We start from the raw sequence: 57,671 nt of genomic DNA, 5'->3' as shown, positions 1-57,671 counted from the left end.
GTCCTCGAACAGGCCCGCGCCGCGGGGAAGTTCACCCCGGTCCACGACGCCTGGTGGGCCGCCGCCCGCAAGACCCACGGCGATGCCGAGGGCACCCGCGCGTTGATCGGGGTACTCCTGCTCGGCCGACACCTGCCCGCCGAGCACCTCGTCGCCGGCCTGGCCACCGCGCTACGCGCTGGCGCACTGACCGTCGACGCGGTCGCGCTGGAAGCACGCAAGGCCGCCGAAGCCGACCAGCATCCCCCAGCCGACGAACCCCCGACCGCCACCGGTCCGAAGGCCACCGTCAGTTCCCTGACCGTCCGCCGGCTCACCGCGCTGCCGTCGGACACCCGGCCCCTGCCCTCCGTCGCCGCCTACGACCAGCTGCTGCGCCATCCACGTCCCGGAGCAGGAGGAACCTCATGACCGCCACCCGCCCCCGTGGCATGACCGACCAGGCCGCCGAAGCCGCGATCGACCAGGCCTGCCGCCTGCTACGCCTACCCACGATCCGCCGCCAGTTCCCCGACCTCACCCAGGCCGCGACCCGCGAACAGATGACCTACCTGGGATTCCTCGCGGAACTCCTCCTCGCTGAATGCGACGACCGTGACCGGCGCCGCTCCGACCGGCAGATCAAAGCCGCCGGGTTCCCCCGCACGAAAGCACTGCGCGAGTTCGACTACACCGCCAACCCCCACGTCGATCCCGCCACCATCCACACCCTCGCCGCCTGCGACTGGGTCACCAAAGGCCAGCCCCTCTGCCTCATCGGAGATTCCGGAACCGGGAAATCCCATCTCCTCATCGCGCTCGGCACCGAAGCCGCGATGAAAGGCCACCGTGTCCGCTACACCCTCGCGACGAAACTCGTGAACGAACTCGTCGAGGCCGCCGACGAGAAACAACTCACCAAAACCATCGCCCGCTACGGCCGCGTCGATCTTCTCTGCATCGACGAACTCGGCTACATGGAACTCGACCGCCACGGCGCCGAACTCCTCTTCCAGGTCCTCACCGAACGCGAAGAGAAGAACAGCGTCGCGATCGCCTCCAACGAAAGCTTCGGCGGCTGGACAAAAACCTTCACCGACCCCCGCCTCTGCGCCGCGATCGTCGACCGGCTCACCTTCGGCGGCACCATCATCGAGACCGGCACCCAGTCCTACCGGCTCGCCCACACCCGCGCCCGCGCCACCCCCAACAGCCCACCCCAGAACTGACGCCCAGACCCCCCACCGTCGGTGGCGCTCACTCTCACCGACACGACCCACCAGCCCTCCACGACCGGCGCTCACTCCCACCGCCAAACGGTGCCCACTCCCAGCGTCACAGCCAGACAGGAAGCGAGCACAGGGCGCGGGCATGGCTCAGCGGCGTCCGGGAACGGGCCCCTGACCTGTTTGCGCACTGGGCGTTGCGGTACTGACCGTCCCGTGGGGCGGTGCGGACGCCGACGGCTACGGCCAACCTCCGTGGGATGAGCTACAACCCGTGGCGAGTCCGTGTTGTGCGGCAAGAGCCGGATGAGCCGAGAGGTTCACGTCCGGATCCGTGGGCGCCTGGGGGCGAAACTCCCCCGGGCGACCCGACCCACTTCCACCTTCATAGCCACCCGGCAGAAGAACGCCAGCCCCCACACCGTCGCCGCCTACCGTGACACCTGCCGGCTCCTACTCGCCTTCGCCCAGAGCACGACCGGCACACAGCACAGCCAGCTCAGCCTCGCTGACCCGAACGCCACGCTCATCGGCGAGTTCCTTCATCACCTTGAACAACAGCCTGGGAACGGAACCGCCACCCGCAACGCCCGCCTGGCCGCGATCCACTCCCTGTTCACCTACGCCGCCCCCAGAACTCCCGAGCACGCCGCCGTGATCAGCCAGGTTCTGGCGATCCCACCGCGGCGGCGCGAACGGGCGATCGTCAGCTACCTCACCACCGAGGAGATCGATGCGCTGGTCGCGGCACCCGACCGCAGCACCTGGCACGGCCGCCGCGACCTGTCCCTGCTTCTGCTCGACGTCCAGACCGGGCTGCGCGTCTCCGAGCTCACCGGCCTGACCAGGCACGACGACGTTGACGGTGGCCTTCAGATACTCGGTCTGGTGGCGATCCTCTCGGCCGGCCGCGGGTGAGCCCTTGCATCCGCCTTCGACCCAAGGGCTGTTTGCCGGTACCCCTGGCTGGATCAGGGCTTCTTATCGTGGGGCAAAGGCGGCCTGGTGACTGGGACCACGCGCAGGAGCCTTTCCAAACCGGCGTAGTCGTCGGGGTTGGTGGTAAACAGCGGAAGACCCTCCGCGATCGCCGTGGCGGCAATCATCAGGTCCGCGATCCGGCGCCGCGGCTTGCGACCCGCAGCGACGACAGCCGCGGACGCCCGGCCGTAGACCCGCGCGGTCTCGGCGTCGAACGGGATCGGGTCGAACTCGTTCTCAACGCGCTGGAGGATGTCCATCCGCCGGGCGCGTTCCTCATGCTCGTCGTACAGGTCCTGCTCGTCGTTGCGGCGGACCTGGTGCGGCCCGGCGGACAGCTCCGCGAGCGTCACCACGCTGATCGCCATCTCGTCTGGAAGCTCAGCAACGCTGACCCAGCCGCGCAGTATAAGGATGTTGGTGTCCAACAGGCCCTGCCGGACGGGCTCAGTGGTCATAGGCGCTCGTCGCCTCGTGGTCAGCCGCCGCCTCCTGGTCGGAGCGGAACGCATCAGGATCAACCGCAGGGGCGTTGCGCGACATCGCGGCGAACTCCTGCCGAGAGATGAACCGGCGTCGACGCCGGATCGGGACGAGCTGCCCGATCTGATGGCCATCCCGCGTGACCGTGAATGTCTGCCCATGCTCGACAGCGTCCATGATCTCCCGCGACCTTGACCGCAGGTCCCGCTGCGTGATCTCAGGACTACTCACTTTGACAGCGTAGCACCCCGTGGCACGCCGTGCCGCGACGGAGCCTTGAGGTCGTGAATCCAGGTTCACTGGCCGCTGATCTCGGTGCGTTAAGCACGCTTGGCGGTCGAAGGAGACCGGGGCAAGGACGTCAGCACTCGCGTCCTCCGGGCGAGATGTCGGCGAGAGCCAGTCGAAAGCCGTGCTGGGTCCGCAGAAGTTACAGCGCGTGGTGCGGCGTGGGGTGGACCGCGACGGCGGCACCAGGGCCGGGAGCCTGAGCTCAGCTCAGCAGGCGGGTAAGGCTGGCCTCGAGGTGGGGGAATCCGACGCGTTCCTGCTCGAGTCGGATCGCGGCGCCGTAGGTGCCCGCGACGAGGTCGTCGTGCAGGGCGGCCTCCGCCGGGGTGAGGTGGGAAAGGGGGCCGCGGGCCTGGGTGGGTTCACGAACCCACTGCTCGGGATGGGCCAGCAGCGTGGCGCGGTCCATGAGGAACGACTCGACGGTGGGGGCCGTGGCGCGCAGCCGGTCGAGGATCGCGAAACCGTGGGTGTCGAGGTCGCCCCAGTAGTAGACGCGGCGGGCGGAAAGCCAGGGGAGCGCGGCGAAGGCCGTGAAACCATAACCGCCGCCGAAGACCGCGATCGCGTCGGGCACGGCTGGGAACGCCAGGTAGGTGATTTCGTTCTCCAGGACGAACACGGTGCCGACGTCGGCTGCGGCGGCTTCGAGACTGTCGAGCCGCACGGTCATTTCGGGGACACCTGGCAGCCGGGGCGGGGTCGCGCCGAGTGTTCGGAATCGGACGTAGAGCGGTGGTATCCGGAAGCCGTACCGCCGGGCGAACTGCGCTTTCGGAACCGTCTGGTCGATCGTGTCGGCGGGAAGAACAACGTCGAGAAGGTCGGCGAGCACCGCCCGGTGGGTCTCGATGAACTTGGTGTCGACGCCCGGCACGGGAACCTGTCGCAGGTACCGGCTGTGGCCTCGCTCGCTGACCAGCCAGCGCACCGTCGCGAGAACTCGCGTCCACTCGGCGTCCGGCTGATGCGCGAGCACTCGCAGGGGATGGGCGTTCATCCAGTTCACGAGCATCGCCGCGTGTGCGCCCGTCGGAACCGAGTCCCGGAGCTGGGTGAACCGGCGCACCTCGGCGGTCACCTGGAGAAGCCGCCAGAGCGCTTCCCAGCCGCCGTCGACGACAAGCCGGGCGGGTAGCTCGTTCGCGCCGATGCTGCGACGGCCGACCGATTTCATCACGAGCTGCAGGTCAGCCGAGCGGTCCACCACGGCGAGCCATTCCTGGCGCCAGGCGCGGACCTCGTCGAACCGGTCGGTGAGGTCGCGGCCCACCGGCCCACGCAGAGTCACGTCAACCGGATGGAACGGCTGGCCCGCGGCCCATGCGGCGAGCAGTTGTCCGTCGTCCCAGCGGCGGCGCAGATGTGTGCGTACGTCGGCGAGCGTCGTCCATCCGACCGCCCGTCTCCGGGTCACCGGACGGTCACGAGTTCAGCCGCGAGCCGGTGCGCGCGGCGCGCCCGATACTCCACGACGGTCAGGTTCTGCAGGCGGGAGTAGCTGCCCGACTGGTTGTCGACGAAGCCGACGGACGAGACGTACTGCTCGATGACGTGGATCTTCTGCAAGGGTGTGACGATCAGCAGCTGCAGTCCGAGCCGCGCGAACAGGCCCAGGGCGAACCGGGTCGACCCGTCGGAGCCGCGGCCGAACGCCTCGTCGATGACGACGAACCGGAATGTCCGCGGGCCGGAGTCGAGCCTGAACTGGTAGGCCAGTGAGGCGGCGAGGATTGTGTAGGCGAGCTTCTCCTTCTGGCCGCCGGACTTGCCGCCGGAGTCGCTGTAGTGCTCGCGCTCGGTGTCGTCGGCCGCCGAGCGTTCCGACGCGGAGAAGACGAACCAGTTGCGGACGTCGGTGACCCGGCGGGTCCAGACCCGGTCGGCGTCGGTCTGGCCCTCTCTGCCGCGCAGCCGCTCGACGATCCGGCTGACCTGAAGGAACTTCTCCTCGGAGTACTGGTCCGACTCGCCCCCGGATCCGAGCGAGCCTTCGGTACACGCGCGCAGGTCTGCGCGGAACTGCCGAACCTCCATATTCGGGGTGTCTTCGAGCTCGAGGCGGATGAAGGTACCCGCGTTGTACTCGATGGACGTCAGCGACGCGTTGATGATCTCGGCCCGTGTACGGATCTGTTCGCGCTGCTCGAGCAGCTTGGCCTGGAACATCGCGATGTCGCGGATCGTGTTGGTGTTCAGGTAGTTCTTGAACTCCTGCTCGAAGCGGGGCAGATCATCACGGATCAGCCGGGTGTGCAGCTCGCGGTACCCACCGATGGCGGCCACCGACGCATCCAGCTCCACGGTCTCCAGCGGGTACCCCTGGCGGAATCTCCCCATCTTCGCCACGACCCGTTGCCCGGCCCGCGCGCGCCGCTCCGCCACCTGCCGGGACTCCGTCCGGATCGCGTCGTCGAGGTCGCGCCCGGCGTCGGCCCAGTCGAGGGGAGTCGTCGGCGGCGGCGTCGGAAGCCGCTCGCCGAGGCTGGCGAAGCTGGCGCATGCCAGCGCGTACGCGGGTAACGCGGTCAGCGCCTCGGACCGGGCGAACTCGGTCTCGGCGTTGGACTGGCGCGTCGTGAGACCGCCGACGCGCTCGCGCATCGCGTCGCCGTCCCGCACCGCCGCCGCGAGGTCGCGCCGGACCCTCTCGAGCCGGTGGTCGATCGCGGCGAGCTCCGCGGACGCGGCGACGAGCTGGGCTTTCTCCGCCCGCAACGCGTCGAGTTCGGCGGCGGCCGAACGCCAGTCGATCTCGAGCCATGCCCGGGTCTCGCCGAGCAGGCTCAGATCGAGCTCCTGGCGGCCGAGCGCGGCGATGTCCTTGGTGAGCTTCTCGCGACGCCCGGCTATCGCGGTCAGGTCCGTCTGGACCTGCGTCGCGCGGGCGATGATCGCGGCGATCTTCTGCTCGTTGCTCCATCCCAGGACGTACTTCGTCCGGTCGTCGACCCGCCACCGGTCGTCCTTCTCATGGCGGCCGCCGGTGTGCTTGATCTGCCCGGCGCGGGTGACCGCCTTCGTCGCCCGGCGGAAGTCGTCGAGGCTGTCGACGCAGGCGTAGTCGGCGCGGACCTCCAGCTCGCGGCGCAGCCACGGGAGGAACGGCGAATCCGCCTTCAGGTCGAGGCGGTCGACGAGCAGCACGTCGCCGCCGGTGAACTGCTGCTGCCGCGGCGGCGGCGCCTGCGGGATGCGGAAGTAGATCAGCCGCGCTCGCAGATGGTTGCGGTCGATCCACTCCGATGCCGCCCGGTAGTGCCGCTCCGGCACGAGGAGAGACAGGCCGAAGCCGCGCAGCAGCCGCTCGGCCGCGCCCTCCCAGGCACGGTGCTCGGACGAGACCTGGATCAGCTCGGCCGCGAACGGAAGGTCGCCGGCGTCAAGCCCGGTCTCGGCGCACAACCGGCGACGCAGGTCCAGGCTCTGCGCCGGGATGTTGCTGCGACGCTGCCGAAGGCTGGCGATCTCCTCACCCAGCAGATCCGACTCCGCCCGGCGGGCCGCGAGCTGGACGTCCAGCTCGGAACGACGCGTTTCGAGCGTGCCGCGCTCCTCGGCGAGCCGGCTGGCCAGGGCGGCAAACTCGCGGCGGCGCTCGTCGAACCGAGCCTCGTCGACGACGGCCGCCAGGCCGAGCGTCGCGAGTCGACCCTCGAAGATCTCGGCCTTGGCCGCTCGCTGGGCGCGTTCCCTGCCCGCGCGTTCCAGGTCCTTCTCGATCTCGCCGAGCCGGCCACCGCCGAGGCCCGCGCGCTGCAGTTGCAGCCGGACGTCCTCGTCACGCAAAGTGGTGACCTGCTGGTCCAACCGGGCGGCCTCGCCACGGCCCGCCGTGATCCGGACGCCCAGCTGCGCCAGCTCACCACGTAGGAACGTCGCGGTCCTGTCGGCGACGAAGTAGCGCACGGCGCCGGCCTCGGCGCCCAGCGCCTGCTCCCGCTCTCCAAGGGCGTCGTACTCGTCGCAGTCGGCGAGTAGCGGGGTGAGCATCGCCAGCTGGTCGCGTGCGCGCCGGACGGCGGTGTGCGCCCTGGTCAGATCTTCGAAGTGGGCCACCACCTCGTCGATCCGCCGCTGGACGTCCTGCTTCTCCAGCATGTGCGACCGGACGAACTCGTTCAGGTCGCCGACCGACTTCATCGACACGGTCTGGTGGAACAGCTCCATCGCCTGGTCGGACTCGATGCCGAGCAGCCGGCGAAAGGTCCGACCGTAGGCCGGGAACTCGTCGTTGACCTCCGCGCCGGATTTTCGCAGCCGGCGTTTGAGCGCGGTGATGTCCGCGCCGAAGTCGCCGAAGTCGGCCGCGAGCGTAAGGTGGCGTCCGGCCGTGACGAAGAACCGCCTTGGCTGCCCCGGCTCGTCGGCTGCCTGCCAGAACACCTGCGCGAGGCTGACGGTGGCGTCCACGGCCTCGTTGACAAACACCCCGAGCAGCACCGAGTATGTCGTCCCGTCGGTGCGCAGCCCGACCGGGCGGGATCCACCGGTGGACTCGTTGCGCTCGGACTTGTAGTGGCCCTCGACGTAGGAGCGCAGCGTGCGCTCGCGAGCCTCGGCGCCGGCGGCCCGATTGTAGGAGATCCGCTGGGCGGGCAGCAGAAGCGTGGTGACCGCGTCGACGATCGTCGACTTACCGGAGCCGATGTCGCCGGTGAGCAGCGCGTTGTCGCCACCGACCCGCAGCGTCCAGACCCGCTGGTGAAACGTCCCCCAGTTGAGGACTTCCAGCCGGTCGAGCCGGAATCCGACACGGCCAGGCGCGGGCTCGGTCTCCTCGGCTGGAGCCGCTGGTCGCGTCGTCACGCGGTCTCCTCGGTGGGGCCGGCCAGCGACGCCGCGTACCGGGCGAGGCCCTCGTCGAATCCAGAAAGCCACTGCGCGTCCACGAACGCCTTCAGAATCCGGCGCACCTCGAAGGTCTCCTCGGAGCCCGGCAGCTTGCGCAGGAATCCTAGGTCGACGGCCTTCCCGAGGTGAGTGTCGATCTCGTCGACGAGCCGGGCCTCGTTGCGCCCCGCCGGCAGGAACATGCGCATCATCTCGACGACGTCGGCGCGCGCGAGCACGAGCCTGGTGTCGGCGTTGTCGGTGTCGAACTCGGCGAGCCGCTTGCGCAGCAGAGCCAGCAGCAGACTGACGGGGAACGACAGCGCCCGCCGCGCGATCAGCCGGGGCGGCCCGTCCTGCGCCTCGTCGTCCGGCCGCGAGCGCAGAAAGGCATAGCCCTCGGCCTCGTCGACGATGACCTGCAGTCCGATGACGTCGACGTAGTCGCTCACCTGGGCCCGCAGACCGAGCAGGTGACGCCACACCTTGTCGTGCTGGTCCCGGTAGACGGGACCCTTCATCAGGCTGGTCAGGACCAGAGGAAGATCCAGCTCGGCGCGCGGTGCCGCGCCCCGCGCGGAACCACGAGCAGACGCGGCGTCAGTCATCCCTGCGCTCCTCACCGTCATCGTTCGCGTCGGGGGCCACGGCGGCGAATCCAGCGCGGACGAAGGTCACCCTGGGCACGGTGGCGACGCGGGTGCCATCGTCGTCGTCCCAGCTCAGCTCGTCCGTGTTGTCCTCATCAAAGACCACGGTGAATCCGTCGCCGCTGAGCGATAGATACGTGACCAGCTCGGCGAGCCCCCGCCGCAGCGGCCGGTCGGCGACCAACGAGGTCAGCGTGACCCGCGGTCGGCTGGTCAGCGCGTCGCGCACCGCCCCGCCCAGCTCCGCCGGGTCGACGTAGACCTGCTCATAGAGCGCGTCGGACTCGAAGTCACCTTCTCCGGCCGTGATGCCGTCGCTGTCGACCGCGGTCCGGCGTTTCGGCGTGTACAGCCGTCGTTCCATCGGCAGCACGAGCCGGGGCGCGGTCTCCTCCAGTTCGGCTCCCGGCAGCGGCCCGGCGGCGTCGCGCAGTTGGAGGGCGTGCGCCTCGATGCCACGAAGGATTTCCCCGATTCGGCGGTTCTCCAGCCAGACCCGGTCGTCCAGGAACCGGCGCAGCTGCGCGGACAGCAACCGGACGGTCGCCTGGGTGCGTTCACCCGCCGCCAGCCAGTCGTAGTGGATGTCGCGCAGCCGCTCGTCGGCTCCGGCGAGTGCGTCCAGTCCCAGAACCTGGTCGAGCAGCGCCTTGAACTCCGCCTGCCGGTCAGCCGAGAGCAGGAAGTCGTAGAACGCGCCGAAGCTCCTGCCCTGGTCCGAGTCGGTGATGCTGCCCCGGCTGCTGAGCACCTCGTCGAGCAGCTCGCCCTTCGCGCCGTTGAAGGAGGCGATCTGGACCCGCAGGGCCCGATCGAGCTCGCGGAAGTTCGTCTCGACCTGGCGGAAGTCCGCCAGCAGCTCACGTGCCATGTCGCCGAACTGCTGGAACCGGTCCCGCTGGGCGGAGGGGTCGAGCATGTCGAGCTCGCCTCGGCTGACCCGCTCGATCTCCCGGTCGAGCGCGTCGCGGCGCAGCCGCAGCTCCGTGAGCCGCCGTTCGGGGTCGGTCTCGGTACCCAACGCCATCTGGCGCAGCAGGTCGAACAGCGTGTTCAGCCGCGACTCCGTGCCGACGAACGCCCTGGAACGCAGGCTGGACAGGAACGACACGGCCTGCTCGAGTGCCGGCGTGGCGTCGAAATGCGGCTCGTCCGAGCCAGGCGGGTAGAACCGCCGAAGCCAGCCGTGCTCGGTCGCCGACCAGTCGTCCAAGTACGCCTTGGCGGCCCGCGGATAGGTACCGGCGCCCAACCGCTGATTGAGCGCATACAGAGTGTCGTCGAGCCGGTCGACCAACGCCGACGCCGCGATCTCCCGCACATTCTCCGCCACGAACACCCGGGCCAGGAAGCTGACGACGAGTGGGGCGTGATCGGCCCGCAGCAGCCGCCACGCCGCATGCCGACGCAACAGGTCAACGGTGTCGTAGTCGAGCGAGCCGTCCACTGACGTGTCCACCACCACCCCCGAAAATCAGATCTGATGGTAGGCGAGGGGTGCGACAGAACTCCCGGCCCCACCCGGCGAGCTTGACCCCTGATCAGCGACACCGTGACGGGAGCGTCTCGTCACGGGCCGCGGGTCTGATGGCTGGCGTCGCGGGCGCCGAGGTGTCAGGGCGCGCAGGGGGCTGCCAGATCCGGGCGGTCGTGGCTGCCGTCGGTGGCGGCGAACGATAGAACGCGTAGCTGCTCGGGGAGGTCGGACTGCTCGGTGTGCCAGCGGACCCAGTCGGGGATCAGGGTGTGCGCCGCGGCGGTGACGCGGTCGTCGATCCAGTCGCTCATCACGGCGCGCAGATGACGGACGCGGTGCGGCGAGACGGCGTTCCAGGTCCCGGGGAGCGCGCCCTCGATCCACTCGTAGGCGATCGCGGCGACTGCTTCCGTGTCCGGCTTGGCGTCGTGCTGGTCTACGTACCAGGCGGTGAAGTCCTCGATCAACGGCTCCGTGTCGAGATCACGGTAGAGGCTCCGGGGCCGGGGCAGTGGCGTGCCACGGCGCCGGAAATGGTCTGACAGATCACGCAGACGACGGTTGGCACGGAACCAGTTGTCCAGTGCCGAATCGGACTCCCCGCCGTGCAGGATGTTGTCGTCATAGTCGGCGTACGCCAGCACCGCCACCTCGTCGGCTGTCTCGACCCGCCGCGGTCGCGCGCCGTCGGCTGACACCCCCGCGAACGACCGCCAGGCCGCGGCGGACTCGGACACGTCGGCATATGTGCCGGCGTTGAGGACGGTGACGGGCCCGCAGGCGTCGATGTCGAGGAGGAACACCACCGGGTCGCTCTTGTCGGACGAGAGGCCCGCGATGATCCCGAACCGGCTTCCGTACGCGTCCCGCAGCAGCCAGACCTCGCCCGGCGCGACTCTGGGCACCAGTCGTAGCCACGGCGGCTGGCTGGCGCCACCCGCCCGGGCGACGGCCGCGGACAGCTTCCTGATCGAACCCGTCGGGGCGGACGCAAGCGCCGGCGTGCCAATAGCGGCCAGGCCGTGCAGCAGTCGCCACGGACCGACCCAGTTGTCCCCACCGCGGTCGAGGTCTTCGCGGACCTCTGCCGCGAGCGCCTCGGAGACCTTCGCGTACCACCAGTCGAACCGCAGACCCCGCCCGTGCTCCCGCACCGCTCGGCGGACCTGTGCGCCGACCAGCGCGACCGTAGCCTCCTCCAGCGCGCGGGGGCTCTCCGCGGCCAGGACCGCCTCACTGCCGCCGACAACCGCCGCGACCGCCGGCCCGAACCACTCCGGTTCCTCTCGCGGACCGCCCAGCAGGTCGGCGAGTACCGCCGCTGGCGAACCAGACCACGGCACGCCTGGGGACGCCAGAGCGGCACCCGGCCGTCCAGATGGCCGCTTCGGCGACTTCTTCGGCTTACGCCCACGCGAGACCGGCGACATGCCCCGAATCGTAGGACCCCGGCCTCGGCCCTCGCCCAGAGCCACAGGGCCCCACAGTTCTGGCACGCCGGAGAGGGCCGCCGCCACTGCGACGACCAGTTGCAGTCCCGGCTCGACGCGATCGGCATTTCTCGCTTGGTCAGTGCGCCCGCTCCGGTCGCTGTCTGTCAACGGCGTCGACGAGGCTGGCGAAGACGAGCAGGCGGCAGGCGGATCGCTGAAGGCTGCCGAATCCGTGGTGTAGCGCGAGGTGGCGGGTTCCGAGCAGAACCGTTGACCGGACTACTGGGCTGACGATCAGCGTGTCGTAGGCGGCGGGTGGTGGCCCGTCGGTAACTGTCACCCAGTTCCGAGTGAGAGGACTGCGTGCGGATGTCCGATAATTGTGATCGTGTGATTGATCTGATCGATCTGCCGGAGTGGGGTCGGGTGGTCCCGCTGGCGGGTGTCGAACCGTTCTGTGTGGTGGACGAGGCGGACCGGCCGGTCGAGCCGGTCCGACGATTCCTGCGTGACCTGGTAGTGCAGGGATGTTCGGCCGCTACGGTGCGCAGCTATGCGTTTGCGTTGCTGCGTTGGTAGCGGTTCCTGCGGGCGGTGGAGGTGGAATGGTCGAAGGCGTGTCCGGCGGAGGCGCGGGATTTCGTGCTGTGGTTGCAGCGGACCAGGAAGCGGCGTCGATTGCCGCGAACCGATTCCGCGATGACGGCAGGAACGGTGAACCCGATCACCCGCAAACGGTTCCAGGCCGACAGCTATATCGTGGCCACGATTCGGCTTCGAACGCGGTCGTGCGGTCGTTTTATGCGTTCTGGATCGAGCGGGGCGAAGGGCCGCTGGTCAATCCGGTGCTCCTGGCTCGGGGGCGGGGCCGGCGTCCTCATACGCATCACAACCCGTTGGAGTCGTTCCGGCCGGAGGGGCGGCTGCGTTATAACCCGCCGGCACCGAAACGCCGGCCGCGGGCGATGCTGGACGAGCGGTGGGAGCAGCTGTTCACGGCGATGCGTTCGGACCGTGACCGCGCGATCCTGGCGTTGGCGGTCAGCACCGGCGCTCGCGCCGGGGCACTGCTGGGAATGCGCGGTATCGATCTGGACTGAGGCGACCAGCTGATCCAGGTCCGGCGCAAGGGGACACGGGCGCCGCAGTGACTGCCGGCCAGCCCGGAGGCGTTCGTGTGGCTGCGCCTGCACGTGGAGGAGATCGGCCGACTGGGTGCTGACACGCCGGTCTGGCAGACGCTGCGCCGTCGCGCCCGGGACGGCGGCCCGCCCGGTCGCGTGCCGTTGAGCTACGAGGCGCTGCGGGCGGTGCTGCGCCGCGCGAACGGCCTGCTGGGCACGAACTGGAGCATGCACGACCTGCGGCATACCTGCGCCCTGCGCATGATCCGTGATGCTCGGTTGTCACTGCGCGACGTGCAGACGATCCTCGGACACGCTCACCTGGCCACGACCGAGACCTACCTCGTGGAAGACGACCCGCAGGTCATCCGCCGAGTACGGGACCATCTCGCCGGCCGCGACGAGCCGCTGACACTGCCGGGCCCCGGCGACGCGACGACCCCCTATCGGGCTGAGGATCTCACCGTGCTGCTCGGGCCAGCCGGCCGATGACGACGACAGCACCCGCACCTACCAGCGTCGAGGTGGCCACCGCCGCGATGAGCACGGCGCGGGTCGGGCCGTTGAACAGGGCGAGCACCGCGGTGGTGCTGGCGGAGATCCCCACGGCGGCGCCGGGGGTATAAATGGGATATTCGTAGAGCGGTACGCATCGGCTGACGGTGGCCGGTCCGCTATCCCGCCCCGTGGTTACGTGGGGCGGGTTCGGACGTTTACGGCGCGTCTGGGGCCGATGGTGGCCGCGGAACGCGGCGCGACGGGCTCGGCGGGTTGGTTCCGGGTGTCCGCTCCGCGGGTTCGGGTTCTCCGCCATGTTGCCCCTTTCTCACTGGTGTGGCCTTGTCAAGGCGACCCGCGGGCGGCGGCCCGACCAGGTCGTTCATGACGTTCAGGGCTTGGACCTCCCGGGACCGGGGGTCGTTGCCAAGGCGCGGGTCAGGTTCGCGCAGTGGGGACTTCGGGTCGTGGGGACTGTCCCTGCGGGTATGACGGGATCGGCGGTGGAAGACGCCGCCCGCCGCAGGGTCTTCCGAGGCGGCGGGCGGGACGGGGACAGGAAGGAGCGGGTCGTGGGCGAGCAGCGATCGCATCCACGGATCGTGGTGGGCGCGGACGGGAAGGCGCCGAGCGTGGCCGCCCTGCGCTGGGCAGTGCCACAGGCCCAGGCCACAGGCGCGATAATCGACATCGTGACGGGATGGCAGGTCCCTGCGACGATCCTGGTGACGCGCACCTACACCGAGGGCGACTACATGGAGGACGCACGGCGGGCGTTGGAGCGGACCGTGGACGAGGCGTTGGTGAACGTGCCCGCTGTGCACATAGAGAAGTACCTGGTTCCCGAGCGTCCCGCGCTGGCGTTGACCAGGACTGCCGAGGACGCGGACCTGCTCGTTGTCGGCGGCCACGGGCGCGATTTTCCCGGTATGCGTCTTGGATCGGTCGCGTCATACTGCGTGCGTAACGCGCCCTGCCCGGTCGTCGTCGTGCGCGGCACCTTCACGGAGGCTCAGACGCAACCGAGCATGACCGGAAGCCCGGCCGCCGTCCACTAGTGTCCCGTGATTCTGTTTGCTTATCGCTTGCGGTTTCGGTTGTTGTCGACGAGTTTGCGGATGCTGGTCTGGGTGAGACGGACCTTGGCGAGGATCTCGTCGGCGGTGGCGGTCCAGGTGAACGGCTGGGCGTTGCTGTTCCAGTGGGTGATGTAGTCGCGGATCTGGCGGGTCAGGGCATGGACGGAGGGGAAGGTGCCGCGGCGGATTGCCTGGCGGGTGATGATCCCGAACCAGGTCTCGTCGGGTAGCCCCGGCGCATTGCTGCGCCGGGGGCCCCCTCAGAACCGGCCGTGCCCGCTTTCCAGGCAACCGGCTCAAGCGAGCCCTGTGGGCTTGCAGGCGGGCAGAAGCGCTGCCCGAATGCCATCGTCGAGGGTGCGGCGGTGGCAACGGGCGTGTATGAGGCGGGTTGCGACGCGTTCGTCCGGTGTGCCCGCGCCCCAGGCGATCAGTGTGCGTTTGCGGGCGCCGTGCGGGTGGCCGCGAGCCACTGTTCCCACTCGTGCGGGCTTTGTGGCTCCCGGTCGACGTGCAGACATCAGTCGAACCTCCTCAACGAGTACCACTGTTCTCATGCGACCTCGTGTCGCACGATCTGGTTGATCCAGGACGAACCGACCGGGGTGAAGTGGAAGTGGACGTGCGGGTTCGCGTCCAGCCAGGTCTTCACGCTCGGGAGTGGTGTGGGTCGACAGGTTGTCCAGGATGACGTGGATCTCCCGGCCGTCGTGCGGGGCGACCGCGGCTTTCAGGAATGTCAGGAACGCGGCGCCGTCCCGGCGGGGGTGGCAGGCGCCGAGGACTTCCCCGGTGCCTGTGTTGAGGGCGGCGAACAGGTTCGTGGTGCCGTGGCGGACGTAGTCGTGGGTGCGTTTCCCTCTGTGTCAGTCTCGGGTGAGACACCCGCTGGGTGCGGGTTGGCTACAGAGGGCGTGATCGGAGATCCTTGTGCCCGTGGAGTCAGAGTCGCAGGAACGTCCGGGCGGTCCTCCGTCGCGGCGTGATCCAGCGCCGCGGCCGTCGCGGCGGGTGTTCAGCACGGCATACAAGCTGCGGATCATCGCCGAGTACGAGAACGCCCCACACGGAGAGAAAGGCGCGATCCTGCGCCGGGAGGGCTTGTTCTCCTCACACGTGGTGGAGTGGACCCGGGCCCGGGACGCGGGAGCGCTGGGTGGATCCGGTGGCGCGGCTCGTTCTCCGGAGAAGAAGCCGGGAAAATCAGCGGAGCAGATCGAGCTGGAGAAGCTGCGCAGGGAGAACGAACGACTGAAAGCGAAGCTCGCAACGACTGAAACCGCGCTGGATATCATGGGAAAAGCGCGCGTGCTCTTGGAACAGATCTCCGAGAGCACGGACACCGAGAAGCCGTAGACCAGACCCTGAACGGTGCTTTCGACGAGCTCCGTGCCGCGGGGGTGCCGGTGAAACGGGCCTGCGCATATACGGGCAGGTCGAGGGCGACGCATTACCGTCATACAGCTCCTGGTGGCCGGCTGCACGGCCCGTGGCCGGCGAGGAAGCCGCCACCGGCGGCGTTGAGCGACACCGAACGCGCCCAGGTGCTGGCGGTGCTGGCTCGGGCGGAGTACCAGGATCTGGCGATCCCGCAGGTCTGGGCCCGGGAGCTGGACGCCGGCCGGTACTGGTGCTCGCTGTCCACGATGTACCGGATCGCCCGCGCGGCCGGTCAGACCCGGGAACGCCGCGCGCAGGCGACCCATCCGGCCCGGGTCCGCCCGGAGCTGTCCGCGACCGGACCGGACGAGATCTGGACGTGGGACATCACCGCGTTGAAAGGACCGGCCAAGGGTGTCTGGTACAAGTTGTACGTCATCCTCGATATCTACTCCCGGTATGTGACCGGCTGGCTTGTCGCCGCCGCCGAGGACGCAGTGGTCGCGAAGGACTTCCTCACCGACGCCATCAACCGGAACGGGGCCGCGCCGCGGGCGATCCACGCGGACCGTGGTGGAGCGATGGTCTCAAAACAGGTCTCCGACCTTCTCGTCGAGCTCGGTGTCCACCGGTCTCATTCACGGCCACGGACCTCGAATGACAATCCCTATTCCGAGGCGCAGTTCAAGACTCTCAAGTACAGCTACGACTTCCCTGACCGGTTCGGGTCGTTGGCTGATGCCCGTGCCTTCTGCGAGGGGTTCTTCACCGCCTACAACCACGACCATCGCCACTCCGGGATCGGGTTCCACACCCCCGCCTCGGTCCACTTCGGGACCGCCGAGCAGGTCCAGGCCCACCGGCAGGCCATCCTCGACCGCGCCCGCGCGGCGCACCCTGAACGGTTCGCTCGCAGGCCACGGCCGCCCCGGCTACCCGAGACCGTGTGGATCAACCAGCCACTTCCAAGCCAACCGACCAACGATCAACTGTCTCAGTTGACTTGACACCTACCGTTTCTCGGTGCGTCCGAAACTGATCGGGAGTAGGGGTTGGGTGCGGTCCAGTGCCTCGACCTGTGTCTTCTCGTCGATGCAGAGCACGACCGCGCCGCCGGGTGGTTCGAGGTAGAGCCCGACGATGTCGGCGACCTTGACCGCGAAGTCCGGATCCCGGGACAGTTTGAACGTGCCGGACTGATGCGGGCGCAGCCCTTCTTCCCTCCATACCTTCGCCACGTAGTGCCAGGACACCGGCACCGGTCCGGTGTGGCCGATGTAGCGGGCCATCTCCCGGCTCGACCAGTGCGACAGTCCGGTCTCCGCGGGTGGGGTCGTGCGGGTCAACGCCACGATCCGGGTCCGTACCGCGGCGGGGACCTGCTCCCGCGGGGCTCCTCGCGGCCGGTCGACCAGACCGGCCACCCCGTCCCGTTCGTACCGGCTCAGCCACAGATCCACCGTGGGTCGCGATACCCCCGCCAGCTGGGCGATCCGCGCCTTCGGCGTGTTCTCCGCATGCCACAGCACGATCCGCGCCCGTGTACCCACGTTCGCCGGAACATCCCGACTGTTGATCAGCGCGGACAGTTCCGCCCGTTCCGCATCCCCCAACTCCACAAGATCATTCTATCTGGCGACCCGTCAACGTAAAAGAAACGGAATCACAAGACACTAGTTCCTCGGGTATCCGCCCAGCTCGAACCAGTTCCACCATCTGCCGGCGGAACTCCTCGGTGTATGGCAGTTTTGATCTCGGCACCTGCACTCCTCCCCGGGATCATTATCCCAAAGAGCCCAGGTGTGAACAGGAACAGGTCAACTCCAGGGTTCGGGTTCCACCCGCTGTGGGCGTTCGCCGACCACGGCCCGGACGGGTCGGGTGAGCCGCTGGCGGTCCTGCTACGACCGGGGAACGCCAGGGCGAACACCGGCGCCGACCACATCACCTGGCCACCGTCGCACTCGCCCGGCTACCTCGGCGGCTGCGTCGCGGCCGGTCGGTCCTGATCCGGACCGACAGCGGCGGCGGCACGCACGCGTTCCTCGACTGGCTGCACCGCCGCCGGCTGAGCTACTCGGTCGGGTTCACCCTGCCCGAGAGCGCGTCCGAGGCGATCGCGAAGGTTCCGCCCGGGGCGTGGACACCGGCCTACAACGCCGGCGGGCAGCCCCGCGACGGCGCGTGGGTCGCCGAACTCACCGGGCTGATGGACCTGTCCAGCTGGCCTGCGGGCGTGCGGGTCCTCGTGCGCAACGAACGCCCGCATCCAGGCGCCCAACTCCGGATCGTCGACCCCGGCGGCAACCGCTGCACCGCGTTCGCGACCAACACCCCCCACGGCCAGCTCGCCGACCTGGAACTACGGCACCGCCGCCGGGCCCGCTGCGAGGACCGGATCCGCGCCGCCAAAGACACCGGCCTGACGAACCTGCCCCTACACGACTTCGCCCAGAACAGGGTCTGGTGCGCCGTTGTCTCCCTCGCACTCGACCTCCTCGCCTGGACTCAGGTGCTCGCCCTGGCCGGCCACGCCGCCCGGCGGTGGGAACCGAAACGCCTGCGGCACAGGCTGTTCACCATCGCCGGACGGATCGCCCGTCACGCACGACACACCGTGCTCCACCTGCCCGAGCACCATCCATGGGCAGCGCTGGCCCTTCAGGCCCTGACCACACTGCGCGCGCTACCCGACCCCGGATAGCCACCCGGACCTGCCCTGCCCCGACGACCTCGCACCACCCCCGGCCGTGGACCGGCGCTCCAGCCCGCGCGACAGCGAGCCACCCCGCCACACCCCGACGACACACCTCAACATCAAAAACGGGGCGGGACGACCGACAAACCGACCCAGCCACCTGGCGAAAGATCGAGGTTAGAGAAGATGCTGGTGAGAAGCCTGACCATGCGCCGTCGCGATCGGTACGATCCCGGGGTTGCACATGCGACCGGCAAGACGTCGGTAGTGGCCACCGTGGACACAGTGCGCTGCGCGGCGGCCCTGCGGCCTCAGCTGGACTTCGACGACGAGAACGACCGACGATGGCGTGCCACCGAGACGGCACTGCTCACCTTGACGCTCTACCCTCGCGACACCGTCGTGGCGGACGCCGACACTGAGTGTCCGGTGCAGGTCCACCGCTCCTTGGCCGGCTGCTCAGTGCGCAGGCGCCGCAGCCATGACCGGCAGACGGCGACTCGCGGGCGGCGGCCCGACAGGTCGCACATGCGTTCAGTTTAGTCAGCCCTGCGGACCTGCCAAGAGCTCGCAGGGCCGTTGCAATACTGGCGGCACTCCAGGGATCAGTGGCACGAACCGATCAATTGGGTCCACGGCACTGGGTGTTCTGATACAGCGGCCATCACCGACGGTCAAAGTTGTTACGACCAGGGCATTGCCACTGACCTCGACGGCCCGGCTCCGTGGCCGGACCGTCGAGCGTGGGCATCGCGTCGCGTCGGGGAAGGCGCCGCCGGACCACCCCGCGCTGCCGGACTACTGGTAGGACAGGTTCGACTGCCCTTCGATCACGCGGCCGGCGATGTAGAGGTCTCCGTTGGAGTCCAGTACTGCGATGATCTTCTTCTGGCTGCCATGGTGGGTCGTGAAGAAGATCTTGTCGGCCTCTTGGGATGTGGAGTAGTTAGTATTAACTGAGAGCTCGATGCTTACCGGCGAGCTGATGAGCACGTCCTTCTTGGGGGAAGTCGGGTACTGCTGGTTCTGCCGCAGTTTGATTCGGCCGTGAGTGTCTCCCTCGTCCCAGTCCGTCGCCAGCCCAAGATCAATATCCGGCATGGAGAACTCCGTTCATACTTGTGCGGAAAACCTCTCCCGAATGGAGTAGGCTGCTTTTCTCGCAAAAGATCGGGATAGCCGGCCGTGCCGGATTATCCCTACGAATAGCCGAGCGCAAGGATAGCGTGCCGCCGAGTCGGATTTTTCCCGACCGTTGGCCGCCTCGCTGGCCACCCTTCTATCGGTCTATCCAACCGAACCAGAGGCCGGGTGTTCGGGAAGCCATGGGCTACGGGGACGGTATCACCGGCTAAGTTTACATATTTCGTTTCCCGGTCCACGTTGTTCGGCTCAGCGAGTCGCAGGCACCGGCCGCAACATCTCCCTCCAGAGGTTGCGGTGGAATCGCGCCGTCGCGTAGGTAGCATCACACGCCGAGGTTGGCGCCGTGCAGAAATCTCCGAGAAATGTCATCCTGGAAGTTTTCTGTCCGCTTTGCTGCGGTATGCGCAATATCTGACTTGGGTATATGGCCGTCTGGTGAGCCCCAGGGCGCACCCGAATTGTTGCCTGCGGAACCAGCCTTCGACCCGATGTCGGCACTCCCGTCAGGCAGGTAGTAGCGTGGTGCGGACGCAAACGCTATTGCGTACGCGCTGGTTCCCGGAGTAGATCTCGGCCGGCAGGCCGACTTCCGGATGATCCATCCATGCGCGTACCCCGCGAGGCGATCTGCATGTCGCTGTACGAGCGGTCCCGGGGCGTGTTGCACCGGGCGCTACCGCGCCATCACCGCGGGTGCCAGGTCATAGGCCGAGCAGGTCACGTTCCCGGTCGGCGGTGACCCCGGTCTCGGCGTAGATCGGCCGCTTCCCGACCCGCCCGTCCCGCACCTTCACTATGGCCGTTGGTGAATCACGACAAGTGTGGTACACATCACACACGTACTCCCGGCTGCTGTAGAAGTGGGATCGTCTTCATTAAGTGAACCGTCGATAGCTATTGGAGCGCCGATGAGGGATCGTGTTGTGGTGGCGGGTGTCGGCATGGTGCCGTTCGCGACGCCGAGCAGGAGCGACAGCTACGATGTGCTGGCAGAAGGGGCGGTAAAAGCGGCCCTGGCTGATGCGGGGATCGTCCTCGCTTCAGTCCAACAGGCGTACGCCGGCTATGTGTACGGCGACTCGACCAGCGGGCAGAACGCGCTGTACCGGGTAGGGATGACCGGGGCGCCGGTGTTGAACGTGAACAACAACTGCTCGACTGGATCATCGGCTCTGTTCCTGGCGCGTCAGGTGGTGGCCTCCGGAGCGGCGGATTGTGTGCTGGCGTTCGGATTCGAGCAGATGCAGCGCGGTGCGCTGAGGACGCAGTGGGACGACCGACCCAGCGCTTTCGGGCGGTTCGACGAGGTGATTACCAAGGTGCAGGGCGAGGCCGAGGGGGTGCCCTTCGCGCCGCGGTACTTTGGCGGTGCGGGCGCAGCCTACTGTGAGAAGTACGGGATGGACCCGACGGTGTTTGCGCGGATCTCGGTGAAGTCTCGCAGGCACGCAGCCCACAACCCGTATGCGGTCTTCACCGACCCGCTGACTGTGGATGAGGTTCTTGCCTCACCGCGGATCTTTGGTCCGCTGACCCGGTTGCAGTGCTGCCCTCCCACCTGCGGCGCGGCTGCCGCGGTGATCGTCTCCGAGGATTTCGCGCGCGCCAACGGGCTGCGGGCCGACGTGACGATCGCCGCTCAGGCGATGACCACGGATACCCCGTCGTCGTTCGATGGGGACCTGATGCACCTAGTCGGATACGACATGACCAGGTCCGCAGCTAGGCAGGTCTATGAGGCGGCCGGGGTGGACCCACGCGACATCCACGTCGTGGAACTGCATGACTGCTTCACCGTCAACGAACTGTTGTCCTACGAGGCGCTGGGGCTGACCCTGGAGGGCACGGCGGAGAAGTTCATCGCCGACGGCGACAACACCTACGGCGGGCGCGTGGTGACCAATCCTTCGGGTGGGCTGCTGTCCAAGGGACATCCGCTGGGCGCGACCGGGTTGGCGCAGTGCGCGGAGCTGGTATGGCAGTTGCGCGGCGAGGCCGACAAGCGCCAAGTGGAGGGCGTGAATCTGGCGCTGCAGCACAATATCGGCCTCGGCGGGGCCGCCGTGGTCACTCTCTACGAGAAGACGGGCTGAGCCTGGCCAACAACACCGACACCGCGGATGCGCAGGCGGGAGAGCCGATCACTATCACCACGGAGCGCCGTCGACTTCCTCTTCACCAAGGCCATCAGCCAAACAGGCATGTTGATGACCGCGAGCCGCTCGACAAGCTCCGAGCCTGACGATCAGATGCTCAGTCGCCGCGTGCTCGTGCATACGGATCCCTCTGTAGCCGCGCATTGTCCACATTCGCTCTTCAAGAAGGCGGCATGCTCGAGTTCCCGGTGAAGAGATCCGCCGTCACCTGCGACGGCTGGTCGCCGCAGCCAGTTCTACACCCGTCGCGCACTCAGGCCGGGCCGGGGGCGCCCCAGCCAGGTGACCGAGAATCTCACCGTTGGCGCTGATCTTCCGGCGCGGGCGCACCAGAGGAACCCGCACAGAGGCTGCTGCCGCGGCTGGTCCTCAAACACGATACCCCGGCTTCGAGAAAGGGGCCGCAATCCGACAACGGCTGGCCTGCATGCCCAGGACATCGCCGAGCAAAAGGCGGTGGATTCTCGCCGCCTGATCCGCAGCATCCGCGGAGCGATTGTCAATCGCGACGTCCGCGGTCATGTAAAGCACAAAGTCCCGCGTTCGGCTGGACCGTCGACTACCTTCTCGAAGGTGTCGCTGGCAAGCCCGGTGGAACCTCGCAGAAACACCCGGCACTGGCTCATCGAGTCGGCTACTGAGATCGACATCGCCCAGCAGTACGTCGACCGCCAGATCGCCTGCCGGCTGTCCCCGGCCGACACGGCCAAAGCCAGGCGGAGGAGCTTCGAGCCGTAGGGCCGCGTGACGGACGCCCGCGCGCAGTTGCACCGGCGGTTACGGGTACATGGTCGCGTACCCGAGCCTGGACAGACTTGCGGATCTACAGTGGCACCGCAAAGACCCTCGACCGGTCGCCGGGACTGGGCCGACCTACCTTGAGGAGGTTGACGTGCCGGACCGTGCGCTCGCGCCGCCGCGTGGCACCCGTCCGCGTAACCGGCGGGCGCTGATCCTTGGCGCCGCCTCTGACCTGTTCGCCCGCCGCGGCTACGACCAGATCGGAATGAGCGACCTCGCCGAGGCCGTGGCGATCGGCCCGTCCGCGTTGTACCGACACTTCTCCAGCAAACAGAACCTACTCCGCGAGGTCATCATCGGAGGCCTGGCCCCGATGCGGCAACTGCTCGAAAATCTCAACCTCGCCGACCAGTCCACGGCATCAGCCCAGCTCGCAGCCCTGTGCCTCGACGAACGCCACCTCGGCGTGCTCTGGCAGCGAGAAGCCCGCCGCCTTTCGCTTAACGACTATGCTCGGGTGCGCACCGAGGTCCGCGAGATCGGACGCCGGCTCACCGACCGGGTGCGCGCCGCCCGCCCTGAGCTCGACCGCCGCACCGCTGACCTGGTCACCTGGGCGACGCTTGCCGTTCTGATGAGCCCGTCCTTCCACGACCTTGAAATGCCCCGGCCCGCATACGACGAACTGCTCGCCGAGCTTGCAGGCCTTGTGCTGGAAACCTCGCTGCCAAGTGCCTTCGCCGCACCGTCGCCACCACCAGTTGGACCGGTATTGCTGCCGGCGTCACGCCGGGAGGCTTTGCTCGCCCAGGCGGTGCGGATGTTCGCCGCCCAGGGCTTCGCCAGCGTCGGCATGGAGGACATCGGCAACGCCGTCGGAATCACCGGCCCCAGCGTCTACAACCACTTCCCGAGCAAGCTGGACATGCTGCGCACCGCATTTCAGCGGGGCACAGCCGCCCTGTTGATGGACGTCAGCACCATCTATCAAACCTCGAGCGGTGCAGCCGATGCGCTGCGCAGACTGGTCGTCTCCTACATCCGATTCTCTCAGGTCCACCACGACCTGATCGGGCTGCTGATCACCGAGGTCGAGCACCTCCCTGAGGTCGAACGCCACGCCGCCCGTCGAGCCCAGCACAACTACCTCACCGAATGGGTCCACCTGCTCCAGCTCATGTACCCCGAGCTCGAGGCCACCGCCGCCCGGATCCGCGTACATTCCGCAGTCGCCGTCGCCAACGACACGGCCCGCACCCCTCACCTGCGGCACAACCCGGACGTGCCGGCCGCGATCGAGTCGATCTGCGGCCGGCTGCTCGGGCTCTGACCTGGCACGGGGGGTTCTGTTCCCGCCGCTGCTGATAAGCCCGGCCAAGGCAGCGGCGGTCTCCTCGCGCGGGTCGATTCCGTCGGTGCCACTAGGCCGTGTCCGGCCGATCATGGGTTGGTGGGTGTTGTCCTGGTGTGGGCGGTGATCTGGTTGGCCGGACATGTGGATCTCTTGCCGGGACGGTCGTCCTATGGGGCGGGGGGATCTGACAGCGCAGGAATGGGACCGGTTGGCGCCGCTGCTGCCGGTGAGTAATGGGCGGTGCGGCCGGTGGCGGGACCACCGGCAGGTCGTGAACGGCATCCTGTTCCGGGTCCGTACCGGGGTGCCATGGCGGGATCTCCCGGAGCGGTTCGGCCCGTGGAAGACCGTGTATGAGCGGCATCGCCGCTGGTCAGCGGACGGAACCTGGGACCGGCTGGCCGGTGAACTACGCCGCGGCGGGGATACCGACCCGCCGACCGGGTCCGGTGGCGGGTGGGAACTGAGTGTCGATTCCACGACCTGCCGTGCCCACCAACACGCGGCCGGGGCACCGAGACTGCGGCCCCGGGTGCCGGGAAAAGCCAGGCGCCCGTGAACGATGCACCCGATGAAGGACTCGGCCGTAGCCGCGGCGGGTTCACCACCAAGATTCACCTCGGTGCCGACGGGTATCGCCGACCGGTCAGCCTGCTGATCACCGCCGGCCAGGTCGCTGACTCCACCCGGTTCACCGCGGTCGTGGACCGGGTCCACATGCTCCGGTCGGGTCCTGGCCGGCCCAGGACCCGACCCGACCGGGTGCTGGCGGACAAGGCCTACTCCAGCCGTGCGAACCGGACCTACCTGCGCGGGCGGGGTATCACCGCGACGATCCCGGAGAAGGCCGACCAGCAAGCCAACCGGCGTCGCCGCGGCTCCCGTGGTGGGCGTCCCCCGTCATTCGACGCCGAGGCGTACAAGCGACGGAACACCGTCGAGCGGTGCATCAACCTGCTGAAACAGAACCGGGCCGTGGCCACCCGCTACGACAAACGCGCCTACGTCTTCCACGGCACCGTCACCGCCGCAGGCCTACGGCTCTGGCTCCGACCACCATGATCGGCCGGACACGGCCTAGTCCCCACCGTCTGAGAAACGCACCAGCTGTTTCCAGGTCCGCGACCGGCGCCACGACCTGACAAAACAGTTCGGCCAGCGGCGAGGAACCGTGCCGCTGGCGGGCTTCGGCCAGGCACCTGGAGTTCGCTCCCATCGCGGCCCCACGACGTAGAGATCCGTGAGCCTGGCGCCGAGCCGGCCGGCGCCTCACCTCGTAGTCGTCGCCCGCGGCGGATAGGGGAACGGCGCGAGCCCCATCACAAAGTAGGCCACGACCTGCTCTGTGAGCGTCGTGTCGCTGCGCCGGGCGTTCTTCCCTGTCGCCTCGTCGACCGCATCACGCGGAACGAACGATGTCAGGACCCCCCGAGAGATCTAGTCCGTCAGCCGGCTACCCGCGACCATCTCAATGTCTGCCACACATTCCGATCGTGCCGGCAACCAGACAGAACAACCGGAACCGCCGCACCGACGATCGCCAGGATCCGGTTGGTGGAAGTGGCATTGTCAGTTACAGGGCACCGCACTTGACCAATCTATTGAATGTTCAGTTGATCGGGCTACCGCAACGGGCTGCAGATTGTAGTGGTACGAATTGTCTGCCGTCGTCGCTGACACGCACGAAGTAGTAGCAGTCGGCGAGTTGGTCCCGGTCTTTTGCGAGATCCACCGGCGCGGGGAGTAGCCCGGCGCCGTCGTAGTCGTGCACGGCGCGCAAGCCTTGGATGAACGACTGGCGGTTCGGACATGCGCCGGCGGTTTGCAGCCCGCGTAGAAATAGGTCCGCGGACAACCAGCCGAACACGGCGCTTTCCTGCTCCGGCACCTCGCTCTGCGAAGAGTGGTGAGCCATCGCGGTGAGCAGCCGCTGATGTGCGGGGGTGTTCAGCTCAAACGGGAGGAAGCTGATGTAGATTGTCGTGCCGGCTAAGACTGGGCCGAATTGTGTTAGCAGATCCCGGTCGTAGCCGAGCGAGAGGAGTACCGTCCTGAGGTTCACGCCGGCGGCACGGACCGCGGGGATGATCTGAGCGAGGACGTCCGGGGTAACGACGCCGGTAATGGCGTCGATGTTCGCCTCCTTCATCTGTCTGGCCAACGCCCCGAAGCCGGTTGTCTCGGCGGTCACTTCAGAGTCTATGTCCACGCTGACACCGGCCACCCTTAGACTCTCAACGAGCTGCCGATGGTATTCTTGTACCGCTTCGTTCAACGCTACGTCCACCACGGCGGCCCGAGTTCCCCCCGCACTACGGATAAAATCCCCCCAGACGGTCGACGATCCGGTCGAATGTGTATAATTATGCCATGTAAACATGTTTTCGTGGGTCACCCAGGCGGGTTCGGCTCCTAGTCCGATGACCGGTACGTCCAGATCTGCGAGGTACTGGGCTGAGCCGGAGACCGCACCCAGTCCTTCCATGATGCCGAAGACTTCTTCCTTCTGAATGAGTTCGCGGGCCGCGGTGAGATTCAGCTGGGGAGTGGAGGCGTCGTCCCGCCAAACGGCGACAATCTTCCGCCCGTTGACGCCGCCTGCGCTGTTCGCTTCACCAAGACGAGCCTCAATCCCCGCCCGGAACGCATGCATGCTGTGCGAAAAAGGCCCGGTGTCAGGGAACAGAATGCCGGCCTTAATCTCGGTCTCAGTTATGCCCGGTGCGGCGCAGGTAGCCGCTCCGGCGGAGTCCTCCGAACCGGTGCACGCAGCCAGTCCGACCAAGCCACACAGAATAAGAATCAGCGCAGTCAGCCGTAATAGCGATGACCGTCCAGGTAGGGCAATCGCGGCGGTGCTACAATTCTGTTTCAGATCTATCGTGACGTTCAGCGTCGACGGACTTCCCTCAAGCATTTCCTGACGACCTTGCGCTGAGTTCCGGTGCAATTTCCTGTCATTATCCAATTTCGCGACCGCATTTACTAGTCGTTCTGGTCTGGGAGAATGGGAGCATAGTCTTTAGGTGATTCTGACACTTCCCGACAGGCGGCAAGATGCGCGACACCGTTGGTGGCCAAGAGCCCTGGCCTCGCAGGTGGTGCAGCGAGATAGCGTTGACCCCTACACTGGTATCCGAGAAACAGGTGGCACCTCACTGTGGAGGCCGCGGGCGGTGCGGACGATATTAACAATGTCGTACATAATATTGGTCAAGCCGTAGTCTTTGGGTGTGTAGACCGACGTTATTCCCATCGCGATCAGCTGCTGTATGTCGCTGGTCGGGATGATCCCGCCGACCACGACCGGCACGTCCCCCAGCCCGGCGGTGCGAAGCCCGGTGAGCACTTCGGGTATGAGATCCATGTGCGATCCGGAGAGCACGGACAGGCCGACCAGGTGGACGTCTTCCTCGACAGCGGCGGCGACGATCTGTGCTGGGGTGAGCCGGATACCCTGGTAGACGACTTCGAAACCGACATCGCGGGCCCGTACGGCGATCTGCTCAGCTCCGTTGGAGTGTCCATCCAGGCCCGGTTTTCCGATGAGTAGCCGGAGCCGCCGGCCGAGCGCATCGCTAGTACGGGCGACGAGATCGCGTACTTCGGCCAGTTCCGCGCCACCCGCGGTTGCGGCTGCGGCCGACACGCCGGTCGGGGCCCGGTACTCTCCGAACACCTCGCGTAAGACCCCTGCCCACTCTCCAGTCGTCACTCCGGCTCGGGCGCAGGCTAGCGTCGCAGGCACCAGGTTGGCGTCGGTCTTCGCAGCCGCCTGCAGCCTCAGTAGAGCCTCACCGACTGCAGTGGCGTCCCGACCGGCGCGCCAGGCGGCGATCCGGGTCCCGGCGGCGCTCTCCACGGCCGGGTCGACAGTTTGCACCGCCGTGTCTAGGTCCGCCAATAGCGGGTTCGGTTCGGTCTCGGTGTACCGGTTCACGCCGACCACGGTGTCCTGCCCGGATTCGATCCGTGCCCGCCGCGCAGCCTGGGAGTTTACCAGCTGGGACTTCATGTATCCGCTCTCAACCGCCGCGACCGCGCCACCCATTGCCTGGACCCGGTCAATCTCCTCGGTAGCGGCGTCGACCAGCTCGGCGACCCGTTTCTCTACGACGACCGAGCCGTCGAAGAGGTCTTCGTATTCCAGCAGGTCGGTCTCGTAGGCGAGGATCTGCTGGATGCGTAGCGACCACTGCTGGTCCCACGGCCGCGGCAGCCCCAAGGCCTCGTTCCATGCCGGGAGCTGCAACGCTCGGCACCGGGCACCCTTCGACAGGGTGACGCCGAGGGCCTCGAGTACGATCCGGGTGACATTGTTCTCCGGCTGCGCCTCGGTCAGTCCGAGGGAGTTGACCTGTACCCCGTACCTGAACCGGCGCTGCGCAGGGTCCACCACCTTGTACCTGGTGCGCAACAGTCCGTCCCACAGCACCCCGAACGCGCGCATCTTGCACATCTCCTCGACGAACCGCACACCGGCGTTCACGAAGAACGACATCCGGGCGCACACCTCGCCGATCCGGTCCTGCGGCACCTGGCCGGACGCGACGACCGCGTCCAGCACCGCGATCACCGTGCACATCGCATAGGCGATCTCCTGCACCGGTGTCGCGCCGGCCTCCTGCAGGTGATAGCTGCAAATGTTGATCGGGTTCCACCGGGGGACCTCGACCACGGTGTAGGCGATCAGATCGGTGATCAGTCGCAGCGACGGCCCGGGCGGAAACACGTACGTTCCCCGCGACAGGTACTCCTTGATGATGTCGTTCTGCGTCGTACCCGTGAGCTCGTCAGGCTGCGCGCCCTGCTCCTCCGCGACGACCTGGTACAGCGCGAACAACCACATCGCCGTCGCGTTGATCGTCATCGACGTGTTCATCCGTGCGAGCGGGATCCGATCGAACAACGCCCGCATGTCACCCAGATGCGCGATCGGCACCCCCACCTTCCCGATCTCGCCCCTGGCGAGAACATGATCAGGATCATACCCGGTCTGGGTCGGTAGATCGAACGCCACCGACAGCCCTGTCTGCCCCTTCGCCAGATTCTGCCGGTACAAAGCATTGCTCTCCACCGGGCTCGAATGCCCCGCATATGTGCGGATAATCCACGGCCGGTCCCGCTCAGATCGGACGGCCTTGGACTGATCGAACCCCGAACGCCCACCCTCAGGCGCACCTGCCACCTCAGCCTCCCGAACGGGGCTCGGGACGGCCGGGCTGCTCGCCGCCACGCCTCTGTCCGTGCGCCCGCTTGGGCACCATGACCTTGCGCTTGTAGACGCAGACCAGAACGCCGTCCTGGTTGTGACCGCGGGTCTCGACCGTCACGATGCCGCGATCGCCCTTGCTCTTCGACTCGTTCTTGTCCAGGACGGTCGACCGGCCGTAGAGGGTGTCACCATGGAAGACGGGGGCCACATGCCGCAGCGAGGTGACCTCGAGGTTTGCGATCGCCTTGCCCGAAACGTCAGCAACGGACATTCCGAGCAGTAAGGAGTAGACGTAATTCCCAACCACTACGTTGCGTTTGAACTGCGTAGCCTGCTCAGCGTAGTTCGCGTCGATGTGTAACGGATGATGGTTCATCGTTAGCAAGCAGAAAAAGTGGTCATCGTATTCAGTCACGGTTTTTCCGGGCCAGTGCTTGTAGACGACACCGACCTCAAAGTCTTCGTAGTACCGGCCGAACTGCATGAATCCCTCACGTTCTCTCTCGGAGTAGCATGGCGGCGAGAAGTCTCAGCTGCCCGTCCAGTGGTCCGGCCGGGCCGCTGGACGGGCAGCGGGCGTGGTGAATGAGCTACCGAGGCAGTCTGTATTCGTTGAGCAGCGCCCGACTAATGATCAACTTCTGGACCTCGGAGGTGCCTTCACCGATGAGCATGAACGGGGCCTCGCGGTAAAGGCGTTCGATCTCGTACTCCTTGGAGTAGCCGTAGCCGCCGTGGATCCGAAACGATTCGGTGGTGACCTCGTGGCAGTACTCGCTGGCGAGATACTTGGCCATCCCGGCCTCGACGTCGTTGCGCTGCCCGCCGTCCTTCTTGCGGGCCGCGTGGACCATCATCAGATGCCCGGCCTCGACCTTGGTGGCCATGTCCGCGAGTCTGAACGCGATGGCCTGGTGGTCGGCGATCCGGTGGCCGAAGGTACGGCGCTGCTGGGAATAGGCGATCGCCAACTCCAACGCCCGGATCATGATCCCGCAGGCGCGGGCAGCGACATTGACCCGGCCGACCTCGACACCATCCATCATCTGGTAGAAACCCTGGCCGGCACCCGCTGGGCCACCGAGAACGCTCGCCTCCGACACTCGATGGTTGTCCAGGATCATCTCGGTGGTCTCGACGCCCTTGTAGCCCAGCTTGTCGAGCTTGCCGGGTATGGTGATGCCGCCGTGGGTGCCGAACCCGGGTTCCTTCTCCAGCAGGAAGGTGGTCATGTTCCGGTAGACCGAGTCGGCGCCTTCGTCGGTCTTCACTAGGGTCGCGACCACACCGGCGCGGGCGCCGTTGGTCAGCCACATCTTCGTTCCCGTCAGGAGGTAGTCGTCGCCGTCGCGGTCGGCTCTGGTGGTGATGGCGGCCACGTCGGAGCCGCAGCCCGGTTCGCTCATCGAGAACGCACCGCGGATCTCACCCGTGGCCATCTTCGGCAGCAGGCGGGCGCGCTGTTCCTCGGTGCCGTGCTGGAGAATTAGGTAGGCGACGATGAAATGAGTGTTGATGACACCGGAGACGCTCATCCACCCGCGGGCGATCTCCTCGACGACAAGGGCGTAGGTCAGCAGCGACTCGCCGAGTCCCCCGTACTGTTCGGGGATGGTAATCCCGAACAGGCCCATCTCCTTCATGGCTGCCACGATCGCCTCGGGGAACTCATCCTTGTGCTCGAGGTCGTTCGCGTACGGAAGGATCTCCTTGTCCACGAAGGTGCGCACCGCGGCCAGGATGTCGGCCTGCGTGTCGGTAAGACCGTCGGTCTGCGCGACCCTGCCCATCTGAAAACTCCAGTCCTTTTAGCCCCGAGACCTGTGCGCTCGGAGGAGTCCGCTGACCGCCGGTAGTGGAGCCACCCCGCCCGGTGGGTCCGCGTCCCGGGGCTTAGGCCGCGGTCACCGGACGAGGTGGTCCGTCAGGGGGAGAGAACGGTCAACTGGTGGGGGGTTCGAACTTGGCGGCGCGCCGCAGTCCTGCGGCGCGGCCCTTGCCCGCTATGACCTCGGCCATCTTCCGGCTCGCCTCGTCGATCATCTCGTCGCCGAGCATTACCGCCCCCCGCAGGCCACCTTCGGCGGAGGTGTGCCAGGCGTAGGCGTCCAGGATCAGTTCGGCGTGGTCGTAGTCCTCCTGCCGGGGCGCGTAGATCTCGTTTGCAGCCTCGATCTGCCCCGGGTGCAGCACCCACTTGCCGTCGTAGCCCAGCGCGGCGGACTTCCTGGCAACCTCACCGAACCCGTCCACGTCCCGGATATGCAGGTAAGGCCCGTCGATCGCCTGCACCCCGCGCGCCCGCGCCGCCTCCAGAATCTTGAACAGGACGTAGTGGAACTGGTCCCCGGGATAGTGCGGGCTCAACGCGCCGACCACCAGTGACGGCATGTTCACCGAGGCCATGAAGTCCGCCGGACCGAAGATGATCGTCTCGATGCGAGGGCTGGCGAACGCGATCTCCTTCACGTTCGACAGACCGAGCGCATTCTCGATCTGCGCCTCGATGCCGATCCGCCCGACCTCCAGGCCCATCACCTCCTCGATCTGCGTAAGCAGCAGATCAAGCCACTGCACCTGTGCACCAGTCTGCACCTTCGGCAACATCACACAGTCCAGATTCTCCCCGGCACCCTCGACCACCGTGATGACATCCCGATACGTCCATTTCGTGGTCAGGTCGTTCACTCGGACCACCCGCGTCTTGCCCGTCCAGTTACCCTCGTTCAACGCCGCGACGACATTCCCGCGCGCAGGCTCCTTGGCCAGCGGAGCGACGGAGTCCTCAAGATCACAGAAGATCTGGTCGGCCGGCAGACCCTGAGCTTTGCCGAGCATCTTCGGATTCGAAGCGGGAACAGCCAGACAGGACCGGCGAACACCCAGAGGCATAGCAGGATCGCATTCCTTTCGATTCCGTTCGTTCGCTGGAGAAGAAACCGTCAGGGTTAGCGGTGGAACATTCAAAATTTAAATTACATGCCACGGAAGCGGTTAATCGCGGTGAGGTGACGGGCCCGGGCGGTCGCATCGCGGACTCCGAGTCCCTCGGTCGGGGCGAGGCAGAGCACACCGACCTTGCCCTGGTGGGTGTTGCGGTGGACATCGTGGGCGGCCTGCCCGGTTTCGGCCAACGGGTAGACCCGCGACAGGGTCGGGTGGATCAGCCCCCGGGCGATGAGCCGATTCGCTTCCCACGCTTCGCGGTAGTTCGCGAAGTGCGACCCGACGATCCGTTTGAGATTCATCCACAAGTAGCGGTTGTCGTAGCTGTGTAGGAAGCCGCTGGTCGAGGCACAGGTGACAATCGTGCCGCCGCGCCGCGCTACGTAGACCGAGGCACCGAACGTCTCTCTGCCGGGATGCTCGAAGACGATGTCGGGGTCGTCGCCTCCGGTGAGCGAGCGGATCCGCTTGCCGAACCGCTGCCATTCCTTCGGGTCCGGGGTCTCGTCGTCGGACCAGAACCGGTAGCCCTCCGCGGCACGGTCGATGATGAGCTCGGCACCCAGCGAACGGCAGATCTCCGCCTTGGCTGGCGACGAGACCACACAGACCGGGATCGCACCGCCGCGCAGCGCCAGCTGAGTTGCATACGAGCCCAAGCCGCCGGAGGCGCCCCAGATGAGCACGACGTCGCCCTGCTTCATGTTCGCGCCGTTGGTCGAGACGAGCTGGCGGTAGGCGGTCGAATTCACCAGTCCGGGCGCCGCCGCCTCCTCCCAACTCAGGTGCTCTGGTTTGGGCATCAGCTGGTTGGCCTTGACTAACGCGAGCTCGGCGAGCCCACCGAAATTCGTCTCGAACCCCCAGATCCGCTGTTCGGGGTCCAACATCGTGTCGTTATGACCTTCGGGGCGTTCCAGCTCCACCGACAGGCAGTGCGCGACGACCTCGTCTCCAGGCGACCAAGCATGCACCCCAGGACCCGTCCGTAGTACCACACCGGCTAGGTCCGAACCGACCACGTGGTACGGCTGGTCGTGCCGCCGCGCCAGCGGCGAGGTACGCCCGTAGCGCTCGAGGAACCCGAATGTCGACACCGGCTCGAAGATCGACGTCCACACAGTATTGTAGTTTACGGCCGACGCCATCACCGCCACTAAGGCCTCACCCGGCCCGATTTCCGGGGTCGCCACCTCGTCCACGTGCAGGGACTCCCGCGGATCCTTGTCCCGGGAAGCCCGGCCCTCGAACATTTCGACCTCGTCCTTGCGGACAACAACTCCCCGGTAGGTTTCGGGCACCGAAAGGGCGCTGAACTCTACTTCCCGGGCGTCACTGCGGAGGGTCTGCGCCAAGATCACCTCGACGATGTCCTTCATGCTCATTCTGCCTCCTGGCAGACGTTACTTCCGAGCGCGGGGAGAATAGATAGAGCTGCAGATTCTAGAAGGATAGTCGCGCATCTTCTCTTCGCGCTTGGGGCCAAATCAACAGGAAGATGCGCAAAACAAGAGGACCTCCTCCCGGCCGGCGCAGATATGAAAATCCACACCGATCCCAAGTGCTCGCCCTACTTTCACCGTCGTCCCCTGTTGCCAGGCTCATGGGCAGTACAACTGGCCTTGTTCTCCATAGATGGCCCGCCGTCCCAGGCCAGCGGCTAAAACTCTGGATCGATGCGGCCATCACCGCAAATCACAGCCTCACGCGCAGAAGACGGCGCTAACCGCGCAGGAGCGCGCGAGACATGACAAGCCGTTGAATCTGATTGGTGCCTTCATAGATCTGCGTGATCTTAGCGTCGCGCATCATGCGCTCGACCGGGAAGTCGCGAGTGTAACCAGCGCCACCGAAGAGCTGGACAGCGTCCGTCGTCACTTGCATGGCCACATCGGAGGCGAAGCATTTCGCGGCGGCGGTGATGAAGCCGAGGTTCGCCTCGCCGCGTTCGGCGCGGGCGGCGGCGACGTACACCATGTGCCGGGCTGCCTCGATCTTCATCGCCATATCGGCGAGCATGAACTGCACGGCCTGGTTGTCGGCGATCGCCCGGCCGAACTGGCGGCGCTCCTTCACGTAGGCGATGGACGCGTCCAGAGCCCCCTGGGCAATACCCAATGCCTGGGCGCCGATCGTGGGCCGGGTGTGGTCGAGAGTGGCCAGGGCGGTGCGAAGGCCGGTGCCGGGCTCACCGACGATCCGGTCGGTCGGGATCGTGCAGTTGACGAAATGGATCTCCCGGGTCGGGGATCCCTTGATCCCGAGCTTGCGCTCCTTGGATCCCACCTCGAAACCGGGATCCTCGGCGTGGACGACGAACGCGGAGATGCCGTCGGCTGGCTTCGCCGCGCCCGGGTCGGTGACCGCCATGACCGTGTACCAGGTGGACTCGCCGGCGTTCGTGATCCAGGTCTTTGTGCCGTTGAGGACCCAGTGATCGCCATCCAGACGTGCGCGTGTTCGCATGGAGGCTGTGTCCGAGCCGGCTTCACGTTCGGACAGCGCGTACGACGCGGTCGCCTCACCGGCGGCGATCGGGGGTAGAACCAGCTGTTTCAAGCTCTCCGACCCGGAAAGCAAGATCGGCATCGTACCCAGCTTGTTCACCGCGGGAATCAGCGACGACGAGGCGCAGGCGCGCGCGACCTCTTCGATGACGATGCAAGTGGCTACCGAGTCCGCGCCCTGCCCGCCGTACGCCTCCGGAACATGCACCGCGGCGAAACCAGAACGGACCAGCGCCTCATGCGCCTCGCGAGGATAACGCTCCTGCTCGTCCACATCGGCCGAATGCGGCGCGATCTCCTTGTCTGCGAGCGCGCGGACCGCCTCACGGAGCGCCCAGTGTTCCTCGGCCAGCCTATACAGATCAAAACCAGAGTTCACGATGGCAAACGCCCTCAAGATCGTAAGAATTGTCGATGGATGCTAGGAGGAGTAGTTATAGAAACCATGACCACTTTTTTTTCCAAGCAGACCTGCATCCACCATGCGCAGAAGTAGCGGCGGCGGGGAATAGTGAGGCTGTTTGAACTCGTCGTACATCGACTCGGCAATGGCCTTGACGGTTGCCAGCCCAATCAGGTCGATCAGGCGCAGCGGTCCCAGCGGGTGGGCGCAGCCCAAGACCATCCCGCTGTCGATGTCCTCCGCCGAGGCAAACCCCGACTCCAGCATCCGGATCGCAGACAGCAGGTAGGGTACCAGCAACGCGTTGACGACGAATCCAGCGCGGTCCTGCGAGCGGATAATCCGCTTACTCAACGGTCCGACCACGAACTCCTCGGCGCGGCGCTGAGTATGTTCACTAGTCAGCAGAGAGGGCACCAACTCGACTAGTTTCAGCACCGGCACCGGATTGAAGAAGTGGACGCCGATCACCTGTTCTGGCCGTGCCGTCGCGATCCCTAGCTTCATGATGGGGATGGCGGAGGTGTTCGACGCGAAGATGGCCTCATCGTCTTCGACGACCTTGTCGAGCACTCGGAAGGCCTCGGTCTTGACTTGCTCGTTCTCCGCGATGGCCTCGACCACGAACTGCCGATCGGTGAAGTCCCCCAAGTCGGCGGTGAACGTGAGCCGTTTCAATGCCGCAGCCCGGTCCTGTTCGCTAAGTTTCCCGCCACGCACTCCCCGGTCTAGCGATACCGTGATCCGCGCCCGGCCTGCCCGGCAGGCGGCCTCGTCCACCTCCCGCACCAGCACGTCCAACCCTGCACGGACACACACTTCGGCGATCCCGGAACCCATCAGACCGCATCCGACAACGCCCACTTTGCGGATCTCGACCATCACCGTCATCTCCCTTGCTTCGCTTCCCCACAGACGTGATCGCATTCTCCGAACCGGCTCCACGACAGTTACGTGGGCGTTGACAGCCCGGCCGGCTGGAAGAACACCAGACGGGCCCGACAGTCGGACCGAAAACGGACCGTGATCGGGCTGTCCGAACAGCCGCTCCCGCTCGTCGGCTAAGCCGTCGCCGCGGTTGATGTGAAACACGACCGCTGGGGCGCCACGCGGTCACGCCGTCGCGCAAGGGCCAGCGGGCGGCAACCTAGCTAGCGCGTGTCGTGGTCGTTCTTCTTTCCGCGGTCGAGATGCATTTCAGTCCGTAGCTATCGGCACTGTGGTTTCAGACGCGACAGAGCCCCGTGAGCAGCCGATGACGGCGTTGGCGGCTACGTTGACCGCAGTACGAGCCACCTCGAGATCGATGTAGGTGTATGTGGCGTGGTCATAGGCGTCGAGCGCGGCCTTCAGGGCGCACCACTCCGGTGACTCCGGGTCGATGGGAGGGGAAAACGCTCCAAGGAGCTCGGCCAGATGTGAAGGTGAAATGAGCTGGCTCATCCTAGCGGCAAAGACGGCCCCTCGTAGTGATTGGGGGACGGGGTCGCTGCCGGCCGCCCTCACACCTGATATTTCGGCTATCGAAGGGACTGCGCCGAAAATAGCGGTCGGCTCAGCCCGCTCGTGCTGGGGCTGGTTGATGCGTGAAGCGCAAGAACGGAGTGCCGAAACCGAGAATTTTTGGTACTGAATGGGCATGCGATAGTACGCACCTGATGTGTTGGTTGGCACCTTTCCGTCAAATTGATTTTTATCGTCTACTCTCACCTAGGCCTCTTTTGCTTGTGGGAGGGGGAAGCGAGTCCCAAGCCGCCACGACGGATGATGTCGGTCACAATCCTGACAGTAGGCATGCATGGTCGCACCACCCTTTCGGGTGGCCAGTGGCGGGAAAACGGGTGGCAGCGGTCCCTGCTACCACGAGTGTCTGGATGGTTACAGTGTCAGTCGTTCCGTTGTCAAGGGCCATTGAGAACGGCCCGGTGGCGGTCATGGTTCCGGCCCGGTGGTGGCCACCAGGTCTGCCCACTGGCGGCCACCGTTTCGGCGCGGCCTTTGTGTCAGGCCAGGGCTTTCGCCCCCTTGCCGGCGAGGGCTTGAGCGAGGCGGACGCTGTCGCCGCTGGTCTGGCAGAGGTGGGCGTGGTGCAGGAGCCGGTCGACGGTCGCGGTCGCGAGGGTCTTGGGCGTGATCTCGTCGAAGCCAGCGGGGTGCAGGTTCGAGGAGACCGCGATCGAGCGCTTCTCGTAGGCGGCGTCCACGAGCCGGTAGAGGCCTTCGGCAGCGTCGGGTCCGACGGGGAGCAGACCGATGTCGTCGACGATGACCAGGTCGGCGCGCAGGATCTTCTCGACGGCCTTGGTGACGGTGTCGTCGGCGCGGTGGGCGCGGACGAGGACACCGAGGGTTTCGAGGGTGAACCAGGCGACGTGCAGCCCGGCCTCGACGGCGGTCTGGCCGAGGGCTTCGAGCAGGAACGTCTTGCCGGTGCCGGCGGGGCCGGCGATGACGAGGTTCTCCCGGCGGTGGACCCATTCCAGGGTTTGCAGGGCCTGCTGGGTCGGGGCGGGGATCGAGGAGGCGGCTGGGTCCCAGGCGTCGAACGTCTTGCCGGTGGGGAACCCGGCGCGGGCCCTGCGGGTGGCCAGCCCGGCGCGGTCACGGCCGTCGGCTTCGGCGGTGAACAGGGCGCGGAGGACCTCTGCTGGTTCCCAGCGTTGGGCTTTCGCGGTGGCCAGCACCTCGGGGGCGTGCCGGCGGACGTGCGGCAGTCGCAGCCGGCGCAGCAGGGTGTCGAGGTCGTCGGGCAGCGGTGGGGCGGAGACGGTGTTCACTGGTTGCCTCCGGCGCCGAGGGCGTTCCAGCCGGCGGTGCCCTGGGCCAGGGCGTGGCCCTCACCGGCCTGGCTGGCCGGGCCGGGCCGGGGGCGGCGGTGGCCTGGTGGGTGAGGATCGCGGCCAGGTCGCCGTCGGTGAACCGGCCGGCGGTCGCGGCGACGCCGAGTGCCCGGTCGACGACGCTGGGCCCTTGCAGACCCGCGAGAGTGACGGCCTCGGCCATCTCACCCGCATCCGGGACGTCCCCGCGGTCGCGGCTTCGACGAGCCAGAGCCTCGCTCCGTCCCCCAACGCGCAGAACTCCGCCTCGCAGGCGGAACGAGGACGGGGTGACCGGGCGGCGGGCCTGGCCGGGTCGGGTGGGAAGTGCGTCTCGTCCAACGCCGGGCTGCCCGCCGTGGTGCCCCGGTGGCGGGCGACCTCGACCGGCCCGTCGCCGCCGAGATGGGTGATGACGATCTGCTCGCCGTGCCGGCGGACCCGCACGACCTGACCGGCCAGCCCGTGCGGCACCGAGTACTGCCCACCCTCGAAACTGACCAGCGCCGTGGTCGACCCGACCCGACGCGCCGCCCCGAGCAGCACGGCGAACGGCCGGACCGGCAGCGGATGCAACCGCGCCCGCTCCTCAGCCAACATCTGAGCGGGGGGACGGCGGGCCGCCCGGTGCGGCCGGGCGTTGACCTGCGCGCAGAACAGCTCGCAGGCGGCTTCCAGCTCGGCGAACGCCCCATAGCCCGCGCGCAGGTTCGCCTCCGTCGGGACCAGATCCGCCTTCGCGATCCGCACCGTCGCCTCCGACCCGCCCCTGGTCTGCGGATCCGCCGGCAGACACGTCGCCACCGTCAACCCGTATTCTCTGAACTTGATCTCGAAGGGTGCCTGTCCCGTATGCCCGGCTGCTCAGCGGGTTGCTGGCCGGTTGGGGAGTCCCAGGTGAGTGGCTGCCGTGGGGCGGGTCTGGCGGTCAAGTTGGACGAGTTTGTCCTGGGCGCCGGCGAGGCTGACGCGGAGCCCTTCGACCTCACCGAGCCAGCCTTCACGTTCGGCCTCGGCGATGCGGGCGACCAGGTTGTCACGGATCTCGACGAGGCGCGTCCGTTGCGCGGGATCGGGCCAGAGGAGCGCGCACCGGACGCAGGCGTGCTCGTGGATGCAGGCCGAGGCGAACGCCCGTCCGCAGGTGCCGATGGAGACCTTGCGCCGTTCGAAGTGGCCGAGGAACTCCTGCCACTCCTCGTCAGTCGGGACGCGGTATTCCTCGGTCGGGCGCAGGGCGCGCCGCCGGCGGAGGAAGGCCAGGTGGGACTGGATCGCCTCGTCGGGATAGACCGCCTTGTAACCCATGGTGGTGTTGATGTCGCGGTGGCCGGCGATCACCTGGGCGATGTGTGGCGGCAGCCCGCCGAGGATGGCCTCGGTGATGAACAGCCGACGGAAGTCGTGCGGGGTGAACCGCAGGGACTGGCCGGTCGTGGGATCGACCAGCCCTGTGTGGATCAGCGCAGCGCCGAGCAGGTCGCGGATGGCCCCGGCGTTGATCGAACGGGGCTCGAAGCCGACCCTGCGCTGGAAGAGCAGGGGCAGGGGCGGTGACCAGAGACGTTCGCGGTCGTCGTAGGCGGCGACCAGCGGAATCGCGCCTCGTTCGCTGCGGACCCTGCTGATGATCGAGCTGAGGACCTCGGCGAGTTCGGGGCTGACGACAAGCAGGCGTTCGGCGTCGGTCTTGGACGGAGCGATCTGCAACAACGGGACGATCTCGCCGGTGGTCGGCAGCCGGTATTGCACGAGGCTGTGGTGGGAGAGTTCCGTCAGTTCCTCGACGCGGATGCCTGTGTGACGCAGCACCTCGACGGCGGCGTAGGCCCAGAACGCGTGCTCCTCCTCGCGGCCAAGATCGCGTCGCCGGCCGCCGGCAGGGTCCTCGACCCAGACCTTGGCGGCCGCGGAGCGGCGCGGGACGATCCGTATGAGGGTCTGCCCGGCCGCGGTGAACGACTTCCCAGCCGGTGTCGGGCGCGCGGCGTCGAGCAGCGCCGCGGCCTGCGCGCGGCGCTCGGCGACCGTGCGGGTCAGGACCGGCAGGACGGGCAGCCGTTCGCGAGTCCGAGCGTCCATGCGGGACTTGCGGTGGCGTTTGTCCTTCTTCCGGTTGATCTCCTCGCTGCCGACCGGGCAGAGCGCGACCCACGGCCCCCAGCGTGCCGGGTCCTCCACGGCCCAGTGCGCCAGGTCGAGGTAGAAGGCACGGACCGGGGTCAGGCATTCGCGGTAGTTGATCCGCGGGGCGCGGGTCTCGACGGTGCGGCCATCAGCGCCCTTGGACATCCGGGAGACCGTGCGCAGCCGCTGCTTCCACGCCTCGGCGACCTCGACGGGCAGGTTCAGGCTGTCGATGCCGGGATGATGGCGTTCCAGGTCGGCCCAGAACAGCCCACCGAGGTAATGCGCCAGCGACTCGAGGCTGGTGTAGTCGAGAGCGGGTTGGCGTTCCCTCAGGTAGTCGACCAGCAGGTCCCGGACGGGGCGGCAGACGAGCCCGTAGCGGTCGATCATCTGGTCGCAGGTGCGTTGCCCGGAGGTCCGCAACTCCCGCAGGCTCTTGGGCGCCTGGTCACCGAAGACGCCCATGGCGTGCAGGACCCGGTAGAACATGTGCGTCGCGCCGACCGCGGTGCCGTGCTCCCGCGCCTCGATGTCGAGCAGTTCCAGGACGTCGCCGGTGGTGATGTCGCCGATCGTCCCGCCCTTGGCTGCGAGGATGAGCGCGGCGCGGTAGGCGGTGCGGGTCGCCGCAGCCGGTGCCACGTCCGGCTCAGCCGAGCACAGCGACCGCAGTCGCTCGAACCCCGCGCTGTCGCGGCACTGCGCCATGATGTTCGGTAGCGCGCCGCGGCGGAAGCTGGCGGTGACGAGCCAGTCCAGCGACGGCCGGAAAAGGTCGGCGCCGATCGCGGTCGACAGCGCTCGGAAGAACCAGTCGTGCAAGGAACCCGAGCCGGCCCGCCCGGCCAGCCAGGCCGTCGGGAGGTGCCGCCAGCGCCGGCCGTCGGAGCCAGCGCCGCTGGACAGCCAGCGTTCCTGCCAGCTGGTGCCCGGCTGGGAGGCCAGCCAGTCGAGCATCAGGCCCACCCCGGCCTGATAGCCCTTCACCCGGCCGGCATCGGCCGGGCCGAACGGCGCGCCGATCAGCAATCCCCACGCCTCATCGCGGCTGAGCCTGGTCATCGGCCAGCCGGCCCCGACCGGCCGGGCGGTGCCCAGGCCGGGCAGCGGCGCCACTGTCGTGTGGGCCACCGGACCGGCCGCCGGTTCCTTGAGAACCGTCGCGGCTGTCACGGCGCGCCGCCGAAGAGCACCCGCAGCGTCTCGGGCCGGTAGCCCGGCGCCGGAGACGGGATCACCCGCTCGGCGGCCTTGGCGGTCTGCTGCGCGTGGTGCGCCAGGACCCGGCGGACGACCGCCTCCTGGCGTGGGGTGACGTAGATCTGGGTCGTGGTCAGCAGCGCGTGGCCGAGGACGAACTGGACATCGGTCAGCGGCAGGTGCGGATCCTCGGCCATCCGGTAGGCGGCCGTGTGCCGCAGTGCGTGCAGGGTCGCCGCGCTGCCCGCCGCAGCGACCGCCCGCTCGAATATTCGGTGCGCTGCGTGGTAATTCAACGGCGTCAGTGGTGCGCGGACCGTCCACCACAGCGGTTGCCGGCGCCCCCGGGGCACCAGCCCCTCGAACTGCGCCTGGTAGAGCCGCAGCCACACGAACGCGTCCGTCGAGGCGGGCAGTTCCTGGACCACCCGGCTGCCCTTGCGGACCACCGCGATCAGCTGCCGGCCAGGGTCGACACCACCCTGGGTGGCCGACAACAGTTCCGAGGCCCGCGCCCCGGTCGATATGTAGAACGCCACCAACGCCCGGTCCCGGTGCGACGGCAGCCTCGCGAAGATCTCGTTGAACTCCGCGTCCGGGACCGCCCGGGGCACGCGGGACGGCACCGTTGGCCGATACCGCCCCGTGCGCTCGTCGCGGTAAGGCTCCATCGGGTTGTGATGCGCGTGCGCCCGCCGGCCCCGCCGCGCCCGGTCCAACGGAAACGGGTTCATCAGCGGCCCGCTGCCAGCGTCCAGGTGGAAGTCGTAGAAGCCGCGCAGCACCGTCTCGGCGTGCGCGCGCACCGACGGCGCATAGGGCACCACCGTCGCGGCCGGTGCCGGCCTGACCTCCGGGTGACGCCAGTGCGCTCGGGCAGGCTTACCCGCGACCTGCATCCACCGGCAGAAGTCCCGCGCTTCCACCCGGCCTGCGCGCTCCCAACCGACACCGATCGCCCACAGGAACCGGAACCAGCGCAGCAGGTCCATCCCATAGGAGCGCAGTGTCGCTTCCGACCGCCCCGCCGCCTGCAAGTCATGGAAGAACACCGACACCGCCTCCACCGGCACCCCGGCCGGATCAACCAGCCGGAACGGCAGCCACCCGTCGCCCGTTGCCTGCAACTCGCCCACCGGCGCGACCGCCAACGTCGCGAGGTCCCGCTGGAGCTCCTCGTCCTCGATCACGAGCCGTGACCATAACCAGCCAACCCCGCCGCAGGCCGTCTACCTGCGCAAACGCGTGTCGTAGTTCAGTCAACGGGTAATGCCGGCCGAACGCGACCGCGGCAGGGTTGCGCACCGCCACCCCGGCGACATGCTCGACCGTCACGGTCTTCTCGTTGTCCGTCAGCAGATAGGTCGGCACCCCACCGGCCCGACGCAGCGCCACGTCGACCGCGGCGAACACCGTCGGCGCCGCCCGATCCAGCAGAGGCAGCACCACCCGGAACCGCGACCACGCCAGCCACAGACAGAACAGCACCGTGCCCGCCCCGCCGACCCGCGGCCCCTGACCGAAGTCGTACTAAGCCCACATCCCGGGCTCGGGCACCCACGGCCGGAACACCCGCCGTCGCCCCGCCCCATACGCCGCCTTCGTCTGGGCCACCGCGCGGCGTGTCGTGCGCGCCGCCCCCGGATAGCCCATGGCCACGAGCTTGTCGTGGACCACATCCGCGCGGATCTTCCCCCGCGACCGCTCAACCAGCTCCTCGATCTTCCCCCGGAACGGGTCCACCACACTCGCCCGGACCGGCCGCGCACCCGGCACCAGCGCACCCGCGGCACGGGCCGCGACATACCGGCCGACCGTGTGATGCGAACAGCCCGCGAGCTCATCCGCGTCACGCGACGACCCTGTCAGGTCGTACGCCTCAAGAATTTCCATGATCTCCTCGGCAGACTTCAATCTCGTCCCCTTCCCGGGACCAGTACTGAGCTCGGTTGGCACCGCTCAGCACACCGGGAAGGGGACCCCGACCGATCACGACAGGCCGGAACAGACAGCCACAACGGGCAGATCAACGGGCCGCCGGCGGGCAGATCTACGGCCACCAGCGGGCACCCACACGGCCGTTACCGGGCAGGATCTCGTGGCCGCCGACATTCCGTCCGCCGGACGCTCCCCGCATTCCACGCGACCAGGATCGACGCCGGAGTCTCATTGTCCCGGTAGGTCGGGGACCTTTGCCTGTGGGTTTCGGTGTGGGTCGAGCCTCTCTACACCCACGGCCGAGACCTCGAGGCCCCCCGTTATCGCTCGCTACCCACCGGCGCAGGGTGATCGACCGGTACCCGCCTTCGGCGTTGAGCCCGGCAGTTCCGGACTCGCGCTACGAGAACCTTGTCCGGCGAGTCATCGTACGATCACTAGTCGTGAAAGAGCTTGGTGGGCGCCGCTCTGCAGCCTCGGGTAGAGCGCCCTCGACCACCCGATTTCCTCCTGCGAGCCACCCGTAAGAGTGGTGCAACCACCCTTCGATGACTGGAATCTTGTGACCGAGTTCATACGGCAAGCCGGCGGAGGGCCCATGGGAATCCTTGTCAATATCGACAACGGTGGTACGTTCACCGACGTCTGTGTGACGGACGGTGAACGCGTCGTGCATGCGAAGACCCCGACAACGCCGCACGATTTAACGCAGTGTTTTGTCGATGGGCTGCGGACCGTGTCCGACCGTCTGTACGGCGAGGAGGACATGGCTCGCCTATTGCGTGACACGGAGTACCTCCGCTACTCGACGACGTCGGGCACGAACGCCGTGGTCGAGCGGAAGGGCGCACCGGTCGGATTGCTTGTCGACAGCGGTGCGGAGGGGGATGTCTACGGGATTGTGAATCTGGTCGACGCATCGCTGTGGCAGGCCATGGTGCCGCACCCTCCGGTCGGGATCGCGGTGGACGCCGATGGGTCGGTGGGCTTGGAGGAGTTCACGGCCGCGATCAACGAGCTGCTGGCGACGGCGACATCGCGGATCGTGATCGCACTGCGGAGCGTGGATGCAGAGCGGGCGATCAAGAACCTGCTGTTGGAGCGGTACCCGAGGCACCTGCTGGGCGCTATCCCCTTTACCCTGTCCCACGAGCTTGTGCACGACGTCGACGACGCGCGGCGTGTGCTGACCGCGGTACTGAACTCATACCTCCACCCGGGAATGGAGCATTTCCTCTACGGGGCAGAGAAGGCGTGCAAGGCCAACGGGCTGACACGACCGTTGCTGATCTTCCGCAATGACGGGGACTCGGCCCGGGTCGCCAAGACGACCGCGCTGAAGACGTGGGGTTCCGGGCCGCGTGGCGGGCTGGAGGGCAGCGTCGCCTACGCCTCGCTCTACGGCGCGGACGTGCTCGTCGGGATGGATGTCGGTGGGACCACCACAGACGTGTCGGTCGTGGTGGACAAGGCCCTAACGGTGCACGCGCACGGCCGGGTCGAGTCGGCGCAGACCTCGCTGCCCATTCCAGATCTGAGCAGCGTCGGGCTGGGTGGCAGCTCGGTGGTCGAGGTCGTCGACGGTCGGATCCAGATTGGTCCGCGCAGTGTCGGGGCCGCGCCAGGACCGGCCTGCTTCGCTCGCGGCGGCACCGACGCGACCGTGACCGATGCGCTGCTGATCGTGGGTGCGCTGGATCCGGACAATTATCTGGGCGGGGATCTGAAGCTGGACTTGGCCCGTGCGGAGAGGGCCCTGGTCACCCGTGTCGGGGAGCCGTTGTCGATCCCCGCCCATGCCGCGGCGCTCGCAGTGCTGCGGGTGTTCGAGGAAATGGCTGGATCCGCGCTCAAGGAGATGATCTCTTCCGCAGGCCGCGAGCCCCGCGATGCCGCGCTGCTGGCTTTCGGCGGCGCGGGCCCCGTGTTGGCATCCGGAATCGCCACGGCAGCGGGGATCACGCGAGTGATCGTGCCGCATCTGTCGGCGGTGTTTAGTGCCTTCGGTATCGGCTTCAGCGGCCTGGCGCACGAGTACAGCGTCCCGATGCCCGGCACCGGCGCCGGTGTGAGTGCGGCCCGAGACGATCTGCTGGCCCGGGCGCGGCGTGACATGTTCGGCGAAGGAGTGTCCATCGACGAATGCACTTTCGAGACACGCAATCGATTCATTTCCGGTGGCGTGCTGCGGGACGAGGCGTGGACCAGCGGTTCGCTTCCTGACACCGCGGGAGGCAAGGCTGACCGGCTGGTCGTGCGGGCCTCCCGTCGGCTGCCGACCTTCGAACTAGCGGCCGACCAGCGCGGCACCGTGCAGCCAGCGACGGCGGACGGATCGCGCTGCATCCGCCTCGTCGACGGTGAGGAGCAGGAGGTGCCGGTCTACCGTCCGGAGAACCTGGAGCCGGGACAAGGGGCCCAGGGGCCGGCGCTCGTCGCGGGTGACTACCTGACCTGTTTGATTGAGCCCGGGTGGGGGTTCCGGGTGAGCAGCAACTCCGACCTGATTATGGAGGCCCAGCGATGAGCGACCAGCAGTCCTCGGTGAACATCACCGAGTATCTCGCGATCGATCTGTTGGCCGAGCGATGGATGTGCCGGGTGTGCGGGCACGACATCGCGAACGCCCGCGAGAACTACAAGACTGGGATGCTGGTCTACGACCGCGATCCCCGGGAGATTCACCGGCCGATCCTCGACGAAAGCTACGAATTTACCTACGCCCCCGATCCCGCCTGGTGTCGGATCGTCGAGTTCTACTGCCCGGGCTGCGGAACACTGGTGGAGAACGAGTACCTACCGCCCGGCCACCCGCTGACGCACGACATCGAACTCGACATCGACTCGCTGAAGCGTCGTCACCTGAGTGCTGTGGAGGGCTAAAGAATGCGGCAAGTAAGCGTTGACATCGGCGGGACGTTCACCGACTGCTTTCTCGTCTACGACGACGCCTACGTCGAGGCGAAGTCGTTAACCACACACCATCATCTCGCTTCCGGCTTCATGGACGCGCTGGCGCAGGCGTGCACGCAGATCGAGCTCGATGTGAAGGCGGTGCTCTCGTCCGTCGACGCGGTGCGCTACGCCACCACGCTGGGGACGAACGCGCTCATCGAGCGCAGCGGACCGTCCGTCGGGATCCTCACCACCGCCGGCTTCGAATCGACTGTGCCGCTGATGCGGGCCCGCGGCTACGGCGACGGGCTGACCGCGGCCGAGCAGTCCGACCTGCCTGCTGCGGACCGGCCCGCGCCGCTGGTTCCGGTGACCCGCATCGCAGGAATCCAGGAACGCATTGACTACGCCGGCAAGGTAGTGCTCTCCGTCGACGAGGACGACGTCCGCAGCCAGGTGCGGCGGCTGGTGGATGAGGGTGCGCAGGCGTTCGTGGTCGCGCTAACCAACGCGGTGGTCAACCCTGCCCACGAAAAGGAAGTTGAGCGCATCGTCCTCGATGAGTATCCCACTCATCTGCTCGGTGCGATCCCGATCGTGCTGTCGCACCGGGTCAGCGGACGCAAGGGCGAGTACGCCCGCACCATGTCGTCGATCATCGACGCCTACCTGCACAACCAGATGTACCACGGCCTGGCGTCCCTGGAGATCGAGTTGCGGCGTAACGGCTACACCAAGCCAATGCTGCTGGTGCACAACACCGGGGGCATGGCTCAGCTGAACTCGACCGCCTCGCTGCAGACCATCCACTCCGGACCCGTCGCCGGGCTGGAGGCCACCCACTACCTGTCGAAGACCTACGACCAACCCAACCTCATCGCCACCGACATGGGGGGCACCAGCTTCGACATCGGCCTGGTGACCTCCGACGGCGTGAAGTTCTACGACTTCAACCCGGTCATCGATCGTTGGCTCGTATCGACTCCGATGACCTACCTGCACACCCTCGGCGCCGGCGGCGGCTCCATCGCCCGCTACGACCGTCTGTGGAGCGCCATCGAAGTGGGCCCGGAAAGCGCCGGCTCCGACCCGGGCCCGGCCTGTTACGGACGGGGAGGGCGGCTCCCGACTACGACGGATACCAACCTGGTGCTGGGTTACCTCGATGCGGACAACTACGCGGGCGGCACGATCAAGCTCAGCCTGCGCCGGGCGCAGCGCGCCATCGAGGAGCATATCTGCAAGCCCACCGGTATGAGCCTGGTCGAGGCGGCAAAGGCGATCAAGCGCAAGGTGGACAGCAACATGGCCAATGCGATCTTCAAGGAGGTCGCGGTCAAGGGCTACAATCCGAAGAACTTCGTCGCGCTCAGCTACGGCGGCGGTGGTCCGCTGCACGCCTGTGGGTATGCCGCGCAGCTGGGCATTAAGCACGTGCTTGTCCCCCCGTTCAGCTCGGTTTTCTCGGCGCTGGGCGCGGGCAACATGAACCAGTTGCACATTCACGAGCGTTCGCTATACATGATGGTCTATGACGCCACCGGCCGTCGGCTCCTGGACGACTACCAGGTCTTCAACGACACCGTGGCGGAACTTGCCGCGAAGGGCCGCGACGACCTGCTCCGCCAGGGCGTCGATCCCGCCGACATCCAGTCGCGCGTGGAGGTCGACCTGCGCTACGGCAACCAGCTTGCCCAGATCGGTGTCGTATGTCCGTTTGAGCGGCTCACCTCGCACCGGGACGTGGTCGAGTTGCTGGACCTGTTCAGTAACCTCTACGCCCAGCGGTTTGGCGAAGGCAGCCAAGCGCCCGAGGCAGGTGTCCGGATCAACGTCATCCGAGTGGTGAGCTATGTCGATCACGACAAGTTCGCCATGCGGCCCACCCAGGCCGAGCCTCGTCCTGCACCGAGCCCCGCCCGGTGGCGGGAGTGCTACTACCCAGGCATCGATGGAGCGGTCAAGACCGCCGTCTACGACGTTGCCTGCCTTGAAGAGGGCCATGTCGTGGAGGGTCCCGCCTTGGTGGAAACCCCGCGCACGACCTACCTCGCCGAACCGGGCTGGCAGATCACGATCGGGCGTACCGGCTCCGCGGTGCTCACCAGGACCATCTGAACAAGGCACCGAAGGCGGGGCCGACTGACCCCCGGCCGTCCGGACGACATCGGCTCTCATATGCACGTCCGATGTGCACACCGTCAGGGGTAACCTTCCCGCTCCGAAGCTCGCGGTCTCGGCCACGAGTCGGTCGGTGTAATCCTCGACCTGGGCTCCACCGACACCAATGAAGCGTCGGAGGACGGGTAGTGATCGGATCCGTCGCGCCGCACTGTCAATGTTCTCCCTGTCAGCAGGGTTTCAGTCCCAATGTCAGGGAATGCTCGGCGCATACAATTCACCGCTCAAGGCGATGTCAACATGGCGAAGTCATTTCCAGTCAATGGCGCGCCCGCCGGGCTCACTTCATTCTTTTGGTGTGGCCCGCGCTAGCTAGAGAAGCCGCTTACCCTCTTCTGGCTCGTGGGCGACCCACGGCCGCATCCCTGCCGTAATCTTCGAACACCCCTAGCCGTCCAGCAGGACACGACGGCAAGCAACGCCTGCTGGGCCAGGAGGGCCGGGTACCGCCTCACGGGTATTGGGCGGCGTGGCCCCGTCATGGCACGCCCGGCCCTCCTCCGCCGCTCATATCCGCAGTACGCACGAGCAACCAGCTCGAAGCGGTCCGCCCGGTTAAGGAGGGTGATCTCATTACCACCGACGATTCCATTCTTTCGACCGATTCACCGCCGTTGCCAAACGAGGCCGGGGCATTACCCCTTCAGCCGGCTGCCAACCTGGTGCGCGGCAACCCAAGCGCAATCGGCATCCCCAGCTTCATAGCCGGGGCCGTCGGACTCGGGCTGGTCGACACCGGCTGGATCGAGCCCGCAGCGACTGGTGCCGCCATCCCTGTCATCGTGACCGCGACCTCGCTCGGTCTTCTGATCGCCGCGGTCTGGGCGGCGGCGCTCGGGCAGAGCGCGCCAGCCAGCCTGTTCGCGGTGTTCAGCGGGTTTTTCGGCAGCTACGCCGCGTTCGTCCTAGGCCTCGGCCACAACTGGTACAACATCCCGGCCGACCAGGTGACCAGGACCACCGAGCTGTGGCTGATCTGCTGGCTGGTCACCGTGGTCGTGCTCACCGTGGCACTCCTACGACTGCCCAGCAGCTTCACCCTGCTGCTCGGGCTCGTTGACGTCGCGCTGCTGCTGCTACTGCTCGGCACCATCAACACCAATGCGGCCCTGACCCACGCCGGCGGCTACTTCGTGTTCGCCGTCGTCGCCGTGGCGACCTACCTGTACGTCGGCATCTTGTTCGCCGAGACCGGTGGGAAGGGGTTCCCGCTCGGCAAGCCGATCATCTCCGGATAGCACCCCGTGATCCGACTTCCGTAGGTGCCCACGCTGACGCGTAAACGAGGAAGGCGTCATCACACCCCTCATCGGTTTTGCGTAGCCCATGCGGGGCCTGGGAAGCCGCTCGCCATCCTTGCCAGAAACGTCCCACCGGAAGGTGTATCGTTATGAGCCAAGCTGAAAATTCTGACGACAAGTCGCTCGTTGAGAGGTTCCTCGAAGACAACGTCCTGTTCCTCGGGCCCGATCCCGAGATCATGAAAAACCACAAGCTCGCTCCCGAGTCACCGCGCGAGACACAGGCGCTGGCGCAGTTCACGGACCCTGAAGTGGTCAACCTGGTGCGGAACAAGCTGCAGACCGCATGTAACGAGTCGTTCGAGATGGTAGAGCAGATGGGTGCGGCTCCGGGAGCGAAGTGGGGCGACCTGATCTCCGGGATATGGACGTCCTCGGGTGACCTGGCCCTGTCCAGCATGGGCGGTGTACTGCTGTTCTCGGTGCTCACGCAGCACCCTGTCAAGTTCATCGTCAAGTACTGGGCCGACGAGCCGACGGTCGGTATCCACGAGGGCGACATCTTCATGCACAATGACGCCCGCTACGGCAATGCCCACAACACCGATCAGAGTCTCCTCATTCCAGTCTTCCACGAGGGGCAGCTGATCTGCTTTACCGGCGCGGTCGTGCATGAGGGTGAGAACGGAGCCACCGAACCCGGCGGTATGCCCTCGGCGGCGGAGTCCCCGTTCGACGAGGGTCTGAAGATCCCGCCGCTCAAGGTGGGCGAGAACTACACGTTCCGCCGCGACATCATGACATTCCTACAGAACTCGGTGCGCGAACCGAAGTTGCAGCTGGAGGGCATGAAGGCTAAGCTTTATGCGGCCATGCGGATGAAGGACCGGGTTCTGGATGCGATCGCCGAATATGGTGTCGACCCGGTGATCGCCACGTTGCGGCGCACCCTGACCGACACCGCCGACGAGGTTCGCCGCAGGCTCCGCACGTGGCCGGATGGCACCGTGCGGCAGAACGTCTTCCCGGACGGGACGCTGCGGGAGAACTGCCTGGTCAAGATCAGGCTGGCGATGACAAAGAAGGACGACGAGCTGATCCTGGATTTCCGTGGCTCATCACCGGAGTTCCTTAACCGGGCCAATAACACGATCCTTTCGTCGATGAAGGGCATGCTGGCCCAGGAGTTCCTTACGTTCGTGTGGCCGGACCTGCCGCGGAACCAGGCGGTGTTCGAGCCGATGACCGTCGTCACCGACCCAGGGTCGGCGCTGAACTGTTCCCCGGATGCGCCGAACGCGCAGTGCATGATGACGTTCTTCCCTTCCTTCACGGCGGCCCAGTTGGCGGTGCCGAAATTCCTCTACAGCGCGGGTGAACGTTCTACGGACATCGTCGCCGGCTGGTACAATATGATCGTCACGCTCATCTACGGGGGCATCAACCAGCATGGCGAGCTGGTCGGTAATGTGTGTGCCGACCTCAATGGAATGGGCGGGGCCGCGCGGTCCAACCGGGACGGTGAGCACGCGGTCGCCCCGATCTTCGCGCCCATGGCCGACATAGGCGAGCAGGAGCTCATCGAGGAAGAAGTCCCGATCCTGAAGATCGTGCCGAACAGGGTGATGCGGGATAACCAGGGCTTTGGCAAGTTCCGCGGCGGCCAGGGCTACCAGCAGATCGCCACCGCCAAGGACAGCGCCATGTGGGGGTTCATGGTGTGCAGCATCGGCTCGAAGTTCCCCAGCTCGCACGGCATCTTCGGTGGTTACGGCCCCGGCACCTTCCCATTGTGCAAGATCAAGAATGTTGACATGTTCAAGGTGATGGACGACCAGCGCGAACTGCTGCGCTACACCATCGAGGAACTGATGAACGACCGTCCGTTCCCCGACGCGACCTACTCGACACACCACATGGGCCTGCAGTTCGAACTCGCCGAACGAGGTGAGCTGTACATGCTCACCCAGGGAGCCGGAGGTGGCTACGGTGACGTGCTCGAACGCGCCCCTGAGGCGGTGGCCGCCGACTACCGCGACGGCCTAGTGTCCCTCAGCACCGCGCGCGACATCTACCAGGTGGTGCTCAACCCGGACACTGCCGCGGTCGATGCCGAGGCTACCTCAGCGGCCAGGAACGCCGAGCGGGCTGCTCGGCTGAAGCGGGGCAAGCCGTTTGCGGAGTTCGTCAAGGACTGGGAGACCGAGACGCCTCCAGCCGATGTGCCGTTCTTCGGTTCCTGGGGTGATCCTCGGTTGCTTTTCCGAGGTACTCCGGAGGACACCTGCCCTGCGGACGCGATCGTGCCGGTGATGATGCCCAACCCGAAGGATGTGCGGATCGCGGAGCTGGAGGCCAAGCTCGCGCAGCTGCAGGGCTGACGGTGGGGTACTGACGAGGATGGCGGGAGAACGATGAAGGCCTTGGACGACTGGGTTCATGGCAGGCGTGACACTCTGACCTGGTTGGACTGCGACCGGTACGTGTGGTCGGTGTTCGCTGGCGCGCCGGACCGCTGGTACGACGATCCGGCCACGCTGGTCGCGGCCACCGCGCAGGCACACCGGTTACTGCGGTCCGATGTGTTCGGTGTCAACGTCTTAGGTCCGTTCTCCCGCCACCTCGTTCCGGCTGGAGACGCTGCCGAGGTGTGCGCGGCGCTGGAGTTGGCCGAGCCGCGCCGGGTGCTGGCCGACACCCTCGACGCCCTGCTCCACCAGCTCGGCGACCATGCCGACATCGTGCTCGGCTGTCCGTCCCCGCGCCGGCTCTTCGCGTCCGGTGCGGAGGTCGGTTTCGACGAGCTCGATGACGTCGCAACAGGTCTGCTGGAGGTGATCCGCACCATGGCGGATCGGCCGGTCGGCGGGTTGCAGATCATCTGTGATACCCCGTCAGGGCCCGACGACGACGAAATTGACGTCTGGTCGAGTCTGCTGGCCGCAGCCGGGCACTACGGCTGGATCAGCGCGATCCGGTTGGATGGCGTCGCCGACCCCGACCAGGTCGACACTCCGCTGGCCGGTGAGCTACTGCTCCTTCCCCGCGTAGCGGCCGATGCGCTGCCTGATGATCGCCGCCACGGTGGCGGACTCCCGCCCGCCCTGTGGGCCGACACGGCCGAGGCCGCCAGGCTCGCCGAGGCGGCAGCCAAGCGTCGGTTCCGGTTCGGGGAGATCCCGGCCGACGCCCCCCCGGAAACGGTCGTTGCCCGCATCGCGGTGCTCGGCGAAGCCGCACGGTGACGGTGAGCGCCACGGACGACAGCCTGGACGAATGCCGCCATATCCGCCTGGCCGCGCTTGCGTGGGAGGGCCTCCTGCCTGCTGGCTCAAGGGGAGGCCGGTTGGGCCATCGGGGTCTGTGGCGTTCCACGAGACGTGGACGCGCTGTCCGATCAGTGCGAGGTGGCGCTGGCCGTCGGCGCGGACATATTGAACGATCCCAGTCCTCCAGTGGCTGAGGCACCGGAGCGGATCGGGGCCCGCGGCTGACAACCTCGACCCGACCTCGTACTGGAGGCCGGATGAGGAGCTCGCCGCGGTGCTCGGCACCACGTTCTGGTCGCCAAGGTTGGCTCCGTGACCGTTCTCGAGCGCACCTCACCAAGGCAGGAAGGACGCCCCATGCGGGTCATCGACTACTTCGACAAGGGCGCACAGCACAACGGCGATCGCTTCTTCATCGTCTCCGATGAGGGCAACGTGACTTATGCCGAGGCCGCTCGGCATTCGCGGCGGCTGGCCGCCGGGCTGTACGCGCGAGGCTTCTCCCCCGGTGATGGGGTCGGCGTGCTGGCCCCGAACGTCAGCGAGGGGCTCCTGGGGATGCTCGGCCTCTGGAGGGCCGGCGGCGTCTGGGCACCCCTCAACCATCTCAACGCGTTGAGCGCGACGCTGGACTTCATGAATGAAGTGAAGGTGCGGTGGCTGCTGCTGCACTCACGCTTCGCCGACCAAGTAGATGAGATCCTCGCGCACGTGCCCACCCTCAAGCACGTCATCTGCCTGGACAAGCCGTTCGCCGGCGCTGAGTCGATGGCCGATGTCCTCGCCGCCGGCGACGGGGTGGACATACCGGACTGGAGCGACCCCTTCGGCGCACCTACCGCAGTGTGTGCTACCTGGCCCACGGGCGGGACGACGGGCAGGTCCAAGGCGGTCATCTGGACCAACGACGTATTCGCGAACCTCATCGACCTGTCCACGCGGCACTGGCCGGCGTCCGAGCACCCGGTGAACCTCATGGTGGCGCCTATCACGCACGCGGCCGGCGTCATGGCGGTCATCCTGGCGGCCCAGGGCGCGACGGTCGTCATCCGCCCGGGTTTCGACGCCGAGGACGCACTGGGCCGCATCGAGCGCGACGGAGTCACGCATGTGTTTCTTCCGCCGACGGCGTACTACCGCATGCTGGAAGGCCAGAAGGCGCGGCCCCGCGACTGCTCCAGCCTGAAGATGCTGCTGATCGCCGCCGCGCCGGTCTCGCCGGACAAGTTCAGCGAGGGCGTCACCGCGTTCGGTCCGTGCATCGCGCAGTGCTGGGGGCAGGCCGAGGCGCCGATGCTGCTCACCTACCTCTCGCCTCAGCAGGTGGCCGCCGCGGTCGCGGGAGACCACCCGGAGAGGCTCGCGTCGTGCGGGCATCCGACGCTTTCCTGCCAAGTGGAGGCGATGGATGATCAGGGCAACCTTTTGGCACCCGGTGAGCGGGGCGAGCTGGTAGTCCGCGGTCGCCTCGTCACGTCTGGCTACCACAACCGTCCGGAGGACACCGCCGCGATCCGTACGTTCGGCTGGCACCACACCGGCGATGTCGGCTACCTCGACGAGAACGGCTTCGTCTACATCGTCGACCGGAAGAAGGAAATGGTGGTCACCGGCGGGTTTAACGTCTATCCTGCCGAGGTGGAGTCGGCCATTTTGGCGCTGCCTGAGGTCCGCGACTGCGCCGTCATCGGTATTCCAGATGACGAGTGGGGTGAGGCGGTGTGTGCGCTGGTAATCCCGGCCGAACCGGGATGGGCCGACGCTGGCCACATCATCTCGACCAGCAAGGCGACGTTGGGCTCGGTGAAGGCGCCGAAGGTCGTGCACTTCGTCGATTCACTCCCGTCGACGCCGGTCGGCAAGGTCGACAAGAAGGCGATTCGAGCGAGGTATTGGAAGGGCCGGACGCGGTCAGTCAACTAACACCCACCACAGCCATGTCCTATATGTGGCGGCTGCGGTCTACATGCCGCGATGGCCACGCTGCGCATAAATCATTATGCATATCTAGCTCACGACCATCCGTCGCGCGGATAGCGCGGCGGATTTAATCCCTAACTGGATGAGGAGGCCACGGATGAGCCCCAAGGGTCATTCCGCCTCGACGGCAAGGTCGCGCTGGTAACGGGTGGCACCCGTCGCATCGGCGTCGAGTGCGCGCGGGCTCCTGCAGCTGATGGCGCCAGCGTGATGGTGACAGATGTAGAGTCCTGCCGGAAAGGAGACCGCTGAGTCTAAAGGATGTGACTGTGGAATTCGGGAGGCTGGGCTACGACATTTACTGGAATTCCATCCATCCATCCAGGCGTTGTGGAAACCGACACGGCAGAGCAGTTCTTCCGCAAGAACCAGGCTCTGGCCATGGAAAGTCTACATTAGGTCCGCATTCACCGCGGCTCATCCGATCGGCCGCATGGGTTTGCCGCGGGATATCGCCAACACCGTGCGCTTCCTCGCGGCAGATGTATCGTCCTGGATCACCGGCGTGGAGCTACCGATCGACGAGGGTTGGATCGCGATCTGAACCTGATCTATAACCTGTATGGTGTGTTGGTAAGTGGCCATGGTGAGCTCTCGTCTGGTGGCCTTTCCGACGTCGTGGCGGGGCGCTGGCGTGTAGATGGGCGAGCCGGGAGGCCGGCTGGAGACGCTGCCGAGGTGTGCGCGGCGCTGGAGTTGGCCGAGCCGCGCCGGGTGCTGGCCGACACCCTCGACGCCCTGCTCCACCAGCTCGGCGACCATGCCGACATCGTGCTCGGCTGTCCGTCCCCGCGCCGGCTCTTCGCGTCCGGTGCGGAGGTCGGTTTCGACGAGCTCGATGACGTCGCAACAGGTCTGCTGGAGGTGATCCGCACCATGGCGGATCGGCCGGTCGGCGGGTTGCAGATCCCTTGCGCTTCGAGGTGTTCGACACAGCTGTTCCTGCAGCTCTACGGCCACAGCACCGAGGTGGAGAATGCCGCCGCAACCTGCCCCGGAGTCGGGTGGGTCTCGGTCGTGGGAATTAATGCGGCCCCCCGACCGAGACGAAGGCGACGTCGCGTTCGTCGTGCCCGACAGTACCGGCGCGCTCGACGAGGCCAAGCTGCTCACCCACTGCCCCAGCGAGCTCGCCCGCTACAAGCCAGCCCAAGGTCGTGCGCGTCGTTGAGAGGCTGCCAGCCACCATGTTCGGCGAGATCGGCAGGAATGCTGCGGCCGGCTAGCCCCGTCTTTTGCGCATGGGGTTTCGATGCATTACTCGGGCCGGTTGTCGATCAAAGTAGTCGGGTCGGGTCGGGCCGACGCCGAGGATGTCGAGGAGGTGCTGGTGCAGGTGTGGCGGGCGCGGGATGTAGGCGGGTCGGCTGCCCTGCGCGGGCACGAGGCGCAGCTTGCTGAGCGTGCCGAGGATGAGTGCCCCGGTGGGGCGGGCGGGACGTCCGGCGTAGAGGCCGGAGATCTTCCCGTCTGGGCCGGCGCCTTGCCGGGCTTGGCGTTCGATCAGGCAGAAGATGAGCAGGGCCAGGCAGATCACGTGGATGAGGGCGTGGATCCGCTGGTTGGAGTGCAGGAACATCGGTTCGACCGCGAGTGGGCTCTTGAATGCGCCGTAGCGACGTCCGACGACTTCCTGTCCTTTGTAGCGGGCGCGAACCTCGCCGGGGCCGATCTCGTGTGGCAGGGTGTACCAGCCGTCGGTAGTGGCCTCGGCGTCGAGCGCGGCGGCGTCGAAGTGCCAGGTCAGGTCCGGTCTCCCGGTGTCCGGGTCGACGTTGGTGGTGGCGACCAGGTAGTGGGTGACGCGGTGTTTCGTCGCCAGGAGGGTGAGGCGGGCTTTCACCGCGGCTTCGGTGCGGTAGAGGTGGTGGCTGCCCGCGGTGCGGGTGAGGGTGTCGAGGTCGGCGCGGGCACGGCCGAGTTTCAGCGCGCGGGCGGTCTTGGCTGCCTCACCGGCACCGCCGTCGTAGGCGCGGTGGACCAGCGGGATCCCGCCGTCACCAGTGACCGCGAGCCCGGTCCGGACCTGTTTGAGATCGGGCCGGCGGTCCTTCGGGTGGCCGTATCTCGGGGTCGCGTAGTCCTCCTCGGCCTCGGGGTAGGCGCCGTGCAGCGAGATCGACGTCATGACCGAGTGGATCCGGGAGATGTCGAGGTCGAACGTGGTGATCGCCGCGGTGCCGACCGAACCCATGACTGCCTCGCAGACCGGGGCGAGCGCGTCCAGCGCCCGACCGAGCCGGTCGTCGTTCAACACGTCCGGCGCGAGGCCGAACATCTCCTCGACCGCCCAGTCCCGTGCCCACCGTTCGACGTGGAGCAGCGGGGTCGGGGACGTCAGCCGGTTGGCGACCAGCGCGGCGATCACCTCACCGTGAGTCGCCCGGTTGGCCTTGTCACGCATCGGGGCGAGCCGATCGATCGTGCCCGCGACATCGAGGCGGGCCAGGTAGTCACGCACGACGGGCAGCGCACCGAGCGGCTTCTCGACGCTCGGCGGCACGTAGTCCATCGCGACCGACATAGCCACGAACAGTCCCAGACCGGCCACTACCGATCACGATCGTCCCGACGTAATCCGAACAAGACATCACGCAGCTGTCCCACCGCACGCACGTACGGAAGACAGGGCTAGCCGGGCTGGGGCGCCGAGATATTGCGGGCCCGAGTGGACGGTGGGAAACTCTGCTCTAGAGCATGTGGGGGAAGTCACAAGCATGTGACAGCGGAGGTGGGCGGGGAGCCCTTGAAGGCGAGGCGAGCTGGATGGACGCCGAGGTACGTCCCATGCTGGCGGTGTCCACGAAGTTTCAGGCGCCGAGCTATGACGATGGGCTGGTCAGCCGTGACCGCCTCATCGACCAGCTTCGCGAAGGTCGAACCAAGCGGCTGACGTTGATCCACGCACCCGCCGGGTTCGGTAAGACCACTCTGGCGGTCCAGTGGCAGCGTGTGCTGCGTGCCGAAGGTGTGCCGGTCGCCTGGCTCAGTCTCGATCGCGACGACAACGACGCCGTCTGGTTCCTCAGCCACCTCATCGAGGCGGTGCGTCGCGTCGAACCCACCTTCGCTGGCGGATTGGTCGATGTCATCGAACATCATTCCGGTGACGCTCAACGTTACGTGCTCACCGAGCTGGTCAACCAGATTGCCGAACACCGACTGCCCCTCGCGATCGTTCTCGACGACTGGCACCTCATCGACAACCCCAATGCTGCCGCCGCGCTGGAATTCTTGCTGGATGTGGGTCCTGACAACCTCCACCTGATCGTCACCAGTCGAACCCGCTCGCCGGCTGTCGGGAGGCTCAGGGTCCGCAACCAGGTCACCGAGATCGACGCCACCCAGTTACGTTTCGACCGCAACGAATCCGCCGCCTTCCTCCTCGACCTCAACGCACTGGACCTCGACAGCGAGG

Annotated in this window: 45 protein-coding genes and 5 pseudogenes (2 of these 50 cut by a window edge); 23 read left to right on the top strand and 27 right to left on the bottom strand. The window is 67.0% G+C overall.

Going from position 1 to position 57,671, the window contains the following annotated elements:
* The 3 genes from istA to ACG83_RS38120 all read left to right on the top strand — a co-directional run.
* Positions 1 to 411, top strand: partial view of an IS21 family transposase gene (gene istA / locus ACG83_RS38130; RefSeq protein ID WP_054571113.1) — the final stretch only. 1,221 nt of this gene lie to the left of the window's left edge; only the last 411 of its 1,632 coding nucleotides appear in the window; the start codon falls outside the window, past its left edge; the stop codon is at positions 409 to 411.
* On the top strand, positions 408 to 1,208 hold the full coding sequence (istB, locus tag ACG83_RS38125) for an IS21-like element helper ATPase IstB (RefSeq protein ID WP_054571112.1): 801 nt from the start codon (positions 408 to 410) through the stop codon (positions 1,206 to 1,208). The genes istA and istB (ACG83_RS38125) overlap by 4 nt, the downstream gene beginning before the upstream one ends.
* Positions 1,209 to 1,511: 303 nt before the next feature.
* On the top strand, positions 1,512 to 2,123 hold the full coding sequence (locus ACG83_RS38120; RefSeq protein ID WP_226931201.1) for a site-specific integrase: 612 nt from the start codon (positions 1,512 to 1,514) through the stop codon (positions 2,121 to 2,123).
* Between the two features lie 53 nt (positions 2,124 to 2,176).
* On the opposite strand, the gene ACG83_RS38115 is transcribed toward ACG83_RS38120, so the two are convergent.
* The 8 genes from ACG83_RS38115 to ACG83_RS44900 form a co-directional block, all read right to left on the bottom strand.
* Positions 2,177 to 2,644: a type II toxin-antitoxin system VapC family toxin gene (locus ACG83_RS38115; protein ID WP_054571111.1), complete on the bottom strand. Its 468-nt coding sequence runs from the start codon at positions 2,642 to 2,644 to the stop codon at positions 2,177 to 2,179.
* Complete coding sequence (locus ACG83_RS38110) at positions 2,634 to 2,846, bottom strand: hypothetical protein (RefSeq protein ID WP_054571110.1); 213 nt, start codon at positions 2,844 to 2,846, stop codon at positions 2,634 to 2,636. The genes ACG83_RS38115 and ACG83_RS38110 overlap by 11 nt, the downstream gene beginning before the upstream one ends.
* Before the next feature lie 316 nt (positions 2,847 to 3,162).
* Entirely contained in the window at positions 3,163 to 4,377 is a 1,215-nt protein-coding gene (locus ACG83_RS38105; protein ID WP_054571109.1) for a Wadjet anti-phage system protein JetD domain-containing protein, read from the bottom strand.
* Positions 4,374 to 7,769 (bottom strand): ATP-binding protein, encoded by a 3,396-nt coding sequence (locus ACG83_RS38100; RefSeq protein WP_054571108.1) that lies wholly within the window; start codon positions 7,767 to 7,769, stop codon positions 4,374 to 4,376. Before ACG83_RS38100 ends, ACG83_RS38105 begins: the two co-directional genes overlap by 4 nt.
* Positions 7,766 to 8,401, bottom strand: coding sequence for a DUF4194 domain-containing protein (locus tag ACG83_RS38095; RefSeq protein WP_054571107.1), 636 nt, complete (start codon positions 8,399 to 8,401; stop codon positions 7,766 to 7,768). Before ACG83_RS38095 ends, ACG83_RS38100 begins: the two co-directional genes overlap by 4 nt.
* Entirely contained in the window at positions 8,394 to 9,902 is a 1,509-nt protein-coding gene (locus ACG83_RS38090; RefSeq protein ID WP_235498448.1) for a DUF3375 domain-containing protein, read from the bottom strand. Before ACG83_RS38090 ends, ACG83_RS38095 begins: the two co-directional genes overlap by 8 nt.
* Before the next feature lie 155 nt (positions 9,903 to 10,057).
* Positions 10,058 to 11,263 carry a hypothetical protein gene (locus ACG83_RS38085; protein ID WP_054571106.1) on the bottom strand — a complete coding sequence of 402 codons (1,206 nt, stop codon included), beginning with the start codon at positions 11,261 to 11,263 and terminating at the stop codon, positions 10,058 to 10,060.
* A gap of 226 nt (positions 11,264 to 11,489) precedes the next feature.
* Positions 11,490 to 11,693, bottom strand: coding sequence for a hypothetical protein (locus ACG83_RS44900; protein WP_131799548.1), 204 nt, complete (start codon positions 11,691 to 11,693; stop codon positions 11,490 to 11,492).
* Positions 11,694 to 11,743: 50 nt separating this feature from the next.
* Between ACG83_RS44900 and ACG83_RS47330 the strand changes: the two genes are divergently transcribed.
* The 3 genes from ACG83_RS47330 (at position 11,744) to ACG83_RS47320 (ending at position 12,969) form a co-directional block, all read left to right on the top strand.
* Complete coding sequence (locus ACG83_RS47330; RefSeq protein ID WP_226931202.1) at positions 11,744 to 11,932, top strand: hypothetical protein; 189 nt, start codon at positions 11,744 to 11,746, stop codon at positions 11,930 to 11,932.
* 26 nt (positions 11,933 to 11,958) lie between these two features.
* A complete protein-coding gene (locus ACG83_RS47325) occupies positions 11,959 to 12,453 on the top strand; it encodes a hypothetical protein (protein ID WP_226931203.1) in 495 nt (164 codons plus the stop codon).
* Positions 12,454 to 12,528: 75 nt separating this feature from the next.
* Positions 12,529 to 12,969, top strand: coding sequence for a site-specific integrase (locus ACG83_RS47320; RefSeq protein WP_235498447.1), 441 nt, complete (start codon positions 12,529 to 12,531; stop codon positions 12,967 to 12,969).
* On the opposite strand, the gene ACG83_RS45650 is transcribed toward ACG83_RS47320, so the two are convergent.
* Entirely contained in the window at positions 12,938 to 13,084 is a 147-nt protein-coding gene (locus tag ACG83_RS45650; RefSeq protein ID WP_161934845.1) for a hypothetical protein, read from the bottom strand. The two genes, ACG83_RS47320 and ACG83_RS45650, sit on opposite strands and share 32 nt — an antisense overlap.
* Positions 13,085 to 13,547: 463 nt before the next feature.
* On the opposite strand from ACG83_RS45650, the gene ACG83_RS38075 reads away from it, so the two are divergent.
* Positions 13,548 to 14,033 carry a universal stress protein gene (locus tag ACG83_RS38075; protein ID WP_063793346.1) on the top strand — a complete coding sequence of 162 codons (486 nt, stop codon included), beginning with the start codon at positions 13,548 to 13,550 and terminating at the stop codon, positions 14,031 to 14,033.
* Between the two features lie 595 nt (positions 14,034 to 14,628).
* Here ACG83_RS38075 and ACG83_RS48230 read toward each other — a convergent pair.
* Positions 14,629 to 14,911, bottom strand: a pseudogene (locus ACG83_RS48230) (transposase); the annotation flags it as partial.
* 154 nt (positions 14,912 to 15,065) lie between these two features.
* On the opposite strand from ACG83_RS48230, the gene ACG83_RS38070 reads away from it, so the two are divergent.
* Positions 15,066 to 15,410 (top strand): hypothetical protein, encoded by a 345-nt coding sequence (locus tag ACG83_RS38070; RefSeq protein WP_091283117.1) that lies wholly within the window; start codon positions 15,066 to 15,068, stop codon positions 15,408 to 15,410.
* A 44-nt stretch (positions 15,411 to 15,454) separates the two neighbouring features.
* Positions 15,455 to 16,441, top strand: a complete 987-nt coding sequence (locus ACG83_RS38065; RefSeq protein WP_235498446.1) for an IS3 family transposase — start codon at positions 15,455 to 15,457, stop codon at positions 16,439 to 16,441.
* Positions 16,442 to 16,447: 6 nt separating this feature from the next.
* Here the strand turns inward: ACG83_RS38065 and ACG83_RS38060 are convergent.
* A pseudogene (locus ACG83_RS38060) lies at positions 16,448 to 17,053 on the bottom strand (IS630 family transposase); the annotation flags it as partial.
* Between the two features lie 207 nt (positions 17,054 to 17,260).
* Here ACG83_RS38060 and ACG83_RS43300 point away from each other — a divergent pair.
* A pseudogene (locus ACG83_RS43300) lies at positions 17,261 to 18,138 on the top strand (IS1380 family transposase); the annotation flags it as partial.
* A gap of 792 nt (positions 18,139 to 18,930) precedes the next feature.
* Here ACG83_RS43300 and ACG83_RS38040 read toward each other — a convergent pair.
* The gene (locus tag ACG83_RS38040) at positions 18,931 to 19,233 is read right to left on the bottom strand and encodes a DUF6342 family protein (protein WP_054571100.1); all 303 of its coding nucleotides are present in this window, start codon (positions 19,231 to 19,233) and stop codon (positions 18,931 to 18,933) included.
* A gap of 953 nt (positions 19,234 to 20,186) precedes the next feature.
* Between ACG83_RS38040 and ACG83_RS38035 the strand changes: the two genes are divergently transcribed.
* From ACG83_RS38035 to ACG83_RS38020, 4 genes are all read left to right on the top strand, one after another.
* Complete coding sequence (locus ACG83_RS38035; protein WP_054571099.1) at positions 20,187 to 21,371, top strand: lipid-transfer protein; 1,185 nt, start codon at positions 20,187 to 20,189, stop codon at positions 21,369 to 21,371.
* Positions 21,372 to 21,716: 345 nt separating this feature from the next.
* The gene (locus ACG83_RS44875; RefSeq protein WP_131799550.1) at positions 21,717 to 22,172 is read left to right on the top strand and encodes a hypothetical protein; all 456 of its coding nucleotides are present in this window, start codon (positions 21,717 to 21,719) and stop codon (positions 22,170 to 22,172) included.
* 154 nt (positions 22,173 to 22,326) lie between these two features.
* Positions 22,327 to 23,505, top strand: coding sequence for a TetR/AcrR family transcriptional regulator (locus ACG83_RS38030; protein ID WP_054571098.1), 1,179 nt, complete (start codon positions 22,327 to 22,329; stop codon positions 23,503 to 23,505).
* Positions 23,506 to 23,698: 193 nt separating this feature from the next.
* Positions 23,699 to 24,591, top strand: a protein-coding gene (locus ACG83_RS38020; RefSeq protein ID WP_226931207.1) for an IS5 family transposase whose coding sequence is annotated in 2 segments (ribosomal slippage) — positions 23,699 to 24,068 and positions 24,068 to 24,591 — 894 coding nt in all. Because the reading frame shifts where the segments join, the coding sequence is not laid out codon by codon here.
* Between the two features lie 547 nt (positions 24,592 to 25,138).
* Here ACG83_RS38020 and ACG83_RS38015 read toward each other — a convergent pair.
* From ACG83_RS38015 to ACG83_RS41780, 14 genes and pseudogenes are all read right to left on the bottom strand, one after another.
* Positions 25,139 to 26,446 (bottom strand): ABC transporter substrate-binding protein, encoded by a 1,308-nt coding sequence (locus tag ACG83_RS38015; protein WP_083473905.1) that lies wholly within the window; start codon positions 26,444 to 26,446, stop codon positions 25,139 to 25,141.
* 207 nt (positions 26,447 to 26,653) lie between these two features.
* Positions 26,654 to 28,717: a protein meaA gene (locus ACG83_RS38010; protein WP_054571139.1), complete on the bottom strand. Its 2,064-nt coding sequence runs from the start codon at positions 28,715 to 28,717 to the stop codon at positions 26,654 to 26,656.
* Between the two features lies 1 nt (position 28,718).
* On the bottom strand, positions 28,719 to 29,228 hold the full coding sequence (locus ACG83_RS38005; protein ID WP_054571095.1) for a MaoC family dehydratase: 510 nt from the start codon (positions 29,226 to 29,228) through the stop codon (positions 28,719 to 28,721).
* A 106-nt stretch (positions 29,229 to 29,334) separates the two neighbouring features.
* Positions 29,335 to 30,534, bottom strand: a complete 1,200-nt coding sequence (locus ACG83_RS38000; protein WP_054571094.1) for an acyl-CoA dehydrogenase family protein — start codon at positions 30,532 to 30,534, stop codon at positions 29,335 to 29,337.
* Positions 30,535 to 30,685: 151 nt separating this feature from the next.
* Positions 30,686 to 31,636, bottom strand: a complete 951-nt coding sequence (locus ACG83_RS37995) for a CoA ester lyase (RefSeq protein WP_054571093.1) — start codon at positions 31,634 to 31,636, stop codon at positions 30,686 to 30,688.
* A gap of 83 nt (positions 31,637 to 31,719) precedes the next feature.
* Positions 31,720 to 33,069: a crotonyl-CoA carboxylase/reductase gene (gene ccrA / locus ACG83_RS37990; RefSeq protein ID WP_054571138.1), complete on the bottom strand. Its 1,350-nt coding sequence runs from the start codon at positions 33,067 to 33,069 to the stop codon at positions 31,720 to 31,722.
* A 343-nt stretch (positions 33,070 to 33,412) separates the two neighbouring features.
* Positions 33,413 to 34,576: an acyl-CoA dehydrogenase family protein gene (locus ACG83_RS37985; RefSeq protein ID WP_054571092.1), complete on the bottom strand. Its 1,164-nt coding sequence runs from the start codon at positions 34,574 to 34,576 to the stop codon at positions 33,413 to 33,415.
* 42 nt (positions 34,577 to 34,618) lie between these two features.
* Positions 34,619 to 35,482, bottom strand: coding sequence for a 3-hydroxybutyryl-CoA dehydrogenase (locus ACG83_RS37980; protein WP_054571137.1), 864 nt, complete (start codon positions 35,480 to 35,482; stop codon positions 34,619 to 34,621).
* 315 nt (positions 35,483 to 35,797) lie between these two features.
* Positions 35,798 to 36,310: a hypothetical protein gene (locus tag ACG83_RS44865; protein WP_152991632.1), complete on the bottom strand. Its 513-nt coding sequence runs from the start codon at positions 36,308 to 36,310 to the stop codon at positions 35,798 to 35,800.
* Positions 36,311 to 36,603: 293 nt separating this feature from the next.
* A complete protein-coding gene (istB, locus tag ACG83_RS37975; protein WP_054571091.1) occupies positions 36,604 to 37,377 on the bottom strand; it encodes an IS21-like element helper ATPase IstB in 774 nt (257 codons plus the stop codon).
* 60 nt (positions 37,378 to 37,437) lie between these two features.
* Entirely contained in the window at positions 37,438 to 38,229 is a 792-nt protein-coding gene (locus tag ACG83_RS37970; RefSeq protein WP_054571090.1) for a hypothetical protein, read from the bottom strand.
* A gap of 54 nt (positions 38,230 to 38,283) precedes the next feature.
* Positions 38,284 to 40,722: a site-specific integrase gene (locus ACG83_RS37965; protein WP_200931447.1), complete on the bottom strand. Its 2,439-nt coding sequence runs from the start codon at positions 40,720 to 40,722 to the stop codon at positions 38,284 to 38,286.
* Positions 40,719 to 41,939, bottom strand: coding sequence for a site-specific integrase (locus tag ACG83_RS37960; RefSeq protein WP_054571089.1), 1,221 nt, complete (start codon positions 41,937 to 41,939; stop codon positions 40,719 to 40,721). Before ACG83_RS37960 ends, ACG83_RS37965 begins: the two co-directional genes overlap by 4 nt.
* Before the next feature lie 67 nt (positions 41,940 to 42,006).
* Positions 42,007 to 42,663 (bottom strand): annotated as a pseudogene (locus ACG83_RS41780) (IS21 family transposase); the annotation flags it as partial.
* A gap of 553 nt (positions 42,664 to 43,216) precedes the next feature.
* Here ACG83_RS41780 and ACG83_RS37950 point away from each other — a divergent pair.
* The 8 genes and pseudogenes from ACG83_RS37950 (at position 43,217) to ACG83_RS48225 (ending at position 54,797) form a co-directional block, all read left to right on the top strand.
* Positions 43,217 to 45,214, top strand: coding sequence for a hydantoinase/oxoprolinase family protein (locus ACG83_RS37950; RefSeq protein WP_152991631.1), 1,998 nt, complete (start codon positions 43,217 to 43,219; stop codon positions 45,212 to 45,214).
* Positions 45,211 to 45,546: pseudogene (locus ACG83_RS37945) on the top strand (acetone carboxylase subunit gamma); the annotation flags it as partial. The gene ACG83_RS37950 and the pseudogene ACG83_RS37945, both read left to right, overlap by 4 nt.
* A gap of 27 nt (positions 45,547 to 45,573) precedes the next feature.
* The gene (locus ACG83_RS37940) at positions 45,574 to 47,700 is read left to right on the top strand and encodes a hydantoinase/oxoprolinase family protein (protein ID WP_054571085.1); all 2,127 of its coding nucleotides are present in this window, start codon (positions 45,574 to 45,576) and stop codon (positions 47,698 to 47,700) included.
* A 677-nt stretch (positions 47,701 to 48,377) separates the two neighbouring features.
* The gene (locus tag ACG83_RS37935; RefSeq protein WP_054571084.1) at positions 48,378 to 49,001 is read left to right on the top strand and encodes a GPR1/FUN34/YaaH family transporter; all 624 of its coding nucleotides are present in this window, start codon (positions 48,378 to 48,380) and stop codon (positions 48,999 to 49,001) included.
* A 152-nt stretch (positions 49,002 to 49,153) separates the two neighbouring features.
* Positions 49,154 to 51,385 carry a hydantoinase B/oxoprolinase family protein gene (locus tag ACG83_RS37930; RefSeq protein WP_054571083.1) on the top strand — a complete coding sequence of 744 codons (2,232 nt, stop codon included), beginning with the start codon at positions 49,154 to 49,156 and terminating at the stop codon, positions 51,383 to 51,385.
* 33 nt (positions 51,386 to 51,418) lie between these two features.
* A complete protein-coding gene (locus ACG83_RS37925; RefSeq protein WP_054571082.1) occupies positions 51,419 to 52,249 on the top strand; it encodes a hypothetical protein in 831 nt (276 codons plus the stop codon).
* Between the two features lie 336 nt (positions 52,250 to 52,585).
* On the top strand, positions 52,586 to 54,196 hold the full coding sequence (locus ACG83_RS37920) for an AMP-binding protein (protein WP_152991630.1): 1,611 nt from the start codon (positions 52,586 to 52,588) through the stop codon (positions 54,194 to 54,196).
* 490 nt (positions 54,197 to 54,686) lie between these two features.
* The gene (locus ACG83_RS48225; protein ID WP_083473902.1) at positions 54,687 to 54,797 is read left to right on the top strand and encodes a hypothetical protein; all 111 of its coding nucleotides are present in this window, start codon (positions 54,687 to 54,689) and stop codon (positions 54,795 to 54,797) included.
* Between the two features lie 678 nt (positions 54,798 to 55,475).
* Here ACG83_RS48225 and ACG83_RS37910 read toward each other — a convergent pair.
* Positions 55,476 to 56,777: a DUF4277 domain-containing protein gene (locus tag ACG83_RS37910; RefSeq protein WP_226932700.1), complete on the bottom strand. Its 1,302-nt coding sequence runs from the start codon at positions 56,775 to 56,777 to the stop codon at positions 55,476 to 55,478.
* A 242-nt stretch (positions 56,778 to 57,019) separates the two neighbouring features.
* Here ACG83_RS37910 and ACG83_RS37905 point away from each other — a divergent pair, with 242 nt between their 5' ends.
* A protein-coding gene (locus ACG83_RS37905) for a LuxR C-terminal-related transcriptional regulator (protein ID WP_054571079.1) crosses the window boundary here: on the top strand, positions 57,020 to 57,671 show its beginning. Its footprint extends 2,087 nt past the window's final position; only the first 652 of its 2,739 coding nucleotides appear in the window; the start codon lies at positions 57,020 to 57,022; its stop codon lies off the right edge, out of view.

This window comes from Frankia sp. R43 (assembly GCF_001306465.1).
Classification (GTDB): domain Bacteria; phylum Actinomycetota; class Actinomycetes; order Frankiales; family Frankiaceae; genus Parafrankia; species Parafrankia irregularis.
The sequence above is the reverse complement of the archived record's forward strand: the minus strand, read 5'-3'. Positions and strand labels throughout refer to the sequence as shown.

Bases quoted from the DNA above. Each gene is read 5' to 3' on its own strand.
- istB (WP_054571112.1), top strand. From the start codon at position 408: ATGACCGCCACCCGCCCCCGTGGCATGACCGACCAGGCCGCCGAAGCC.
- ACG83_RS38120 (WP_226931201.1), top strand. From the start codon at position 1,512: ATGAGCCGAGAGGTTCACGTCCGGATCCGTGGGCGCCTGGGGGCGAAA.
- ACG83_RS38115 (WP_054571111.1), bottom strand. From the start codon at position 2,644: ATGACCACTGAGCCCGTCCGGCAGGGCCTGTTGGACACCAACATCCTT.
- ACG83_RS38110 (WP_054571110.1), bottom strand. From the start codon at position 2,846: ATGGACGCTGTCGAGCATGGGCAGACATTCACGGTCACGCGGGATGGC.
- ACG83_RS38095 (WP_054571107.1), bottom strand. From the start codon at position 8,401: ATGACTGACGCCGCGTCTGCTCGTGGTTCCGCGCGGGGCGCGGCACCG.
- ACG83_RS47325 (WP_226931203.1), top strand. From the start codon at position 11,959: ATGGTCGAAGGCGTGTCCGGCGGAGGCGCGGGATTTCGTGCTGTGGTT.
- ACG83_RS38040 (WP_054571100.1), bottom strand. From the start codon at position 19,233: ATGCCGGATATTGATCTTGGGCTGGCGACGGACTGGGACGAGGGAGAC.
- ACG83_RS38035 (WP_054571099.1), top strand. From the start codon at position 20,187: ATGAGGGATCGTGTTGTGGTGGCGGGTGTCGGCATGGTGCCGTTCGCG.
- ACG83_RS38015 (WP_083473905.1), bottom strand. From the start codon at position 26,446: ATGCTTGAGGGAAGTCCGTCGACGCTGAACGTCACGATAGATCTGAAA.
- ACG83_RS38005 (WP_054571095.1), bottom strand. From the start codon at position 29,228: ATGCAGTTCGGCCGGTACTACGAAGACTTTGAGGTCGGTGTCGTCTAC.
- ACG83_RS38000 (WP_054571094.1), bottom strand. From the start codon at position 30,534: ATGGGCAGGGTCGCGCAGACCGACGGTCTTACCGACACGCAGGCCGAC.
- ACG83_RS37995 (WP_054571093.1), bottom strand. From the start codon at position 31,636: ATGCCTCTGGGTGTTCGCCGGTCCTGTCTGGCTGTTCCCGCTTCGAAT.
- ccrA (WP_054571138.1), bottom strand. From the start codon at position 33,069: ATGAAGGACATCGTCGAGGTGATCTTGGCGCAGACCCTCCGCAGTGAC.
- ACG83_RS37980 (WP_054571137.1), bottom strand. From the start codon at position 35,482: ATGGTCGAGATCCGCAAAGTGGGCGTTGTCGGATGCGGTCTGATGGGT.
- ACG83_RS37940 (WP_054571085.1), top strand. From the start codon at position 45,574: ATGCGGCAAGTAAGCGTTGACATCGGCGGGACGTTCACCGACTGCTTT.
- ACG83_RS37930 (WP_054571083.1), top strand. From the start codon at position 49,154: ATGAGCCAAGCTGAAAATTCTGACGACAAGTCGCTCGTTGAGAGGTTC.
- ACG83_RS37925 (WP_054571082.1), top strand. From the start codon at position 51,419: ATGAAGGCCTTGGACGACTGGGTTCATGGCAGGCGTGACACTCTGACC.
- ACG83_RS48225 (WP_083473902.1), top strand. From the start codon at position 54,687: ATGGGTTTGCCGCGGGATATCGCCAACACCGTGCGCTTCCTCGCGGCA.
- ACG83_RS37910 (WP_226932700.1), bottom strand. From the start codon at position 56,777: ATGTCGGTCGCGATGGACTACGTGCCGCCGAGCGTCGAGAAGCCGCTC.